Source organism: Pseudolabrys sp., from assembly GCF_035943735.1.
Classification (GTDB): Bacteria; Pseudomonadota; Alphaproteobacteria; order Rhizobiales; family Xanthobacteraceae; genus Pseudolabrys.
Map to the genome: position 1 here is coordinate 1 of NZ_DASZBV010000019.1, position 55,177 is coordinate 55,177.

At 65.9% G+C, this 55,177-nt stretch carries 60 protein-coding genes and 1 pseudogene (1 of these 61 cut by a window edge); 34 read left to right on the forward strand and 27 right to left on the reverse strand.

All coding sequences use genetic code 11. From position 1 onward, the window contains the following. The first annotated feature begins 357 nt into the window (after nt 1-357). The 5 genes from VGV41_RS12875 (at nt 358) to VGV41_RS12895 (ending at nt 3,075) form a co-directional block, all read left to right on the forward strand. Nucleotides 358-648 carry a type II toxin-antitoxin system RelE/ParE family toxin gene (locus tag VGV41_RS12875; RefSeq protein WP_326864236.1) on the forward strand — a complete coding sequence of 97 codons (291 nt, stop codon included), beginning with the start codon at nt 358-360 and terminating at the stop codon, nt 646-648. Between the two features lies 1 nt (nt 649). Then, entirely contained in the window at nt 650-934 is a 285-nt protein-coding gene (locus VGV41_RS12880; protein WP_326864237.1) for an addiction module antidote protein, read from the forward strand. Nucleotides 935-1,092: 158 nt separating this feature from the next. Further along, on the forward strand, nt 1,093-1,644 hold the full coding sequence (locus tag VGV41_RS12885) for a hypothetical protein (RefSeq protein ID WP_326864238.1): 552 nt from the start codon (nt 1,093-1,095) through the stop codon (nt 1,642-1,644). Between the two features lie 588 nt (nt 1,645-2,232). Then, nucleotides 2,233-2,583 (forward strand): DUF4258 domain-containing protein, encoded by a 351-nt coding sequence (locus VGV41_RS12890; RefSeq protein WP_326864239.1) that lies wholly within the window; start codon nt 2,233-2,235, stop codon nt 2,581-2,583. Nucleotides 2,584-2,619: 36 nt separating this feature from the next. Further along, on the forward strand, nt 2,620-3,075 hold the full coding sequence (locus VGV41_RS12895; RefSeq protein WP_326864240.1) for a helix-turn-helix transcriptional regulator: 456 nt from the start codon (nt 2,620-2,622) through the stop codon (nt 3,073-3,075). A 101-nt stretch (nt 3,076-3,176) separates the two neighbouring features. Here VGV41_RS12895 and VGV41_RS12900 read toward each other — a convergent pair whose 3' ends face one another. Beyond that, entirely contained in the window at nt 3,177-4,109 is a 933-nt protein-coding gene (locus VGV41_RS12900) for an IS1595 family transposase (RefSeq protein ID WP_326864241.1), read from the reverse strand. Between the two features lie 133 nt (nt 4,110-4,242). On the opposite strand from VGV41_RS12900, the gene VGV41_RS12905 reads away from it, so the two are divergent. The 12 genes from VGV41_RS12905 (at nt 4,243) to VGV41_RS12960 (ending at nt 15,350) form a co-directional block, all read left to right on the forward strand. Further along, entirely contained in the window at nt 4,243-5,034 is a 792-nt protein-coding gene (locus VGV41_RS12905) for a FadR/GntR family transcriptional regulator (protein WP_326864242.1), read from the forward strand. A 118-nt stretch (nt 5,035-5,152) separates the two neighbouring features. Further along, the gene (locus VGV41_RS12910) at nt 5,153-6,025 is read left to right on the forward strand and encodes a hypothetical protein (protein ID WP_326864243.1); all 873 of its coding nucleotides are present in this window, start codon (nt 5,153-5,155) and stop codon (nt 6,023-6,025) included. Between the two features lie 397 nt (nt 6,026-6,422). After that, nucleotides 6,423-7,592 carry an ABC transporter substrate-binding protein gene (locus VGV41_RS12915; protein WP_326864244.1) on the forward strand — a complete coding sequence of 390 codons (1,170 nt, stop codon included), beginning with the start codon at nt 6,423-6,425 and terminating at the stop codon, nt 7,590-7,592. Between the two features lie 201 nt (nt 7,593-7,793). Further along, on the forward strand, nt 7,794-8,657 hold the full coding sequence (locus tag VGV41_RS12920) for a branched-chain amino acid ABC transporter permease (RefSeq protein ID WP_326864245.1): 864 nt from the start codon (nt 7,794-7,796) through the stop codon (nt 8,655-8,657). Nucleotides 8,658-8,662: 5 nt separating this feature from the next. Then, nucleotides 8,663-9,649, forward strand: a complete 987-nt coding sequence (locus tag VGV41_RS12925; protein ID WP_326864246.1) for a branched-chain amino acid ABC transporter permease — start codon at nt 8,663-8,665, stop codon at nt 9,647-9,649. Beyond that, the gene (locus tag VGV41_RS12930; RefSeq protein ID WP_326864247.1) at nt 9,646-10,401 is read left to right on the forward strand and encodes an ABC transporter ATP-binding protein; all 756 of its coding nucleotides are present in this window, start codon (nt 9,646-9,648) and stop codon (nt 10,399-10,401) included. Before VGV41_RS12925 ends, VGV41_RS12930 begins: the two co-directional genes overlap by 4 nt. After that, the gene (locus VGV41_RS12935) at nt 10,394-11,113 is read left to right on the forward strand and encodes an ABC transporter ATP-binding protein (protein ID WP_326864248.1); all 720 of its coding nucleotides are present in this window, start codon (nt 10,394-10,396) and stop codon (nt 11,111-11,113) included. The genes VGV41_RS12930 and VGV41_RS12935 overlap by 8 nt, the downstream gene beginning before the upstream one ends. A 211-nt stretch (nt 11,114-11,324) precedes the next feature. Beyond that, the gene (locus VGV41_RS12940; protein ID WP_326864249.1) at nt 11,325-12,209 is read left to right on the forward strand and encodes a polysaccharide deacetylase family protein; all 885 of its coding nucleotides are present in this window, start codon (nt 11,325-11,327) and stop codon (nt 12,207-12,209) included. Nucleotides 12,210-12,276: 67 nt separating this feature from the next. Further along, nucleotides 12,277-13,290 (forward strand): ABC transporter substrate-binding protein, encoded by a 1,014-nt coding sequence (locus VGV41_RS12945; protein WP_326864250.1) that lies wholly within the window; start codon nt 12,277-12,279, stop codon nt 13,288-13,290. Nucleotides 13,291-13,521: 231 nt separating this feature from the next. Further along, nucleotides 13,522-13,926, forward strand: a complete 405-nt coding sequence (locus VGV41_RS12950) for a BA14K family protein (RefSeq protein ID WP_326864251.1) — start codon at nt 13,522-13,524, stop codon at nt 13,924-13,926. A gap of 55 nt (nt 13,927-13,981) precedes the next feature. Then, the gene (locus VGV41_RS12955) at nt 13,982-14,593 is read left to right on the forward strand and encodes an HdeD family acid-resistance protein (RefSeq protein WP_326864252.1); all 612 of its coding nucleotides are present in this window, start codon (nt 13,982-13,984) and stop codon (nt 14,591-14,593) included. Nucleotides 14,594-14,858: 265 nt separating this feature from the next. Then, nucleotides 14,859-15,350, forward strand: coding sequence for a heme-binding protein (locus VGV41_RS12960; protein WP_326864253.1), 492 nt, complete (start codon nt 14,859-14,861; stop codon nt 15,348-15,350). 46 nt (nt 15,351-15,396) lie between these two features. On the opposite strand, the pseudogene VGV41_RS12965 reads toward VGV41_RS12960, so the two are convergent. Further along, nucleotides 15,397-16,032, reverse strand: a pseudogene (locus VGV41_RS12965) (fumarylacetoacetate hydrolase family protein); the annotation flags it as partial. A gap of 158 nt (nt 16,033-16,190) precedes the next feature. On the opposite strand from VGV41_RS12965, the gene VGV41_RS12970 reads away from it, so the two are divergent. Continuing rightward, the gene (locus VGV41_RS12970) at nt 16,191-17,102 is read left to right on the forward strand and encodes a polysaccharide deacetylase family protein (RefSeq protein WP_326864254.1); all 912 of its coding nucleotides are present in this window, start codon (nt 16,191-16,193) and stop codon (nt 17,100-17,102) included. Nucleotides 17,103-17,260: 158 nt separating this feature from the next. Here the strand turns inward: VGV41_RS12970 and VGV41_RS12975 are convergent, their stop codons facing one another. Next, complete coding sequence (locus VGV41_RS12975) at nt 17,261-17,749, reverse strand: YaiI/YqxD family protein (protein WP_326864255.1); 489 nt, start codon at nt 17,747-17,749, stop codon at nt 17,261-17,263. Between the two features lie 49 nt (nt 17,750-17,798). Between VGV41_RS12975 and VGV41_RS12980 the strand changes: the two genes are divergently transcribed. Continuing rightward, the gene (locus VGV41_RS12980) at nt 17,799-18,305 is read left to right on the forward strand and encodes a cupin domain-containing protein (RefSeq protein WP_326864256.1); all 507 of its coding nucleotides are present in this window, start codon (nt 17,799-17,801) and stop codon (nt 18,303-18,305) included. Between the two features lie 183 nt (nt 18,306-18,488). Here the strand turns inward: VGV41_RS12980 and ccoS are convergent, their stop codons facing one another. The 15 genes from ccoS to VGV41_RS13055 form a co-directional block, all read right to left on the reverse strand. Then, on the reverse strand, nt 18,489-18,641 hold the full coding sequence (gene ccoS / locus VGV41_RS12985; RefSeq protein ID WP_326864257.1) for a cbb3-type cytochrome oxidase assembly protein CcoS: 153 nt from the start codon (nt 18,639-18,641) through the stop codon (nt 18,489-18,491). Next, nucleotides 18,638-20,806: a heavy metal translocating P-type ATPase gene (locus VGV41_RS12990; protein WP_326864258.1), complete on the reverse strand. Its 2,169-nt coding sequence runs from the start codon at nt 20,804-20,806 to the stop codon at nt 18,638-18,640. Before VGV41_RS12990 ends, ccoS begins: the two co-directional genes overlap by 4 nt. Then, nucleotides 20,806-21,297, reverse strand: coding sequence for a FixH family protein (locus VGV41_RS12995; RefSeq protein ID WP_326864259.1), 492 nt, complete (start codon nt 21,295-21,297; stop codon nt 20,806-20,808). The genes VGV41_RS12990 and VGV41_RS12995 overlap by 1 nt, the downstream gene beginning before the upstream one ends. 12 nt (nt 21,298-21,309) lie before the next feature. Further along, nucleotides 21,310-22,812 carry a cytochrome c oxidase accessory protein CcoG gene (gene ccoG / locus VGV41_RS13000; RefSeq protein WP_326864260.1) on the reverse strand — a complete coding sequence of 501 codons (1,503 nt, stop codon included), beginning with the start codon at nt 22,810-22,812 and terminating at the stop codon, nt 21,310-21,312. 142 nt (nt 22,813-22,954) lie between these two features. After that, nucleotides 22,955-23,836, reverse strand: a complete 882-nt coding sequence (ccoP, locus tag VGV41_RS13005; protein ID WP_326864261.1) for a cytochrome-c oxidase, cbb3-type subunit III — start codon at nt 23,834-23,836, stop codon at nt 22,955-22,957. A 4-nt stretch (nt 23,837-23,840) separates the two neighbouring features. After that, nucleotides 23,841-23,996: a cbb3-type cytochrome c oxidase subunit 3 gene (locus VGV41_RS13010; RefSeq protein ID WP_326864262.1), complete on the reverse strand. Its 156-nt coding sequence runs from the start codon at nt 23,994-23,996 to the stop codon at nt 23,841-23,843. Between the two features lie 5 nt (nt 23,997-24,001). Then, nucleotides 24,002-24,736: a cytochrome-c oxidase, cbb3-type subunit II gene (gene ccoO / locus VGV41_RS13015; RefSeq protein WP_326864263.1), complete on the reverse strand. Its 735-nt coding sequence runs from the start codon at nt 24,734-24,736 to the stop codon at nt 24,002-24,004. 13 nt (nt 24,737-24,749) lie between these two features. Then, nucleotides 24,750-26,399: a cytochrome-c oxidase, cbb3-type subunit I gene (gene ccoN / locus VGV41_RS13020; protein WP_326864264.1), complete on the reverse strand. Its 1,650-nt coding sequence runs from the start codon at nt 26,397-26,399 to the stop codon at nt 24,750-24,752. 112 nt (nt 26,400-26,511) lie between these two features. Then, nucleotides 26,512-27,087, reverse strand: coding sequence for a Spy/CpxP family protein refolding chaperone (locus tag VGV41_RS13025; protein WP_326864265.1), 576 nt, complete (start codon nt 27,085-27,087; stop codon nt 26,512-26,514). A 67-nt stretch (nt 27,088-27,154) separates the two neighbouring features. Continuing rightward, a complete protein-coding gene (locus VGV41_RS13030; RefSeq protein WP_326864266.1) occupies nt 27,155-28,021 on the reverse strand; it encodes a 2-oxoacid:ferredoxin oxidoreductase subunit beta in 867 nt (288 codons plus the stop codon). Nucleotides 28,022-28,045: 24 nt separating this feature from the next. Further along, nucleotides 28,046-29,752, reverse strand: coding sequence for a 2-oxoacid:acceptor oxidoreductase subunit alpha (locus tag VGV41_RS13035; protein WP_326864267.1), 1,707 nt, complete (start codon nt 29,750-29,752; stop codon nt 28,046-28,048). 13 nt (nt 29,753-29,765) lie between these two features. Beyond that, the gene (locus tag VGV41_RS13040; RefSeq protein WP_326864268.1) at nt 29,766-31,283 is read right to left on the reverse strand and encodes a DASS family sodium-coupled anion symporter; all 1,518 of its coding nucleotides are present in this window, start codon (nt 31,281-31,283) and stop codon (nt 29,766-29,768) included. Nucleotides 31,284-31,504: 221 nt separating this feature from the next. After that, entirely contained in the window at nt 31,505-31,987 is a 483-nt protein-coding gene (locus VGV41_RS13045; RefSeq protein WP_326864269.1) for an Hsp20/alpha crystallin family protein, read from the reverse strand. A 94-nt stretch (nt 31,988-32,081) separates the two neighbouring features. Beyond that, a complete protein-coding gene (locus tag VGV41_RS13050; RefSeq protein WP_326864270.1) occupies nt 32,082-32,804 on the reverse strand; it encodes a CBS domain-containing protein in 723 nt (240 codons plus the stop codon). Between the two features lie 202 nt (nt 32,805-33,006). Beyond that, on the reverse strand, nt 33,007-33,642 hold the full coding sequence (locus VGV41_RS13055) for a helix-turn-helix domain-containing protein (protein WP_326864271.1): 636 nt from the start codon (nt 33,640-33,642) through the stop codon (nt 33,007-33,009). Between the two features lie 181 nt (nt 33,643-33,823). Here VGV41_RS13055 and VGV41_RS13060 point away from each other — a divergent pair, with 181 nt between their 5' ends. Then, a complete protein-coding gene (locus VGV41_RS13060; protein ID WP_414705104.1) occupies nt 33,824-35,329 on the forward strand; it encodes a sensor histidine kinase in 1,506 nt (501 codons plus the stop codon). Next, nucleotides 35,319-35,945 carry a response regulator FixJ gene (gene fixJ, locus VGV41_RS13065; protein WP_326864273.1) on the forward strand — a complete coding sequence of 209 codons (627 nt, stop codon included), beginning with the start codon at nt 35,319-35,321 and terminating at the stop codon, nt 35,943-35,945. The genes VGV41_RS13060 and fixJ overlap by 11 nt, the downstream gene beginning before the upstream one ends. A gap of 100 nt (nt 35,946-36,045) precedes the next feature. Here fixJ and VGV41_RS13070 read toward each other — a convergent pair whose 3' ends face one another. Further along, nucleotides 36,046-36,654, reverse strand: coding sequence for a thiamine pyrophosphate-dependent enzyme (locus VGV41_RS13070; protein ID WP_326864274.1), 609 nt, complete (start codon nt 36,652-36,654; stop codon nt 36,046-36,048). Nucleotides 36,655-36,662: 8 nt separating this feature from the next. Then, the gene (locus tag VGV41_RS13075; RefSeq protein ID WP_326864275.1) at nt 36,663-37,190 is read right to left on the reverse strand and encodes a decarboxylase; all 528 of its coding nucleotides are present in this window, start codon (nt 37,188-37,190) and stop codon (nt 36,663-36,665) included. A gap of 261 nt (nt 37,191-37,451) precedes the next feature. Between VGV41_RS13075 and VGV41_RS13080 the strand changes: the two genes are divergently transcribed. From VGV41_RS13080 to VGV41_RS13120, 9 genes are all read left to right on the forward strand, one after another. Next, the gene (locus VGV41_RS13080) at nt 37,452-38,465 is read left to right on the forward strand and encodes a tripartite tricarboxylate transporter substrate binding protein (RefSeq protein ID WP_326864276.1); all 1,014 of its coding nucleotides are present in this window, start codon (nt 37,452-37,454) and stop codon (nt 38,463-38,465) included. Nucleotides 38,466-38,499: 34 nt separating this feature from the next. Beyond that, entirely contained in the window at nt 38,500-39,621 is a 1,122-nt protein-coding gene (locus VGV41_RS13085; protein ID WP_326864277.1) for a mandelate racemase/muconate lactonizing enzyme family protein, read from the forward strand. Between the two features lie 100 nt (nt 39,622-39,721). After that, entirely contained in the window at nt 39,722-40,741 is a 1,020-nt protein-coding gene (locus VGV41_RS13090) for a YihY/virulence factor BrkB family protein (RefSeq protein WP_326864278.1), read from the forward strand. A gap of 130 nt (nt 40,742-40,871) precedes the next feature. Continuing rightward, nucleotides 40,872-41,753, forward strand: coding sequence for an NAD(P)-dependent oxidoreductase (locus VGV41_RS13095; RefSeq protein WP_326864279.1), 882 nt, complete (start codon nt 40,872-40,874; stop codon nt 41,751-41,753). Beyond that, complete coding sequence (locus VGV41_RS13100) at nt 41,750-42,232, forward strand: cupin domain-containing protein (RefSeq protein WP_326864280.1); 483 nt, start codon at nt 41,750-41,752, stop codon at nt 42,230-42,232. Before VGV41_RS13095 ends, VGV41_RS13100 begins: the two co-directional genes overlap by 4 nt. After that, nucleotides 42,229-42,513: a DUF1330 domain-containing protein gene (locus VGV41_RS13105; RefSeq protein WP_326864281.1), complete on the forward strand. Its 285-nt coding sequence runs from the start codon at nt 42,229-42,231 to the stop codon at nt 42,511-42,513. Before VGV41_RS13100 ends, VGV41_RS13105 begins: the two co-directional genes overlap by 4 nt. Next, nucleotides 42,510-43,217, forward strand: coding sequence for a fumarylacetoacetate hydrolase family protein (locus VGV41_RS13110; protein ID WP_326864282.1), 708 nt, complete (start codon nt 42,510-42,512; stop codon nt 43,215-43,217). Before VGV41_RS13105 ends, VGV41_RS13110 begins: the two co-directional genes overlap by 4 nt. 76 nt (nt 43,218-43,293) lie before the next feature. Then, nucleotides 43,294-43,659, forward strand: a complete 366-nt coding sequence (locus VGV41_RS13115; protein WP_326864283.1) for a carboxymuconolactone decarboxylase family protein — start codon at nt 43,294-43,296, stop codon at nt 43,657-43,659. Nucleotides 43,660-43,810: 151 nt separating this feature from the next. Next, entirely contained in the window at nt 43,811-44,890 is a 1,080-nt protein-coding gene (locus VGV41_RS13120; protein WP_326864284.1) for an alkene reductase, read from the forward strand. 16 nt (nt 44,891-44,906) lie between these two features. Here VGV41_RS13120 and VGV41_RS13125 read toward each other — a convergent pair whose 3' ends face one another. After that, nucleotides 44,907-46,412: a glucan biosynthesis protein gene (locus tag VGV41_RS13125; RefSeq protein ID WP_326864285.1), complete on the reverse strand. Its 1,506-nt coding sequence runs from the start codon at nt 46,410-46,412 to the stop codon at nt 44,907-44,909. Between the two features lie 204 nt (nt 46,413-46,616). Between VGV41_RS13125 and tldD the strand changes: the two genes are divergently transcribed. Together tldD and lepB are read left to right on the forward strand one after the other, a co-directional pair. Then, on the forward strand, nt 46,617-48,038 hold the full coding sequence (gene tldD / locus VGV41_RS13130; protein ID WP_326864286.1) for a metalloprotease TldD: 1,422 nt from the start codon (nt 46,617-46,619) through the stop codon (nt 48,036-48,038). Then, nucleotides 48,038-48,826, forward strand: a complete 789-nt coding sequence (gene lepB, locus VGV41_RS13135; protein ID WP_326864287.1) for a signal peptidase I — start codon at nt 48,038-48,040, stop codon at nt 48,824-48,826. Before tldD ends, lepB begins: the two co-directional genes overlap by 1 nt. Nucleotides 48,827-49,040: 214 nt before the next feature. Here the strand turns inward: lepB and VGV41_RS13140 are convergent, their stop codons facing one another. Beyond that, nucleotides 49,041-49,625, reverse strand: coding sequence for a PAN domain-containing protein (locus VGV41_RS13140; protein WP_326864288.1), 585 nt, complete (start codon nt 49,623-49,625; stop codon nt 49,041-49,043). 163 nt (nt 49,626-49,788) lie between these two features. Here VGV41_RS13140 and VGV41_RS13145 point away from each other — a divergent pair, with 163 nt between their 5' ends. Next, nucleotides 49,789-51,444 (forward strand): glycosyltransferase family 39 protein, encoded by a 1,656-nt coding sequence (locus VGV41_RS13145; protein WP_326864289.1) that lies wholly within the window; start codon nt 49,789-49,791, stop codon nt 51,442-51,444. 109 nt (nt 51,445-51,553) lie between these two features. Here VGV41_RS13145 and VGV41_RS13150 read toward each other — a convergent pair whose 3' ends face one another. After that, a complete protein-coding gene (locus VGV41_RS13150; protein WP_326864290.1) occupies nt 51,554-51,901 on the reverse strand; it encodes a DUF1127 domain-containing protein in 348 nt (115 codons plus the stop codon). 213 nt (nt 51,902-52,114) lie between these two features. Here VGV41_RS13150 and VGV41_RS13155 point away from each other — a divergent pair, with 213 nt between their 5' ends. Then, nucleotides 52,115-52,993 carry a LysR substrate-binding domain-containing protein gene (locus VGV41_RS13155; RefSeq protein WP_326864291.1) on the forward strand — a complete coding sequence of 293 codons (879 nt, stop codon included), beginning with the start codon at nt 52,115-52,117 and terminating at the stop codon, nt 52,991-52,993. Here VGV41_RS13155 and VGV41_RS13160 read toward each other — a convergent pair whose 3' ends face one another. From VGV41_RS13160 to VGV41_RS13175, 4 genes are all read right to left on the reverse strand, one after another. Further along, the gene (locus VGV41_RS13160) at nt 52,994-53,635 is read right to left on the reverse strand and encodes a DMT family transporter (protein ID WP_326864292.1); all 642 of its coding nucleotides are present in this window, start codon (nt 53,633-53,635) and stop codon (nt 52,994-52,996) included. A gap of 126 nt (nt 53,636-53,761) precedes the next feature. Continuing rightward, nucleotides 53,762-53,914, reverse strand: a complete 153-nt coding sequence (locus tag VGV41_RS13165; RefSeq protein WP_326864293.1) for a hypothetical protein — start codon at nt 53,912-53,914, stop codon at nt 53,762-53,764. 9 nt (nt 53,915-53,923) lie between these two features. Beyond that, the gene (ybaK, locus tag VGV41_RS13170) at nt 53,924-54,394 is read right to left on the reverse strand and encodes a Cys-tRNA(Pro) deacylase (protein WP_326864294.1); all 471 of its coding nucleotides are present in this window, start codon (nt 54,392-54,394) and stop codon (nt 53,924-53,926) included. 171 nt (nt 54,395-54,565) lie between these two features. Further along, nucleotides 54,566-55,177 carry the end of a glutamate--cysteine ligase gene (locus tag VGV41_RS13175; RefSeq protein ID WP_326864295.1) on the reverse strand. It continues 759 nt past the right edge of the window, so only the last 612 of its 1,371 coding nucleotides appear in the window; its start codon lies off the right edge, out of view; it ends in the stop codon at nt 54,566-54,568.

Sequence of the window (55,177 nt, forward strand, 5' to 3'; positions counted from 1 at the left end):
CGCCGCTCCTTCGTCGCCGCCGCGTACAGCCCTTGCTCCGTAGAGCGGCGGGCAGCCGGTCGTAATGCCGGCGGACGGCTGGCCAGGGCCTCCCGAGCGCAGGCTGTGCGTCAGCCTGCCCGCGGGCGCCGCATCGACCGATGCGGGTTTCCCCGCCTCGACCCGATGAGCGCGAAAGGCCGCATCTCCGGCCTCCCGTCCCACCGCTGCTCCACCCTCACAGCGCCCCATGACGGTGCCCCTGGCGAGCAGGACGACGCACGATAGACATATAGTCCGCAGCGAGTCAATAGTCCTACACGCAAGAATTTTTGCTGGCTTGCGAAACTGTAGCGTATACGCTACGTTGTTGCTGACATGCTGGAGGTTCGTCAGACCGACGAGTTTGCGGCGTGGCTTCGCTCCCTCGTCGATGCGCGGGCACGAGGCCGGATCGCCGCCCGCATCGACCGCATGGCGCTCGGCAATCCGGGCGATGTGGCGCCGGTTGGCGAAGGCGTGAGTGAAATGCGGATCCACTATGGCCCAGGCTACCGCGTGTACTTCATCGAGCGCGGCGCGGTATGCACGCTGTTGATCGGCGGCGACAAGTCCACGCAGGACGCCGACATCCGCACGGCCAAACAACTTGCGACAAGGGAGCGCTGACATGGCGCGTGAATTCGATTCTGCCAAATATCTCGACTCGCCCGAGGCGCTCGCTGCCTATCTCAGCGAGGCTTTCGAAAGCGGCGACAGCGCCTTCATCGCCCATGCCATCGGCAATGCGGCGCGGGCGCGCGGAATGACCGAGATCGCCAAGGAGGCCGGCGTCTCGCGCGAGAATTTGTATCGATCGCTGAACGGCGAAACCAAGCCCGAATTCGACACCATCATGCGCGTGCTGACGGCGCTCGGCGTGCAGCTCGAGGCGAAGCCGAAAGCGGCGGCGTGAGGGGCGCTGCGCTAATCCGCCCTCCGGGCTACGAAAAACAGTTGACCGGTACGGATGCGCTTTAAAGATACGAGATTATCCCTTTCGCATAGGCAACCCCTTCCCCTAGGCTTCACCATCTCCCTGTCTTGCATCTACCATCATGGGTGTATGGGTTAATGCATCATGCATCGACCCATTTTTCACTTGCCATGCAAGCTGGAATCCAGTACCTCCGGATGGTAACCCAAGGCCCGATTCCCATGGTCACCATTACGCACAATGACGACGACGACCTGCTGGCCATCCATGATGAGATGGCGAGCATGCTCGATCATAAACTCTCAGCAATGCCTGAATGGCGCACCTTCCGCCGCGTCGACCGCATGCTCTTGCGGCGGATCGGCACTGCGCCGGTAGCGGCGCCGGTTCAAGTCGCGCCGAAGATAGAGCGGAAGCGCATCCAGCCTGAACTGTTCGGCGATGCGCCTATCCCGTACATGACGCTGGCGGCTAACGCCCTGACTGAGACGGGCCAGCCAATAACCACCGTTGACCTTATGGACTACATCGGCAAGCGGCGGACAATTACCGGCGACCCGAAGAAAGCACGGATCGTAGTGCAGTCCTCGCTCAGCAAGGACGAACGCTTTCGGAGTATTCCTTGGAATGGCGGTAGAGCGTGGTGGTGGAAAAACCAGCCGCCACCGCAAAAGAAAACGGCGGCCTGACGGGGCCGCCGCTATCCCGTCTGCATCGGACCGTGTCCACCGTTGCAGAGGGCAGCCGGAGAGTCCGGCACGCTGGGATTATCCCAGCAACTCTCTCACCCGAGGGAGCAACTACCCGGCGGCAGGCACGGAAGGCCGCTGGGACTGGAGGTGAACCATGCAACCACCACCATGATTGCATGACCGTGGTGCGTCGTCGGGAAACCGGCGGCGCACTACACCTCACTACATACTAAGCCTTTGAAAAGATTGCAATAGTCGAGATTTCTAGAGTCGTTTTCGTCGCAAATTCAATGGCTTAGGAATCACCCGTGCCGCGCAAAAAGCAGAATGTCGAGCTGAGCGACGAGGAAGCCGAGCGGCGCGCCACGGAGGCGCTGCGGCGGGCGCTGACGACGCCATATAAGGCGCAAAGGGAAATGGTCGGCAAATCAGGTGCCCGCCAAAAGACCCCAGCAAAGGGGCCGATAAGGCCCCGGCGACCGTAGTCACGAAAGTGTGACATAAAAAACACGTTTTTTTCGGACCTTTACCCTGAACCCTTCATTGATTTGACATGACCTATCACCATGATAGGTCATGAGGGCAATGCTCGCCCTCCCGGAAATCTTGGAACCATGGACGCCCGCTCAGGCGACCGAGCGGATTCGGAGCATCGCAGCTGGTGAGTTCTACTTTTCGTACAAAAAGCATGCGCTCGATCAAATCGCTGAGCGCGGCCTCATCATAGGTGATGTGACGTATTTGCTTCGCAATGGGTTTGTGTACGAGCAGCCTGAAGAATCGACCCGGAAGCCGTACTGGAAATATCAGATGCAGTGTCGCACCCCGAACTCAAAAAACAGAGAAGTGCGGGTGGTAGTGATCCCGGATTGGAAAAAGAAGGGAGTCAAACTGGTGACAGTCATGTGGGCCGATGAGCCTCTTCACGGCGGATAGTTGCGTACAGAGTTTAAAGTAAGAAGGAAACCCACCATGCCCGCCTATCACTACAAGGAATGCGGCCTCGACAACGTGATGGTCGAAGGCATTCCGTGTCAGGATGATGATGGAGATGAAGTGGTCACGATTCACAATATCGCTGGCCTGCACCACACAATTGCTGAGGCGATTGTGGCGCATAAGGCCGGCATCAGCGGCAAGGAACTACGCTTCTTGCGGACCGAGATGGGCATGACCCAGGCCGAACTGGCGAAGGTTGTGCATCACGATACGCAGAGTATCGGTCGATGGGAGCGTGGCGAGATCCCAATTGAACCGAACGCCGACGCAATCATACGATTGTTGGCGGTGGAACGGCTCAACCTGAGCAACGGTACCGATAGTGTTGAAGGATTGAGTGGCCGTTGTGTGCCCACTGCCGCACCTCAGCAAATCCTTATCGACGGCCACGACCCCACGCATTACCGCGCGCTTGAATTGGCCGCGTAATCGATCCCCCTTGCTCGGAAGCAAGGGGGATCACCTCAATTCAAAACATTGAATCAAGTATGCTAATCAGCCTCCGCAGGTTGCGGATGGCTCTGGCGTGCCTATTCCGCTGAACGAGGTTGGCGGTACGTGAGACGCTTGCCGGCTGCACCCTTGATCGCAAGCGCCGCACGCTCCGTATCGTTCACGCCAAGCTTGGCGCGGTTGGAGTAGCGGAAATCGAACTCGTCCAAATAACGCTGTAGATGCTGCTCGCCGCAGTGCTGGTACGTTCCGCGCATGCCCCTCTTAAAGACCCCAAAGAAGCCTTCAACCGTATTGGTCGTCACGTCGCCGCGCGCATACTCACCTGAGCCGTGATGCACCTTTTCGTGGCTGACGAACGCGAAATTGTGCGCCATGCCTTCGTCGGTCATCAGGCGGCTTTTCGTTGAAACGTTGTCTCGCAGGATGCCGTGCAGGGTGGCGGTCTTGATGTCGTCCACCTTGAACGAGCGGGAGCGGCCATCGCGCTCGACAAGGCTGACAATTTTGCTTTTGCCGCCGTGGCCCGGCTTGCCCTTGCGACGGCCCTTCATCGGTCCGGTGTCTTTGTCCTTCGGACCCCAATAAGTCTCATCGCTTTCGATGATGCGGCCTTCACCGCCCATGGTGGTCGGGGCCGCGTCCCGCATAGCCTCACGGATGCGATGGGCCATGAACCAAGCCGTCTTGTAAGTCACGACGATGGTCCGATGCAGCTGGTGCGCCGACATGCCCTTTTTGCTCGACGCCATCAGCCGGAAGGCCAGCACCCACTTGTTCAGCGGGACGTGGCTGCTTTCCATGACTGAGCCGGTCGTGACCGTGAAAGAGCCGTCGCAGTTGTTGCAGTGAATCAGGCCGGGTCGGTGCTTGGTGCCATTGAGGCGATAGACCTTATCGACCGAGCCGCAGTGCGGGCACACCGGCCCATCCGGCCAGCGGATTTCCTCAAGGTGCTCGCGGGCCTTGGCTTCATCGGTGAAAACGGGATCGGTTAGGTTGATAGTCATGGCCTTGGCCCTTTCGATGGCCAAAACCTAGCACTAGCGGCTACCTATGTCAAAGGGATAATTCCGTTAAAGATAGTATCTTTACTATCGATAGAGTCCGGCTCATACTTTGGGCCTCACGAGGACCACGGCCATGCCGCGCGCGATCTCGAGGCCCCCGGTGACGATGAGCGGCGCGTTGACCGCGCGCATCATGTTTGCCGGCCGCTCGTCCTCGCTGTCGGTGCAGATCGTCAACCACGTCCGCGACGCGCTGTTCGGAAAGCAGCTCAAACCCGGCGATTTCCTCGGCACCGAGAAAGACCTCGCCGCGCAGTTCGGCACCAGCCGCATCGTCGCGCGCGACGCACTGCGCACTTTGGAAGCGCTCGGCATCGTCGAGATCCGCATGGGCAAGGGCGGCGGCGCGCGCATCGCCCACGGCAATCCGCGCCTGTTCGCCGAGGCGCTCGCGGTGCAGCTCGACCTCACCGGCGTCGGCGTCGCCGAGATCATGGACGCGCAGCGCGCGATCGAGACGCTCGCCGCCGAACTCGCCGCCGAGAACGCCACGGCGGAGGACGTCGCCCGGCTGCGGCTGCTGCTGAAGCATGCGGAGAACGTCATCGACGACCTCGACGCCTTCACGCGGCTGTCGCGCGATTTCCATCTCGCCGTCGCCGAGGCCTCGCACAACCGCGTCCTCGTCGTGCAGCTCATCTCGCTCGAACACGTGTCGTGGCCACGCCGCAACGTCACCGCCACGCCGCGCCTGGCGCGGCACATCCTCGAGATTCACACCAGGCTCGCCGACCTCATCGAGCTGCGCGACGCCGCCGCGGCGCGCACTTTGATGGACGAGCACGTCAAGATGATCCGCGCCCGGCGCGTCGCCGAGGGCGGGCATTCGCATGAAGCCCCCGAAGAGGGAGGTTCATGCTGTTGAAGTGCCGCAAACTCGGCGCGCCGACCTCTCCCTATGGGAGAGGTGAAGCGAGATCGCGGCAGAGCTCGAGACTCAAATCGCAACAACAAGCACGCTGAAACGAAAGGGAGAAAACACCATGGCCAAATTTCTGATCGAACCGCACTTCCGCCTGCAGGAATGGATCGCCGAGGAAAAGGACTACTTCCGCCAGGAAGGCCTGGAGTACGAATTCCGCGAGCTGATGCGCTCGACCGGCGGCAAGATCCACGACAAGGGCGACAAGGTCGGCGCCTATCAGTCGTTCGAGGAAGGCCGCAAGTCGAACGTCTCCTGCGCCTGCCACTGGACGGTCAACGTCGCCGCCTCGAACGGCCACGGCAAGATGATGACCGACGTCTATTCGGTGGCGCCGGCCGGCGTCTTCGTCGCGCCCGACTCGCCCATCAAGGAGCCGTCGCAACTGGCCGGCGTGCCGGTGTCGGTCGGCTACCAGTCGGGCAGCCACTATTCGACGGTGCAGGCGCTGGAGCAGTACCTCAAGCCGGAGGAGATCAACCTCGTCTATGCCGACGGCATGCTGTTCGCGCGCATGGAGAAGCTGTTCGAGGGCAGCGCGCCGGCGGTGCACCTGTTCGGCGGGCCGTATTACTTCGCCGAGCAGCTCGGCTACCGCAAGGTGATCGACTGCACCTTCATGATCGGCACCATGATCCACGGCGATCCCGATCCGGAAGACCTGCGCAAGTTCTTCCGCGCGCTGCGGCGGGCCCAGCGCGACCTCGACCTGCGCCCCGAACTCTATACGCACTACTACAAGAACGAATTCCCCGACCGCTTCCACGCCAGGATGGATACCCGCCGCTGGGGTCCCGGCGAGCGGCTGGTGTTCGAGCCCTACACCAAGGACGTCTACGAGGAGTCCTTCGAGTGGATCGCCTCCCGCGGCATCTTCCCGCAGGGCACGATGGGCGCCGGCCAGTACGAGAAGGCGACCTTGTCGCTGGCGTGAGCGCAAGGCGCCGCCGCCAGCGTGCGCGCCCCCTCTCCCCGCCCGAACTCGGGTTTGCCCGAGTTCGGCACTATCAAGCGGTCGAAGTCGGAAACATCCGACTTCGACCGGGGAGAGGGCTGGGGTGAGGGGGTTCAGGACTCAATGAGTTTGTAACCCCTCACCCGCCCGCGGCCATAGCGCGTCGAAGACGCGCCTAAACGCGCTTATGGCGCGGTCGACCTCTCCCTATGGGAGAGGTGAGGAAGGTGGGCCTCCCAACCATTCTCTGCCCACCCGGCAACCATACCGGTCTTGCCGCACTGCGGAATGACGCCGCGGCGCTTTTCTTTGCGCCTGCCATCATGCATTCTGTCCCCAACTTTGAAGAAACTGCATTTTACCGGGAGGGACAATCATGAAGCGCATTCTGTTGGGCGGCCTCGCCATGCTGGCGGCCGCCGGGCTTTCCACTGCGGCCAGCGCGCAGGGCACGATCAAGATCGGCGTCATCGCCGCCTATTCGGGCCAGTTCGCCGACACCGCGGCACAGATCGACAACGGCATCAAGCTGTACATGAAGCAGCACGGCGACACCGTCGCCGGCAAGAAGATCGAGATCATCCGCAAGGACACCGGCGGCCCGAACCCGGACGTCGCCAAGCGGCTCGCGCAGGAACTGGTGGTGCGCGACAAGGTCGACATCCTGGCCGGCTTCACGCTGACGCCCGAGGCGCTCGGTGCGGCCGGCATCGCCACCGAGGCGAAGAAGCTGCTGGTCGACATGAACGCCGCGACCTCGATCGTCACCGAGAAGTCGCCCTACATCGTGCGCACGTCGGTGACGCTGGCGCAGATCTCCGAGACCGCCGGCACCTGGGCCGCCACCAAGGGCGGCGTCAAAAAGGTCTACACCATGGTCTCCGACTATGGTCCCGGCCTCGACGCCGAAGCCGGCTTCCAGAAAGCGTTCAAGGCTGCCGGCGGCCAAGTCGTCGGCTCGGTGCGCATGCCGGTCGCCAATCCCGACTTCTCGGCCTTCGTGCAGCGCGCCAAGGACCTGAACCCGGAAGCGATCTTCATCTTCATCCCGGGCGGCGCGCAGCCGGCGGCACTCGGCAAGGCGTTCGCCGAACGCGGCATCGATCCGAAGAAGATCAAGATCATTTCGACCGGCGAGGCGGTGGACGAGACCGCGCTCAAGGCGCTCGGCGATCTCGGGCTCGGCCGCATCTCCGTCTGGCACTACGACTACAACCTGCCGTCGAAGACCAACCAGGCCTTCGTCAAGGCGTTCAATGCCGACTTCAAGCGCAACCCGGACTTCTTCGCGGTCGGCGCCTATGACGGCATGCACCTCATCTACGAGGCGCTGAAAAAGACCAAGGGCAAGACCGACGGCGACTCGCTGCTGGCCGCCGCCAAGGGCATGAAGTGGGAAAGCCCGCGCGGCCCGATCTCGATCGACCCGAAGACGCGCGACATCGTGCAGAACGTCTACATCCGCAGGGTCGAGAAGGTGAACGGCAAGCTGGTCAACGTCGTGTTCGACACCGTCAAGGACGTCAAGGACCCGACGCATAAGTAGGCGCAGGCGCGGCGCGAGCCGCGCCTCACCTCTCCCATTGGGAGAGGTCGGCCGCGCGAAGCGCGGACGTGTGAGGGGTTATGGCGACTGAGATTCAGTAGCCCCCTCACCCCAGCCCTCTCCCCAACGGGGAGAGGGAGCCTGCCCTGCACGTGGCAATCGCAGAACTTCAGCAACGATCAAGGCGACTTCGACCGCATCATGCTGCCTCCCGTCTTCGGAGTCCTGTTCGACGGCCTGGCCTACGGGATGCTGCTGTTCGTTTTGTCGGTCGGCCTGTCGGTGACGCTCGGGCTGATGAACTTCGTCAACCTCGCGCACTGCGCCTTCGCCATGCTCGGCGGCTACGTCACCGTCACCTTGGTCAACGACTATCACTGGCCGTTTCTGGCGACGCTGCCGGCGGCCTTCCTCGCCGCCGCAGCGGCGAGCGTGGTGTTCGAGCGGCTGCTCTATCGCCGGCTTTACCGCGCGACCGACCTCGACCAGGTGCTGCTGACCATCGGCATCGCCTTCATCTCGGTGGCGGTCGCCGCCTACATCTACGGCACGCTGCAGCAGCCGATCGAGACGCCGCATTTCCTGCAGGGCGCCGAGCACGTGCTCGGTCTCGACCTCGGCAAATACCGGCTGTTCCTCATCGCCATCGCGCTCATCGTGACGATGCTGCTCATCGCCGGGCTCGAATACACGCGCTTCGGCGCGCAGGTGCGCGCGGCGGTCGACAACCAGCGCATGGCGCGCGGGCTGGGCATCGACGTCGATCGCACCTTCGCCATGACCTTCGCGCTCGGCTCGGGACTCGCCGGCCTCGGCGGCGCGCTGGCCATCAACATCGTCGGCCTCGATCCGAATTTCTCGTTCACCTATCTCGTCTACGTGCTGATCATCGTCTCGGTCGGCGGGCTGGGCTCCATCGCCGGCTCGTTCGCCGCCGCCTGTCTCATCGGCGTGTCCGATATCGCCGGCAAGTATTACGCGCCCGAGCTCGGCGCCTTTATGATCTACCTGGTCATGGTGCTGGTGTTGATGTGGCGCCCCGCCGGCCTGTTCGGGAAGCGGTGAGCGCGATGAGCTCCACCGCGTCCGTGACCCCGCAGCAATATCTCGAGCGCCAGGGCCGCTGGCATCCGCTGGAGATCGCGTTCTGGCTGGCGACTTTGCTGCCTTACGTTCTCTTCCCCGACTACCTGTCGCTGGCGAGCCAGATCGCCGCCGCCGCGCTGTTCGCGTTGTCGCTCGACCTGATCCTCGGCTATGCCGGCGTCGTCTCGCTTGGCCACGCCGCCTTCTTCGGCGTCGGCGCCTACACCGCCGGCATCTTCTCGAAATACGTCTGGGGCGACGTGTTCTCCGGCCTGGTCGTCGCCGCGGCGCTCGCCGCGCTCACCGGCTGGGCCTCCAGTTTCATCGTCGCGCGCTTCCGCCATCTGACGCTGATCATGATCACCCTCGGCCTCGGCCTGCTGCTCGCCGAGGCGGCGAACCGCGCGCACTGGCTGACCGGCGGCTCCGACGGGCTGCAGGGCATGGCGATTGCGCCGATCTTCGGCGTGTTCAATTTCGATCTCTACGGCAAGACCGCCTACGCCTATTCGCTGGCGGTGCTGTTCGTGATGTTCCTCGCGGCGCGGCGGCTGGTGCATTCGCCGTTCGGGCTGGCGCTGCGCGGCATCCGCGAGAATTTCGTGCGCATGCCGGCGATCGGCGCGGAGAGCCGCGCTCACATCCGCACCGTCTACACGATCGCCGCCGGCATGGCCGGCATCGCCGGCGCGCTGATCGCGCAGACGACGCAGACGGTGGCGCTCGAGTCGATCGGCTTCCAGCGTTCCGCCGACGTGCTGGTGATGCTGGTGCTCGGCGGCGCCGGGCGGCTCTACGGCGGGCTAATCGGCTCGATCATCTTCATGATCGCGCGCGACCAGCTTTCCGGCATGGCGCCGCAGTACTGGTATTTCTGGATCGGCGTGTTGCTGATCACGGTGGTGATGGTCCTGCCCAACGGCATCCTCGGCGGCCTGTCGGTGTTGTGGTCGCGCTGGAGGAAGCGATGAGCGCGGCTGCGTTGGCGATGCGCGCGCTGTCGAAGAGCTTCGGCTCGCTGGCGGTATCGCGCGACATCACGCTCGATCTCCCGGCCGGCGCGCGCTACGCGCTGATCGGCCCGAACGGCGCCGGCAAGACGACGCTCATCAATCTCGTCACCGGCATGCTGGCGCCGGACTCCGGGCAGATCTTTCTCGGCGGCGAGGACGTCACCGATCTCGAGCCGCAGGCGCGCGTGAAGCGCGGCCTGGCGCGCACCTTCCAGATCAACACCTTGTTCGCCGGATTGAACCCGCTCGAGGCGGTGACTTTGGCCGTCTGCGAGCGCGAAGGCATCGCCCGCCGCTTCTGGCAGCCGCTCGCCGCGAACGGCGCGGCGATCGACGAGGCCTACGAGATCCTGCGCAAGCTCAAGCTCGCCGACGTCTGCTACCAGATCACGCGCGAACTGCCCTACGGCCGCCAGCGGCTTTTGGAGATCGCGCTGGCGCTGGCGACCAGGCCGCGCGTGCTGCTGCTCGACGAGCCGGCCGCCGGCGTGCCGCCGGAGGAATCGGGCGACATCTTCGAGGTGGTCGCCGGCCTGTCCGACGAGCTCAGCGTGCTGTTCATCGAGCACGACATGCACATCGTCTTCCGCTTCGCCACGCATATCATCGTGCTGGTCGCCGGCGCGGTGTTCACGCAAGGGTCGCCGAAGGAGATCGCCGCCGACCCAGCCGTGCGCGAAGTCTATCTCGGGACGCGCAAGCATGGCTGAGCCGCTGCTCAGATTGGAGGGGGTGACCGCGGGCTACGGCAGCGCCACAGTGCTGCACGGCGTGTCGCTGGAGATCCCCGAGCATGGCAGCGTCGCCGTGCTCGGCCGCAACGGCGTCGGCAAATCGACGCTGCTGCTGACCATCATGGGCTACACGCAGATGCGTGCCGGCCGCATCGTCTGGCGCGGCCAGGACGTGTCGCGGCTGGCGCCGAACAAGCGCGCGCTCGCCGGCATCGGCTGGGTGGCGCAGGAGCGCGAGATCTTCCCTTCGCTCTCGGTCGAGGAGAACCTGACGGTCGCGGCGCGGTCCGGCGCCTGGACGCTTGCGGGCATCTACACGATGTTCCCGCGCCTGTCCGAGCGCCGCCGCAACATGGGCAACCAGCTCTCGGGGGGCGAGCAGCAGATGCTGGCAATCGCCCGCGCGCTGATGACCAATCCGTCACTCCTCCTGCTGGACGAGCCGTTCGAGGGGCTGGCGCCGGTGATCGTCGAGGAGCTGATCAAGGCGATGACGTTGCTGCTGTCCGACCGCAAGATCGCCATCGTGCTGGTCGAGCAGCAGACCGACGTGGCGCTGGAACTGACGCGCGACGCCGTCGTGCTCGAGCGCGGCGCGGTGGCGCACCGCGCACCGTCGACGGAGCTCGCGCGCGACACGGCGACGCTGGAGCGGCTGGTCGGCTTGCGCGTGGCGGCGAGCGCGTGACAAAATTTCCTTTCTGACGCCGGCCTCTCACTTCCCCCTCCCCCCACGAGCTGTTGCGAGTTGTGGGGAGGGGTCAGGGGTGGGGGGGGCGAACTTGCTCCGCGCTTTTGAGTATCCCCCCACCCCGGTTTGCAATCGCAAGCGATTGCAAACCGACCCTCCCCACCGCTTCGCGGGGGGAGGGAAAGAAGACAGTGCAAGGACTCTTGCGATGCCCAATCCCATGATCCCGCGCGAACGCGCCGACTACTCCGCCATCGTCGACCGCCCGCCGCTGAAGCTGCCGGGCAAGGCACGCATCGTGTTCTGGACCATCGTCAATTACGAGGTGTGGGACATCCATAAGCCGATGGCGCGGCAGGTGCTGCCGGCGCCGACCGGCATGGCCACCACACCGGACGTGGTGCATTGGGGCTTCCACGAATACGGCATGCGCGTCGGCTGCTGGCGCTTCTTCGAATTGTTCAAGCGGCTCGGCATCCGCCCGACGCTCGCCGCCAATGCGCGCATCTGCGAGGACTATCCGCGCGTCGCCGAGGAAGCCCGCACAAACGGCTGGGAGTTCATGGGCCACGCCTACGAGCAGGGGCCGATCCACAAAGAAGAAGACCAGGCCGGCATGATCGCCCGCACCATGGGCATCATCACCAAGTTCGCCGGCAAGAAGCCGGTCGGCTGGCTCGGACCGGGCCTGACGCAGACGATGGAGACGCCGGACCTGCTCGCCGCCGCCGGCATCAAATACATCGGCGACTGGGTCTACGACGACGAGCCGACCACGATCCGCACCGCCAACGGGCCGCTGGTCACCCTGCCCTACACGATGGAGCTCAACGACATTCCGATGATGCTGGTCCAGCATCACCAGAGCGATTACCTGTTGAAGCGCACCATCGACCAGTTCGACCGGCTCTACGCCGAGAGCGAGACGCGCGCCAAGTTCTGCGCGCTGGCGATCCATCCGTACATCAGCGGCCAGCCGCACCGGATCAAGTATCTGGAGCAGATCTACGACTACGTGAACCGCCATGCCGGCGTGCTGCACTGGAACGGCGAGGAAATGCTCGACTGGTACGGCGGAGTTGCCAAGGGATAGAGCGGGCGATAGCGTTGGGCCGCGTCCCAAAAGCATAAAAAGCGCGATTTTCCCGGGAGGAAAACACATGCGTAGCAAGACGATTTTGCGCGCCGTGCTCGGCGCGGCGCTGGCTGCCGCCCTGCTCACGCCGGCGCTGGCCGCCGACAACGAGATCCGCCTCGCGCAGCAGTTCTCGATGGGCTACCTGCAGCTCAACGTGATGCAGCACGAGAAGCTGATCGAGAAGCACGCCAAGGCGCTCGGAATTCCCGACGCCAAAGTGTCGTGGTTCAAATTCAACGGCCCGACCGCGGTCAACGAGGCGCTGATCTCCGGCAATGTCGACATCGGCTCCGGCGGCGTGCCTGGGCTTTTGACGCTGTGGGCACGCACCAAGGGCACGCCGCAGGAGGTGCGCGGCATCTCGGCGCTGTCGTCGCAGCCGTTCCTGCTCAACGCGAAGAACCCGGCGATCAAGACCATCGCCGACTTCAAGGACTCGGACCGCATCGCCGTTCCCGCCGTGCGCACCTCGGTGCAGGCGATGACGCTGGAGATGGCGGCGGCGAAGCAGTGGGGCGACAAGAACTTCGAGAAGCTCGACCCGCTCACCGTGTCGATGACGCCGCCGGACGCCACCGTGGCGCTCCTGAAGGGCGGCGCGCAGATCACCGCGGCGTTCAGCGTGCCGCCGTTCCAGTTCATGCAGCTCGAAGACAAGGACGTGCACACCGTCCTCAACTCGTACGACGCGATGGGCGGGCCGCACACCTTCACCGCCATCTGGACGTCGAAGAAATTCCGCGACGGCAATCCGAAGATGTATCGGGCCTTCGTCGCGGCGCTGAAGGAGGCGACCGACATCGTCAACAAGGACAAGCGCAAGGCGGCCGGATACTGGATCGAGGACTCGAAATCGAAGCTGCCGCTCGACAAGGCGACGGCGATCGTCTCCGGCGCGCAGGTGCACTGGACCATGGTGCCGGAGAACACGATGAAGTACGCCGACTTCATGGCGAGCGTCGGCCGCATCAAGGTGAAGGCTACGTCGTGGAAGGATTACTTCTTCCCCGAAGCGGACGGGATGAAGGGGAGCTGAGGGCGTTTCTTCCCTCTCCCCGCATTGCGGGGAGAGGGTGGCGAACGCCGGCGTCAGCGCGTTTGCGCGCGGCTTCGACGCGCTCCGCTTGCCGCGGTCAGCATAAAGACCTCACACCGCTTGATCTGCATCAACATCGCTCGATTGGTCGCATGGCATAGCTCATCGATCCAACCCATTGCGCCAAATGCCCGCTGAAGACAGCGGACCGCATGGGACAGGAGAAATGCCATGACAATTCGGTCTTTTACTATCGCCACGGCGTTGCTCGCAATGAGCATTGCGCCGGTCGCGAACGTCGCATCGGCGATGCCGATCAGCAAATCCGTCGCCGCTGATCGTTCTGCCGCGGCCAATATCCAGACTGTGCAATATCGCCATAGAGGCGGCCACGGACATTACCGCGGTGGCGGAGGTGGCGGCGCCGGTGTGGCGGCAGGGCTCATCGGCGGCATGATCCTGGGCGGCATGCTCGCAGGCCCCCGCTATTACGATTACGCCCCTGGCCCGTACTATGGCCCGGGTTACTACGGCGGCGGTGACGCGGTGGGCTACTGCATGCGGCGGTTCAGGTCCTATGACCCGGGCAGCGGCACCTATGTTGGTTATGACGGCTACCGCCATCCGTGTCCGTGAGCGGACAGCGACGTCGAACCAGGCAAAGCGCGGTCGGCCGGAGAGCTGAGCTCACATGACGACGAACAGCTCTTCGGCAAGCGATCGGATTTCCGCGTCCGCCGCAAAGTCGATCGGTGACCACTGGGTCGTCTTCGTGGTCGAGGGCGTGGCTCTTGTCGCGCTGGGGCTCGTGGCGATTATCGTTCCCTCGATCGCCCCCTCATACCTGACCGTTGCCCTCGGGTGGATCTTTCTCGGCAGCGGAGCCATAGGGTTGGCGACGACCTTCTGGGCGCGGCAGGCACCGGGATTCTGGTGGTCTCTGGCGTCGGCGTTACTTGCAATTCTCGTCGGCGTTATCCTGATCGTAAACGAGGCGCACGAATTGTACGGCGGGCTGCTCGGATGGCCATTCGAGGCAGCCGGCCCGTTGCGGCCGATATTGGTCCTGTTTTTCCTGGTCGAAGGCGGAGCGTCCATCATGTTCGCGATGGAGCACCGGCGCGAGTTTTCCGGACGCTGGGCCTGGATGGTTGCGAGCGGCGCTGTCGATATCGTCCTGGCGAGCATCATTATTTTCAATCTTCCGGGCACGTCCGCCTGGACCATGGGGCTGCTTGTGGGGATCAACATGATTCTCGGAGGCGTCGTACTGCTCGCGATGGGACTTCACGCGCGCCTTTGAAGAAAGATCGTGAGCCAGTGCGCCTTGGTAAAGTCGAGGAACATGGGCGTGTCGCAACAGCGAGCGGCCATGCGCCGTGTCGGCGACTCCGGTTTCAGCCGCCGCGCCTCGATGCGGTGCGCGACAATCCTGTGGCACCGCTTTTTTTGCATGGTCGGCTGCCGCGCCGCGCAGACATTCTCGGTCGGCTCGAAGTTCGCTATTCTTTGCCTCCAATTCAGAACTCCGGGAGAACCGGAGCCAACCATCGTCAGGGAGAACGCTCATGTCGCCGACCGTCAAAATTGCCGCCGGGCTTGCTGCCGCTTTCGCGCTCTCGCTGCCCGCTCATGGGCAAGGGCTCGTGACCGAAAAGAACATTTCTCTCGCGATGGCGCAGTCCATCGCCAATGGCGCGCTCGAGAAATGTCAGAGTATGAGCTACAAGGTATCGGTGGTGGTCCTCGACCGCGCCGGGGTGCAGATCGTGATGTTGCGCGGCGACGGCGCCGGCTTGCACACGGTCGAGGGCGCCGACCGCAAGGCCTACACCGCGCGTACATACAGAGCGCCTTCGGCCGATTTCGCAAAGCGGGTGGGGAGCGACCCCGGCTACGCGCAGGCGGTGCATTACAGCCGCGTGCTGGCGCTCGGCGGCGGCCTGCCGATCAAGGCCGGCAACGAGGTGGTCGGCGCCGTCGGCGTGTCGGGATCGCCGGGCAAGGACGATGTCTGCTCGCAAGCCGGCATCGACAAGGTGGCCGACCAGCTCAAGTGATCGCAGCGCAAACTGGCACGCGGGACGAAGTGAAGTCCGCCGGTGGTTAGCGCGCCGCCACCACCTTATGCGTCTGCTCGCCCAGCCCGTCGATTGACGCGGTGACGACGTCGCCGGGCTGCAAATACGCCGGCGGCTTCTGCCCGAGGCCGACGCCGGCGGGCGTGCCGGTCAGGATGACGTCGCCGGGCTGCAGGCTCATGAAGCGGCTGATGTAGGCGACGAGCGCGGCCACCGAGAAGATCATGTCGCGTGTCGAGCCGTTCTGCTTGACGACGCCGTTGACGGCGAGGCGCAGGCCGAGCGCCTGCGGGTCGGGGATCTCATCGCGCGTGGCGAGCCACGGCCCGAGCGGGCCGAAGGTGTCGCAGCTCTTGCCCTTGAAGCCCTGGCCGGCGCGGTTGAACTGGAAGTCGCGCTCGGAGAAATCGATGCCGAGGACGTAGCCGGCGACGTGGTCGAGCGCGCGCGCTTCCGCGATGTAGACGCCGGGCGTGCCGATGACGACGCCGAGCTCGACCTCCCAGTCGATGCCTTTGGAGTCGCGCGGGATGACGACATCGTCGTTCGGGCCGCACAGCGCGCTGGTCGCCTTGAGGAACAGCGTCGGCTCCTTCGGCAGCGGCAGGCCGGTTTCCTCGGCGTGGTCGCGGTAATTCAGCCCGACGCCGACGATCTTGCCCACTTGTCGCAAGTCGAACACGTCGCCGTCGAGCGAGGCGCGCGCATCGCCGGTATACCGTACCATTTTCATCGCTTCGAACTCCCGGCTTTCACGCCCTGTACAAAAGCGCCTCTGCCTGCAAACATTGCCGCAACGAAACGCGCAAGGAAACGCCCGTGCACTACGCCAAGCCGCCCGTCGGCATGCTGCCGAACGACCGCATCGCCTACTCGCCGATCGTCAACCGCAAGCCGCTGAAGCTGCCGAACAAGGCGCGCATGGTGGTGTGGACCGTCACCAATGTCGAGGACTGGGACCCGACCCAGACCATGCCGCGCACGGTGCTGACGCCGCCGGCCGGCGGCTCGCCGATGCCGGACATCCCGAACTGGTGCTGGCACGAATACGGCAACCGCGTCGGCTTCTGGCGGCTGCTGCAGGTCTACGACGAGTTCAAGATTCCCGGCGTGATGAACGTCAACGGCGTCGCCGTCGAGGCCTTCCCGGAGATGATGAAGGCCTGCGTCGACCGCAAATGGGAGTTCGTCGGCCACGGCTACACCCAGCGCAACATGCAGAAGGTGGAGAACGAACGCGCCGATATCCGCAAGAGCGCCGAGGTGCTTGAGCGCGTCACCGGCAAGCGGCCGCGCGGCTGGCTCGGGCCGGGCCTCACCGAGACATGGGAAACAGCGGATATCCTCGCGGAAGAGGGCTACGACTACGTCGCCGACTGGGTGCTCGACGACCAGCCGGTGTGGCTGAAGACGCGCGGCAAGCCGATCCTCAACGTGCCCTACACGCAGGAATGCAACGACGTCGCCATGATGCTGATCCAGCATCATAAGGCGAACGAGTTCTACGAGCGGGCGATGGACCAGTTCGAGCAGATCTACAAGGACGCCAAGGCGCTCGACTCGGCGCGCGTCATGGCGATCTCGGTGCACCCCTACATCATGGGCGCGCCGCACCGGGCCAAATACTTTCGCATGATCTTCGAGAAGATCCGCAAGAAGAAGGACGTGCTGTTCTGGACCGGATCGCAGATCGCCGACTGGTACATGAAGACCGGTCCGAAGGCGCCGTAAGGACCCGCCCCCCGCGAAGCGGTGGGGAGGGTCGGATCGCAATCGCTGCGCGATAGCGATCCGGGGTGGGGGGACTTCACGACGGCGGGGCAAGTTCGCCCCCCACCCCCGACCCCTCCCCGCCACGCGCCAGCGCGTGTGGGGAGGGGAGAAGCAAGTTAGCCCTGCCCCGCCAGCTTCCGCTGCAACCGCACCACCGCGAGATCGAGCGCGGAGAGGAAACGCGACAGGTCCTGCCGCGACAGCGGCTTGGGGCCGCGCGTCTCCGCGCCGGCCGAGCGCAGGTCGGTCAGGAGATTGCGCGTCGCCAGCGCCATGTGAATGGAATCGTCGTCGAACGCCTTGCCGGTCGGACTGATGACGCTCGCACCGTTGCGAAAGACGCGCGCGGCGAGCGGCACGTCGGCGGTGACGACGATGTCGGTTGCGCCTGCGCGCTCGACGATCCAGTCGTCGGCGACGTCGGGACCTTCGGAGACGATGATCCGCTCAATCAGCTCGCTGCGCGGCACGTTCATGAAGGCGTTGGCGACGACATAGACCTTCAGCGCGTAGCGCTCGGCCACGCGATAGACCTCCGGCTTCACCGGGCAGGCATCGGCGTCGACGAAAATGCGGATCGCGGGCGGCTGATTTGGCGCTTCCATGGCTTGCGTCCGCGTGGTCCAATCGTTCCCGTCGTCAAGGGAGGCATCCATGGCCAAGGCCCGCAGGAAAGTCCAGACGCGACGCGCGAACAAGGCGAAGGCTCCGGCGAAGAAGACGAAGAAGGCCGCCACCAAACCGGCGCGTAGAAAAGTGGCGAAAGCGAAAACGCGCAAGCCGCAGCGCTTTACCGTCAGCCATCACCGCGAGGAGGATTTCGACCCCGGCCTGCGCGCCTATTCCGCCTACCGCGATCTCGGCCTTGCGGCCGCGACCGACGGAATGGTGCAGGCGCACGTCATCCGCATGACCCAGCCCTTCGAAGAGGGCGAAGTGTCGACGCCGCACTATCACGACGTCGATTTCCAGATGGTCTACGTGCTCAAGGGCTGGTTCATGAGCGAATTCGAGGGCGAAGGCGTGCACACCTTCACCGCCGGCTCGTGCTGGATTCAGCCGCCGAAAATCAAGCACACCGTGCGCGGCTATTCCGACGACTGCGAGCTCCTGGAGATCGTGCTGCCGGCGGATTTCGAGACGGTGACGCTGGAAGGGTGACGCGCGGCGGCGCGTAACCCTCTCCCCCTTGTGGGAGAGGGTGGCGAGCGAAGCGAGCCGGGTGAGGGGGCCCTTCTTACGAAATCACACCCCCTCACCCGCCCTCGCTCGGCTTCGCCCCCGCTCGGGCACCCTCTCCCACGAGGGGAGAGGGGAAGAGAGATCGCGGCGCAACCGCGCTCGCTACTTCGTCTCCACGTCGTCATCCTGCAATATCCGCAGCGCGGCGCCGTCGACGTCGCCGTACTGACCCGAGCGCAGCGCCCACAGGAAGCCGAACAAGCCGATGAGGCCGAGGCCGAGCGCCAGCGGCACCAGATAAATGAGCACGTTCATGTCCGCCCTCCCCGCGCACGCAGCGCGTTCAGCGTCACCATGAGCGACGAGCCGGACATCGCCAGCGCTGCGATGAGCGGCGTCACGAAGCCGGCAATCGCAAACGGCACGGCGATGGCGTTGTAGACGACCGCGAGCGCAAGGTTCTCGCTCATCAACCGGCGGGCGCGGCGCGCGGTGAGCACCGCGTCGGCGACCGGCCCGAGGCGTTCGCCGAGGAAGACGGCATCGGCCTGTGCCTGCGTCAGATCGGCGGCGGAGATCGGCGACAAGGACACATGCGCCGCGGCGAGAGACGGCGCGTCGTTGAGGCCGTCGCCAACCATGAGCACACGGCGGCCGACGTGCGTGAGGCTGTCGATCATGGCAATCTTGTCGGCCGGTTTCATCTCCGCAGCCCATTCGCCGATGCCGAGCGTCTTGGCGATTGGCGCCACCGCCTCGGCGCGGTCGCCCGAGAGGATGCGCAGGTCGAGGCCGAGCGCGCGCAGGCGCGCGACCGTCTCGACCGCATCGGGGCGCAAGCTCTGCGCCACGGCAATGGCGAGCGAGCGGCTGCCATAGGCGAAATAGATATGCGACAGGCCGGGCAGCGAGGCCGGCTCGTCGAGGCCGCAAAAGGTCGCGCTGCCGAGCCGCACCTCGATGCCGTCGATTAGCGCGCGCACGCCGCGGCCCGTCTCCTCCACCGCGCCGTCGAGCGGCACGCGCGCGGCCGCCTCGCGCGCCACCGCCACGGCGAGCGGATGACGGCTCGACAGCGCCAGCCGCGCCGCGATCTGCATCAGTTCGGGATCGAGGCTTGCCGGCGCGACGACGCGCGGCTCCGGCAGCGTCAGCGTGCCGGTCTTGTCGAAGATGACGGTGTCGGCTTCCGCCAGGCGTTCGATGGTGTCGCCGGCATTGACGATGACATTGGCGCGGAACAGCGCGCCGGAGGCGACCACCTGCACGGCGGGAATCGCGAGCGCCAGCGCGCAGGGGCAGGTGATGATCAGCACGGCGATGGCGGTGACCAGCGCGTCGTGCAGCGAGGCGCCGGCGATGAGCCAGCCGATGCAGGTGAGCGCGGCGGTCACGTGCACCACCGGCGCGTAGATGCGCGAGGCGCGGTCGGCGAGCCGCATGGCGCGCGACTTGGCGCTCGCCGCCTTCTCGAGCAGCGTCTCGATCTCGTCGATGAGCGTGGCGCCGCCGGCGGCGGTAACCGCGAGCGTCAATGCGCCGGCGTAATTGAGGCTTCCGGCATAGACGATATCGCCGGGCGCGAGCGCGCGGCGCGCGGTCTCGCCGGTGATCAGGCTCTCGTCGATCTCGGAGCGGCCGCTCTCGATGCGGCCGTCGGCCGGCACGCGTTCGCCGGGCTTGACCAGCAGGCGGTCGCCCGGCCGCACGGCTGCGACCGGCACGGTGACGAGTTCGTCGCCCCTAAGGCGATGTGCGATCTCGGCCTTCAGCGCCGCGAGATTGCCGGCGACCGCGCGGGTCCGGCGCCGCATGGCGTGCTCGAGCGCGCGGCCGATGAGCAGGAAGAACAACAGCATGATCGCCGAATCGAAATACGTCTCGCGCGCGTGGTGCGCGGTCTCGACCACCGACATGCCGAGCGCGAGGATGACGCCGATCGAGATCGGCACATCCATGTTCGTCGAGCGCGCCTTGAGCGCGCGCCAGGCGCTCGCAAAGAACGGCCGTCCGGCATAGGCCGCGGCCGGCAGCGCGATCAGCGCCGAGGCCCAGTGGAAGAAGTCGCGCGTCTCGGGCGTCATGTCGCTGGCGTTGCCGGACCACACCGACACCGACAGCAGCATGATGTTCATCGCCGCGAACCCGGCCACGGCAAGGCAGCGCGTCAGCCGGCGCGCTTCCGCCGCCTCTTCCTGCTCGGCGCGCAGCGGCACGAAAGGATGGCCGTGATAGCCGTTCGCTTCCAGCGTCTCGATGACGCGCGAAGGCTCGAGCGGCGCGCCTTGCGTCCAGGCGACGTGCAGGCGGCGGTTGGTGTAGTTGAGCCGCACCTCGGCGATGCCAGGCAACTGCTTCACCGCGCCCTCGATGCGGCCGATGCAGGCGCCGCATGTCACGCCGTCGACCGCGAGGTCGAGGCTCAGCCGGCCGTCCGGGTCCGGCCTGGCGTAGAGCGAGAGGTCGAGGGCGGCGGACATTATTTCAGGATGACTTTGCTGCGCGAACGGAAGACGCGATCGTCGCCGCGATAGAGGTCGACGATCAGCTCCCACTGGCCGGCTTGCGCATCGGCCGCGCCCTTGAACTCGCCGGCACCGATGCGCGCGAGATCGACGATGTGATCGAGCCGCTCGTCGGCCGGATGCGCCAGCCGCGCCTTGGCCAGAAGGCCGGTGAGCGGCGTGCCGTGCTCGTCGCGCGCGGTGATATCGAGCACGGCCTCGCCGGCCTTGTCGCGCGCGAGTTGGCCGGAGACCTGCCAGTGCCGCGCGTCCTGCCGCTCCGCCTTGGCGACCTCCTGCTCGAACAACTGCCCGGCCTGGTACGAGCTCGACGTCTCGACGCCGCCGAAGGTCGAGGTCGCGGCGCGCACCATGATGCCGTTGACCACGAACACGACGCCGAAGAAGACGACCAACCAGGCGAGCACGGCGCGGCCGGTCAGTTCACGCGGCTTTTTCTGCGACATGACGATTTCTCTCTACGGCCCGAAGAAGTGATCGCGCATCTGCGCCACCTCGCCGGTATCGACGTCGATCAGCGAAAACTGGATCGTGGTCGAGGGCGGCGGCGGCGTGCGCGAATAATCGGTGACCGTGACGCGCACCTCGCGCGTCGTGTCGGGGCCGACGTCGACCAGCAGGCGACCGTCGGCGCGCGGCGGCATGCCGACGAAATCGACGAGCGAGGCCGGCACGCCTTCGACGGCGACGATGAAATTGCGGTTCTTGAGCTGCTTGTTGACGATGCGAATGGTGTAGGCATTGCCCAGCGCGCCGTCGGACAGCCGCACATACATCGGATTGCGGTCGTGGATGACACTGATGCCTTCGCTGTCGCGGGTGGCGAGCTGGAACACCATGAGGCCGCCGACCACGACGATGATCGCCGCGTAGAGCACGGTGCGCATGCGGATCAGCTTGTAGAACGGCTGCTTGCCTTCGAGCCGCGCCTTGATGTTGAGGTCGGTGTCGAAGGCGATGAGCCGCGTCGGGCGGCCGAGCCGGGCCATCACATTGTCGCAGGCGTCGATGCACAGGCCGCACTGGATGCAGCCGAGATTGGCACCGTCGCGGATGTCGATGCCGGTCGGGCAGACATGCACGCATTGCAGGCAGTCGACGCAGTCGCCGGCGGGCGCGCCGGCGCTGCGCAGTTGCTCGGCCTTCTTCACCGAGCAACGCGGCTCGCCGCGGTCGTAGCGATAGGTGACGTTGAGCGCGTATTCGTCGGTGAGCGCCGCCTGGATGCGCGGCCACGGGCACATATACAGGCAGACCTGCTCACGCATATGGCCGGCCAGCGCATAGGTGGTGAAGGTAAGAATACCGATCCAGGCATAGGCGATGAACGGCGCCTGGCCGGTGGCGAGATCCTTCACCAGAGTCGGCGCGTCGGCGAAATAGAGCACCCAGGCGCCGCCGGTCCACCACGCCACCATCAGCCAGAGGACATGCTTGACGCCCTTGCGCGCCCAGGTCGCCGCGGTCCACTTGCGGGCGTCGCGCTGCATGTGCTCGCGGCGATCGCCTTCCACCCAGCGCTCGATGGCGAAGAACAAATCGGTCCACACCGTCTGCGGGCAGAGATAGCCGCACCAGAGGCGGCCGGCGACGGCGTTCATCAGGAACAGCGTCAGCGCGGCGAGGATGAGAAGACCGGTGAGGTAGTAGACTTCCTGCGGCCAGATCTCGATCGGAAAGAAATAGAAGCGGCGATTGGGGAAGTCGATCAGCACGGCCTGGTGCGGCGCGTTCGGGCCGCGGTCCCAGCGCACGAAGGGCAGCAAATAGTAGACGCCGAGCGTGGCGATCAGCACAGCCCATTTGATGCGACGGAAGAAGCCATTGACGCTCTGCGGATAAATCTTGCGGCGCGGCGCGTAGAGCGGGATGTCCTCGATGACGTCATCGGCCACTGTCGGCGCGGCGGACGCCCTCGCCGGCACTCCCGCATCCTTCACCAGTTCTTCCAGGGCCGTCATGACGATCGTCGCATTGTTGTTGTTGCGGAAAATCTAGGTGAGGCGGGCCGCGCCTCCATTGATCTTCATCAAGCCTGCGGCTCAAAGCGGAGCGGGGCCGACTACGACGAGTCTGCCCCTGCCCCTCGCCGGCCGGGCGCGGCTATTTTTCGCCGCCGCCCAGCGACCAGACGTAAACGACGAGCGACTTCAGCGTCGGCTGATCGAGGCGCTGGCCCCAGGCCGGCATGACGCCGCCGCGGCCAATGGTGATGCCCTGCATGATCGTCTGCTTGTCGGAACCGTAGAGCCAGATCTTGTCGGTCAGATTGGCCGAGCCGACCTCGCGATTGCCCTTGCCCTCCGGCCCGTGGCAGGCGACGCAATTGTCGGCGAAGATCTTCTTGCCGGCTTCGAGATTGGCGCCCTGCTCCACCGGCAGGCCGGACAGGGACCGCACATAGTCGGCGACGGTCGAGATCTGGTCCGGCTTGAGGATGCCGTCGCGGCCGAACGCCGGCATGTTGCCCTGATGGCCGGCATCGTCGCCGGAGCGGGCGCCGTGCGTCACCGTGTTGAGGATGTCGGCGAGCTTGCCGCCCCACAGCCAGTCGTCGTCGTTAAGGTTGGGATAGCCCTTGCCGCCGCCACCGCCGGCGCCGTGGCACGGCGCGCAGTTGTCGGCGAAGGCGACGCGGCCGACCGCGCGCGCGAAGTCGGAGAGCTGCGGATCGGCGGCGATGTCGGCGACCGAGGCCGCCGACAGCTTTTCCATCATCGCGCCGCGCTTGGCCTTGAGCTCGGCGAGGTCGGTGATGATGGCGGTGCGCGTGTGCCAGCCGAACACGCCCTGCGTCGAGTTCGTGATCAGCGGCCAGGCCGGATAGACCACCCAGTAGCCGACCGCCCAGACGATGGTGATATAGAACAGCCACAGCCACCAGCGCGGCAGCGGCGTGTTGAGTTCGTGGATGCCGTCCCACTCGTGACCGGTGGTGGCGGTGCCAGTCAGGGCATCGACGTCTTTTTTGAGTTCGTCGGCCACGGCTTCAGTCCTCCTGCAGCGGGATGCGCGCCGCCTCGTCGAATTGCTTCTTGCGCGACGGCCACAGCGCGTAGGCGAGCACCAGCGCGAAGATCACCGTGAAATAAATCAGGCCCCACTTCTGGGCGAATTCGGCAACGGCTTGATAGGTCGGGTCCATGGGAATTACCGAATGTTTGCTTTGTCGTCGTAGAGCTTGAAATCGACCAAGGTGCCGAGCGTCTGCAGGTAGGCGATCAGCGCGTCGGCCTCGGTGACCCGCTTTGGATTGCCGTCGAAATCACGCACGTTGACCTTCGGGTAGCGCTTGGCGAGATCGCCGGCGTCCGGGCTGTCGGCTGTCGCCTGGGTGACGACGTCCTTCTGCGCGTTCTCGATGTCGGCCTTGGTGTAGGGCGTGCCGATCTCCGCCTGCACCTTCAGGTTCTGGTCGATGTGCGCGTAATCGAGGTCGGTCTGTTCGAGGAAGCCGTAGGTCGGCATCACCGAGCCGGGCACCACCGAACGCGGATCGCGCAGGTGATCGCGGTGCCAGTCGTCGGAATACTTGGCGCCGACGCGGGCGAGATCGGGACCGGTGCGCTTCGAGCCCCACTGGAACGGGTGGTCGTACATACTCTCGGCGGCGAGCGAGTAGTGACCGTAGCGCTCGACCTCATCGCGCAGCGGGCGGATCATCTGCGAGTGGCAGAGATAGCAGCCCTCGCGCACGTAGATGTCGCGGCCGGCGAGCTCGAGCGGCGTGTAGGGCCGCATGCCGTCGACCTTCTCGATGGTGTTCTTGAGGTAGAACAGCGGCGCGACCTCGACGAGGCCGCCGATAGCGATGACGATCAGAATGCCGATCACGAGAATGATCGAGTTCTTCTCGATGATGGCGTGTTTCTGCCAGAGCGACATGGACGTGCCTGCCTTATTCCGCCGGGACGAGGACCGCGCGTTCGGGCGCCGCCTCTTCCGCGGAGGTCACGGTTTTCCAGATGTTGAAGGCCATCAGCAGCGCGCCGGTGAGGAACAGCAGGCCGCCGAGCGCGCGGATGACGTAGAAGGGATGCATCGCCTCGACCGTCTCGACGAAGGAATATTCGAGGAAGCCGAGGTTGGTGTAGGCGCGCCACATCAGGCCCTGCAGGATGCCCGACACCCACATCGAGGTGATGTAGAGGACGATGCCGATGGTCGAGATCCAGAAATGCCAGTTGACGAGCTTGAGCGAGTACAGCTTGCGGTTCCACAGCCACGGGATCAGGCAGTAGAGCGCGCCGAAGGAGATGTAGGCGACCCAGCCGAGCGCGCCGGAGTGGACGTGGCCGATGGTCCAGTCGGTGTAGTGCGACAGCGAGTTGACGATCTTCACCGACATCATCGGACCTTCGAAGGTCGACATGCCGTAGAAGGCGACCGACACCACCATCATGCGCAGCACGGGATCGGTGCGCAGTTTGTCCCACGCGCCGGACAAGGTCATGATGCCGTTGATCATGCCGCCCCAAGAGGGCATCCACAGCATGATCGAGAAGGTCATGCCGAGCGTCTGCGCCCAGTCCGGCAGCGCCGTGTAGTGCAGGTGATGCGGGCCAGCCCAGATATAAAGGAAGATCAGCGCCCAGAAGTGGATGATGGAGAGGCGATAGGAATAGACCGGCCGCTCCGCCCGCTTCGGGATGAAATAATACATGATGGCGAGGAAGCCGGCGGTGAGGAAGAAGCCGACGGCGTTGTGGCCGTACCACCACTGCACCATCGCGTCCTGCACGCCGGACCAGACGATGTAGGACTTCGGCGAGAAGATGGAGACGGGGATCGCCGGGTTATTGCCGAGGTGCAGCACGGCGATCGTGATGATGAAAGCGAGGTAGAACCAGTTGGCCACGTAGATGTGCGGCTCGGTGCGCCGCATGATGGTGCCGAGAAAGACGAGGAAGTAGGTGATCCAGACGACGGTCAGCCACAGGTCGGCGTACCACTCCGGCTCGGCGTATTCCTTCGACTGCGTGATGCCGAGCAGATAGCCGGTGCCGGCGATGACGATGAAGAAATTGTAGCCGAGCACGACGAACCACGGCGACAGATCGCCGACGAGGCGCGCGCGGCAGGTGCGCTGCACGACGTAGAATGAAGTGGCGATGAGCACGTTGCCGCCGAAGGCGAAGATCACCGCCGAGGTGTGCAAGGGGCGCAGGCGGCCGAACTCGATCCACTGCAGTCCGAGATTGAGCGCCGGGAATGCGAGCTCGAGCGCGATATAGAGACCGACCGAGAAGCCGGCGATGCCCCAGACCATCGCGGCCAGGCTGGCGAACTTGATCGGGCCCATATTGTAGTTGGGCTTGCCGTCGATCGTCAGCGGCGGCGGCGCGGCAGCACGGTCGAAATAGCGATTGAGGATCGCGAACACCGCTGCGACGCTCGCCGCGCTGAACAAATAGGCGTGGAAGGCGTAGCCCGGCGTGTAGGCCCTGGCGGCGACGACGAGGGTGAAGAATGCGAGGGCGACGAAGGCGAGCGCGGCGCCGCCCTCCCCGATGGTCATGCGTTTGCCCGGAGCGAGCGCGTTCGCCATGGTTCAATCCGTGATTTGGCTTCTTCTGGAGGGATCGAGGTGAGCCGGTGCGGCCGTTATCGTGTGGGCCGCACCGTCGCTCTTTGACCTAAGTCAATCGGACCGCGCGCAACTAATTGTTGCGCCAGTTCCAGCGGTGCCATCCCCAGCCGCGCGGGCCGCCGGTGTTGATCCGCGCCTTCTGCTCGTCGGTGAGCGTGGCGTAGAAGGCATCGAAGGCGGGCCGCACCGTTTTCATCGCGGCGAGCATGACCTCCAGCCGCTTCTCCATGAGCTCCATGCGCGCCGTCGGACTGGCCGGCAGGTCGCGCGGACAGGCGGCGGCGATCTGCTCTGCGGCTTTGGTCGACGCGGTCCGCAGGTCATTGAGCGCGGTCTTCTGCGCCTCGGTCGGCTGCACCAGGCGGTCGATGCGCTCCATGCGCCACTCGGCGAGACCGGCGGCGCGCGGATCGCACAGCATGCCCATGCCGCCGCGTCCGCCCCAGCCCATCATGCCGGGACCCATCATCATGCCGGGACCCCAGCCGCGGCCGGGACCGCCGCCTGGACCGCCAGGACCGGGACCTGCGGCGGGCGGCGGACCGCCGGCGCCGGGGCCGGGGGCGGCCGGCTGCGCGAGAACGGGCGATGCGGTGAGCGTCGCGGCGCAAGCGAGCGCAGCGATGGTGAGAGCCAATTTTTTCATCGGAACCTCCGGCGTGAATTTTCGCCGGCGAGCATGCGCGCGGGCGGCGCGCATGCATTGACTCACGTCAAGCTCGCTCGTTGAGCGCGAACTCGTGTTCGATGTCGGTGACGGCGATCGAGGGCGTCAGCGGCGGCGCGACGGCGGCGCGATCGCCGCGATAGAGGACGCCGAGGCTGAAGCCGTCGTCTTCGAGCACGAGCCTGGTCGCGGCGGCGCGATCCTGTTCGATGGAGATAGTCGAGGACCGCACCATCTTCTTCCAGCCGGTCTGTTCGGGGCGGAAAGTGACGCACGGGCTCAGGACTTCGATGAAGGCAAAGCCCGGCCAGCGGATACCATCGACGATCAGATCGGCGAGCGCGTTCGGATCGCCGGAGAAGCCGCGCGCGACGTAATTGGCGCCGGCGGCGATGGCGATCGCCAGCGGATTGAACGGACGCAACCCAATGCCGCCGGGCGCGATATCGGAGTCCCAATCCGGCTCGGTGGTCGGCGACGGCTGCCCCTTGGTCATGCCGTAGACGCGGTTGTCCATGACCACGTAGAGCATGTCGACGTTGCGCCGGCAGGCATGGATGAAATGGTTGCCGCCGATGGAATAGCCGTCGCCATCGCCGCCTACGACAATCACTTCAAGATCGGGCCGCGTCAGCTTGAGGCCCGTCGCGGCGGCAAGCGCGCGGCCGTGCACGCCGTGGAAGCCGTAAGTGCTCATGTAGCCGGGCAGCCGCGACGAGCAGCCGATGCCGGAGACGAGCACGACCTCGTGCGGCGGGCGGCCGTGCTTGGCGAGCGCGCGCTCGAGCCCGGCGAGCACGCCGAAATCGCCGCAGCCGGGACACCAGACCGGGTGCGCGCCGGAGGCAAAGTCTTTCGATTCGAAGACGCAGTGCGGGGCTTCGGCGGTGCGTTCGGTGATGGTGTCGGTCATGATTCGCCTCCCCTTCATGCATTCTCAAGCCACATAGCTGGCGATCTCCGACGGCCGGTACGGCAGCGGGCCGGGCCGCGCGACGCTTTCCGCGGCCGGCGGGATCGCCTTGCGGCCGAGAAGATAATGGTAGAGCTGCGCGCCGTGGTTCTGCTCGACGACGATGATGCGTCGCACGCCGTTGAGCGCGCGCGCGAGTTGCTCCGCCGGCAGCGGCGCCAGCACACGCAGACCGACGACGCGCACCGGACGCCCGGCAGCGGCAAGCCGCCGCGCGGCTTCGCGCGCCGGGCCGATGGTCGAGCCGAAGGCGACGATCGCGGTTGCGCTGTCGCCCCAGCATTGCCCCCACCAGTCGCCGGCGTCGAAGCGCGCGATCTTCTTCGCCCGTTTGTTGATCTGCGCCACGTGCGGCCCGGCGCCGCTCGCCGGCAGACCGGCTTCGTTGTGCGTGAGACCTTCCGCCACCCATTCGTGACCGGGCGTGCCGGGGATCGGCATCGGCGTCAGCGGATCGCCGTCGAGCGCGTAGCGCTTGAACGGCTTGTCGGGCACGACGCCGTCGACGCGGCGCGTCAGCGGCTTCGGCCGCGGATGATCGGGATCGATGACGGCGGTCGATTGGCCGATTTGCTGATCGGAGAGCACGATTACCGGCGTCTGCAACGCTTCGGCGACGTAGGCTGCGTATTCGCCGGTGCCGGCGCAATCGGCGACCGACATCGGCGCCATGACGATGCGCGGGGCGTCGCCGTGCGCCCCATAGATGGCGAGGTTGACGTCGCTCTGCTCGGTCTTCGAGGCGATGCCGGTCGAGGGACCGGCGCGCATGACGTCGATGAGAACCAGCGGGATTTCGGCGGCGGTGGCAAGGCCGAGCGCCTCGATCATCAGCGAGAAGCCGGGACCCGACGTCACCGTCATCGATGGCGTGCCGCCGTAGGAGGCGCCGATCGCCATGTTGACGGAGGCGAGTTCGTCCTCGCCAAGCACAAGGCGGCCACCGAGCTTGATCAGATGCGGCGCCAGCCATTCGACGAGATCGGTCGCCGGCGTGATCGGATAGCAGCCGACGAAGCGCACGCCACCGCGCAACGCGCCCAAGGCGATCGCCTGGTTGCCGCTGATCAGCCAGTGCCCGTTCCGCCGCGGCGGCCCCATGCGCAGGTTGAGCGGAAGCCCGGACGATGCGGCGAAGCCGGCGACGGCGCCGACGCGGTTGGCGTGCACCATGTCCTCGTCACGACCGGCAAAGACCTTGGCGACCGCGACCTCGAGATCGCCGGTCGACAGGCCGACGAGGCCGCAGATGGCGCCGACGGCGAACATGTTCACCCGCTTTGCGCCGCGCCCATGCTTGACGCCCTCGCTCATGGCGAGCGCGACCGTGCGCGCCTTCGATCTGGCGATATTCGGCGACGCGACGCCCGCCTGCGGATCGGCAACGATGACGCTCGCCTCGTCGAGCGGAATCTCGGAGGCAAACTGATCGAGCTTCTCCCAGTCGAGCGCGACGAACACGTCGTAGCGGTCGGGCGGCGTCTCCACCGGCTCGGTCGCAATCTGCACCAGAGCCGCCGACTCGCCGCCTCGCACCTGCGCGCCGAACAGTTGCGTCATCAGGCCGTAGTAGCCGGCGTGCGCGCCGGCGCGCAGGAAGACGGCCCCTGCAGTCATTGCGCCGGAGCCGCCCGATCCCGCGAACACCACGGCAAGGGATTGACGTGTCACTTCACTCGCTCCGTCAGACATAGCCGAGCCAGCGCCAGTAGGTGGCGCCGAGCACCATGACCAGCACCATCGCGATCACGGTGAGCACGAGACCGGTGCGTACGAAGTCGCGCGCCTGAAAGGTCTCGGTGCCGTAGGCGACCATGTTCTGCGGCGCGTTCACCACCAGGATGAAGCCGAAGGAAACGACGAACTGCAGCAGCATCGTCATGCCGATGATGTTGATGCCCGGCGTCGCCACACCCTTGAGCACGGCGATGACGATCGGAATCATGGCCGAGGCAAGCGCGGTGGCGCTGGCGAAGCCGAGGTGGATGACAATGAGGAACAGACTCATCACGCCAAGAATGAACAGTGCGGTGGCGTTCTTCAGGCCGAACTCGGCGACGACGATGTTTGCGAGCCACGTAGCGGCGTTGGTCTGCAACAGCGCGGTGCCGAGCGAGATGCCGACGCCGAACAGGATCACCGTGCCCCACGGAATTCTGGCCTGCGCGTCTTTCCAATTCAGGATGCCGAAGCCGGGCATGAACATCAGCGCGACAGCGGTGATCGTCGTGGTCGAGGTATCGAATTTGTGCAGGATGCCTTCCGTCGCCCAAAAGGCGATCAAGGTCAGCGACAGCAACAAGAGCTTGGTCTCGGAGGCCTTCATCGGACCCAGCGCGGCGAGCGATTTACGGATGCCTTCGCGTCCACCCGGCACTTCGGCGACCTCCGGAGGCATCATGCGCGTCATCACGAAATAGAGCGCGATGCACATCAGAATGCCGAATGGTCCGGCGGCGATCAGCCAGTCCAGCCAGGTGATGGTCTTGCCGAAGGCCTTTTCGATGAAACCGATCGCGACCATATTTTGCGCCGCGGCCGTCTTGATGCCGACGTTCCAGATGCTCGCGGTCTGCACCGTAACGATCATCAACATGCTGGCAAAGGCGCCGCGCTTGTTGACACCATAGGCCGCGATGATGCCAAGCGTGATCGGCACCAGGCAGGCGACGCGCGCCGTGGTCGACGGCACCATGAAGGCGATGACGAAGCCGACCAGGATGGTGCCAATGACGACGTGATTTGTCTTGGTGCCGACACGGGCGAGGATGCTGAGCGCGATGCGCTTGTCGAGCCCGGTCACGGTCATGGCGGCGGCGAGGAACAGGGCGGCGGCGACCAGCACCAGCGCCGTATTGGCGAAACCGGAGAAGGCGAGCGTGAGCGCGCCGGAGGTGCCGAGCAGCACTTTGGGGTTGGCGACGTTGGGCGCGAGCCCGAGCATGAACGCCATCAGCGCTGCGATAAGGATGGCGGACACCGCGTAGTCGACCGCCTCGGTCATCCACAGGATGACGGCGAAGGCGAGGATCGCCAGCATCCGGTGCCCGGCGACAGGAAGGCCGGCCGGCGTCGGCAAGAGCGCGATCACGGTGAGCGCGACGATGGCCGCGAGAAGCCCCCAGTTCGACCCAATCCAGCTCCGCTCCTTGGGCGCGACAGGGGTGACCGGGCGTACGGACGGCTGTGCGGCAATGGACATGAGAATCCTCCCGAAGCGAACAGGTTCGCAGGCGGATCATCTGCCGCGGCGGCAACGCCACGTTGAGCAAGGTCAAATCTCAGGTTTCGGCAAGATCAGGAGAAATGCGTAGTGCAATGCAAAACCAATTTTCTCCGCTACCATAATTGTAAAATGACGAAGGCGCGCCCCGCGCCCGTCAAGGGCCGCGATCGCGCGCCTCCTCTGACGCCCCTGCGGAATCAGGCAGCGGATTTCACTTCGATCTTCTTGGCCTGGGCGGGCGCTGGCTTCGGCACCTTCACCGTCAGCACGCCCTTGGCGATCGTCGCCTTGACGTCCTCAGGCTTGACGCCTTCGGGCAGCGCGATCGAACGCTCGAACGAGCCGTAGCTGCGCTCGACCAGACGGTAGTTCTTGTCCTTCTCTTCCTTCTCGGCCTTCTTCTCGCCGCGGATCGTCAGCACGCCGTCGGCGAAATTGACCTGCACGTCCTTCTCCTCGAGGCCCGGCAGCTCGGCGGTGATCTCGATCTCCTTGTCGGTCTCGGTGACGTCGGTGGACGGCATCAGCGAGCCGCCGTTGCCGGACGCGAAGCTCGGCATGGTCGGGAAGCCGCTGGTGAAGTCCTCGAACAGGCGATCGATCTCGCGCTGCAGCGAGAGAAACGGCTGGGTGACGGCGCCGCGATCGCGGCCGACCGGAATGAGCGATGGAAATTTCATGATAAGCCTCCTTGGCTCGCGTGGCCGAACTTAAATTCGGCTTGAGCCCACGCTAGTGCGGGCGCAGCGCGCGGCCTTGAGGCAGGTCAAGCCGTCAATGTTTCGTCGCCTCTTCCGGCGGCTCGATCACCATGCCCGAGGTCGGCTCGATCCAGACCAGGTGATCCTTCACCGCCTTGACGCCGGGGATGTTCTCGGCCGCGACCTTCAGCGCCTCGCGCTGCCTGTCGTCGATGACGGCACCCCAGAGTTCCACGACGCCGTCGCGCACGACGACGTTGACCATCGCGGCGGGCGCCCATTCCCGCGCCTTGATCTCGCCGAGCAGCCGCTCGCGGATCTCGGCATCGCCCTTCGGCGCCGCCGGCTCGCCGCGCGCCATCGAGACCATCGCGTGCATGAGGTTCGAGCGCGTCACGATGCCGGTCATCTTGCCGCCGCCCGTCACCGGCACGCGCTTGATGCGGTGGCGCTCCATCAATTCGACCACCGCTTCGAGATCGGCGTCCTCGTCGACGGTCTGTACCTGGTCGGTCATGACCTCGGAGACCTTCTGGCCGTGCGAATGCGTGTATTCGGAGGCGATCTTGCCGGGGCCCATAAGGAACTCGAGCCAGCGCGAGCGGCGGCGCTCCGTGGCGGTTTCGCGCCGGCGCAGGAAGTCGCCTTCGGAGAGGATGCCGACCAGTGCGCCGTTCGGGTCGACGACCGGAAGGCCGCTGATGTGGTGCTGCAGCATCAGCCGCGCCGCCTGCAGCACGGTCGCGTTGGGACCGATGGAAACGACGGTGCGCGTCATCACGTCTCTGGCTTTCATGGCGATGTTCCTCGTGTTTGCACAAAGAGATCACGCGGCGCGCCCGATTGTCTTGACGCAGGTCAAGCTTTATCGCCGTTTGCACGAGTTCATCCGGCGCGAACGCAGCGCAAAAAAATGCCCCGGCTTTGACACCGGGGCAGTTTGGCCGAACTTCAAATCGGGGAGAAACGACGTTCGGCTTAGTTACGGGGAGAAACTCTCAGGCGTTCAGGCGAGTCAACGCCGCGCGATTGCGCAGCACGATGCGGCGCGAGGTCGGCACGGCGATGGCGGCGCCCTTTTCGAGCTGCGTCAGGGTGCGCGACACCGTCTCGATCGTCAGGCCGAGATAATCGGCAATGTCCTGGCGCGACATCGGCAGCTCGACCTCGGCGACCGTGGCGGAGCGCTTGGCCATCTCGAGCAAGAAGCCGGCGACGCGCTCCTGCGCGGTCTTGATCAGCAGCATGATGTGGTCCTGCGCGCGCTGCAGCTCGCCGGCGGTCATCGCCCAGAGCTGGCGCGCCACCTCGTTGTCGCGCGCGGCGAGCGCGACGAGCGACGAGCGCTTGACCACGAGAACCTTGGAATCGGCGATCGCCTCGGCGGAGAAGCTGTGCGCTTCACCAATCTCGAGACCGAAGACGTCGCCGGGGAGATAGAAGGCGCCGATCTGGCGGCGGCCGTCGTTGAGCACCTTGTAGGTGCGCACGGTGCCGGTGATAACCTTGTAGACGTATTCGGCGGGCTCGTTCTCGCCATAGATCTCGGCGTTGCGGCCAAAGGGCATCGGCGCGCCCATCAGCTCGATCGACGACTGGAAGCTCTTGGCAGCGACGGCAGGAGCCGGACGCATCGGTTGCGGTCGGGCGTTGGCGGTAGACTGGAGCGTCCTCTGAGCGAGCATGGCGGCAAGTCCCCGTTGCATCTGCGTTCGATGCTGTGGAGATACCGCTGGCATTGCGCGCTCGAAATTCAGATAATGAACATAAGGGATTATCCGGAGGGGCGCGGCGCCCGCCGCGGCGCCCGAGGTCATGCCGGAAACTACTGATAAACAAGGACTATTTTTGCGCTGGCAAAACAGCTGGTGGGTCGTCTACGCGCTCACGCCAGCCGCCGTGGCCCTGGCGTTCGTGGTGCGAGTGTCGCTGCTGCCGGTTCTGCACAGCCAGACGGTTTTTCTCTACTTCGTACCGGCCGTGCTTGTTGCCGCCGCTGTCGGCGGCGTCGGCCCGGGTCTCCTAGCGACGGCGCTCAGTCTGCTCTGTACCTTCACCGTCTTCATCGATCCGCTCGATCTCACCACCATCTGGCTGACCAACAGCACGGCATTCACGCTGATCTGCGTCGGCATCTCGTGGGGCGGCGAGCTCCTGCGGCGCGGACGCACGCGCACACTGGCGATGACGGACGAAGCGCTGGCGCGCGAAGCGCATGTGCAGTCGATCCTCGATACCGTGCCGGAGGCGATGATCGTCATCAACGATCACGGCATCATACAATCGTTCAGCGTCGCGGCGGAGCGGCTCTTTGGCTACAACGCGGCGCAGGCGATCGGCCAGAACGTCAAGGTGCTCATGCCGGCGCCCTATCGCGAAGCGCACGACGGCTATCTCTTGCGCTATATGCGCACCGGCGAGCGGCGCATCATCGGCATCGGCCGCGTCGTCGTCGGCCTGCGCAAGGACGGCTCGACGTTTCCGATGGAGCTCGCGGTCGGCGAGATGCATTCGGGCCGCCAGCGCTTCTTCACCGGCTTCATCCGCGACCTGACCGAACGGCAGAAGACCGAAGCGCGTCTGCAGGAGCTGCAGTCCGAGCTCGTCCACATCTCGCGCCTGACCGCGATGGGCGAGATGGCCTCGACGCTCGCACACGAGCTCAACCAGCCGCTGTCGGCGATCTCCAATTATCTGAAGGGCTCGCGCCGCCTGCTGGCGGAGGGCGACGACGAACGCTCGGCCATGCTGCGCGACGCGCTCGACAAGGCCGGCGATCAGGCGATGCGCGCCGGGCAGATCATCCGGCGGCTGCGCGATTTCGTCTCGCGCGGCGAGAGCGAGCGCCGCGTCGAGAACATCACCAAGCTGGTCGAGGAGGCGAGCGCGCTGGCGCTGGTGGGCGTCAAGGACCGCGGCATCAAGGTGCGCTTCCAGTTCGACCCGACCGTCGGCCTCGTGCTCGCCGACCGCGTGCAGATCCAGCAGGTACTACTCAATCTCATCCGCAACGCCATGGATGCGATGGAAGAAACGGTCAATCGCGACCTGATGATCGCGATCGTGCCGGAAAACGGCACCCATGTGCGCATCAGCGTGGCCGATACCGGCTCGGGGATTTCGCCCGACATCGCTGAGCAGCTGTTCCAGCCGTTCATCACCACCAAGCGTACCGGCATGGGCGTGGGCCTGTCGATCTCGCGCACCATCGTGGAAGCACATGGGGGGCGCATCTGGGTGGTGCCCAATCCGGCCGGCGGCACGATTTTCAACTTCACGCTGGCCGCCGTGACTGAGGAGGATGTCAACGATGCAGGGTGACGCCATCATTTATGTGATCGACGACGACGAGGCGGTGCGGCAGTCGCTCGAATTCCTGCTGAGAACCGCCGGCATCAAAGTGCGCGGCTTCGAATCGGGCAAGGCGTTTCTCGACGTGCTGGCGCAGATCGACTCCGGCTGCGTCATCACCGACGTACGCATGCCGGAGATCACCGGTATCGACCTGCTCAAGAAGGTGAAGGAGATCAAGCCCGACCTGCCGGTCATCGTCATCACCGGCCACGGGGATATCGCGCTTGCCGTCGAAGCGATGAAGATCGGCGCGGTCGACTTCCTGGAGAAGCCGTTCGACGACGATCATCTGCTGGCCGCGGTCAAGAGCGCGCTCGATCGCGAGGCCGACCTCGCCCAGCGCAACGCCGAGGTGAATGGCATCCATGACAAGCTCGCGGCTTTGTCGAACCGCGAGCGGCAGGTGCTGGAAGGGCTGGTGGCCGGCAATGCCAACAAGAACATCGCCTTCGATCTCGGCATCAGCCCGCGTACGGTCGAGATCTATCGCGCCAACCTGATGACCAAGATGGCCGCCAACAGCCTTTCGGACCTGGTGCGGATGGCGATGATGGCGGGGATTCTGGACGGCGGGAAGAAGTGATGCGTGTCCCGTAGCAAGCGCCGTCCTTCGTGGCGGCCCCGGATCAGCAGCGCAGCATTCCGCTTCGCTGCATGCTGCGCAGCGTCCGGGGCAAGATTCCCTACTTCCTCACCCCCAGCCCCATCATGAAGCGCTGACGGATCTGCACCGGATCGCGGTCGGTGGTGCCGGTGCCGGGCTTGTCGTCGATGCGCGCGGCGATCAAGGTCGGGCCGCCGTCTTTGAGCGCCGCGGCGAACAGGCGGTCGAAGTCGTCCTCGTCGGCGGCCCAGGCGCTATTCGAAAGACCGCATCCGCGCGCCACCGCGACGATGTCGGCGACCGCCGCGCTCGCCGTCGGCTGGCCGCCGGTGATCTGGTACATGCCGTTGTCCCACACCACCATGGTCAGGTTCTTCGGCTTGCGCATCGCCACGGTGGCGAGGCAACCGAGCTGCATCAAGAGCGAGCCGTCGCCCTCGAGCGCGACGACGTGCCGTTTCGGCTGCGCGATGGCAACGCCGAACGCGATCGGGATGGCGAGCCCCATGCTGCCGAGCATGTAGAAATTCTGCGGTCGCTGCCCACTCATCCAGAGATCGAAATTGGTGTTGCCGATGCCGCCGATGACGGCTTCGTCGTGCTTCAGCTGCGCCACGGCGCGCCTGGTCAGCTCGAAGCGGTTCATCACCTTGGCGTTGTGCGCGCTCAGCGCGGAATTCTGCGTCATGGCGGGCCTCACGCGACGAAGACTTTGCCGCCGGTCAACAGCGGCGACAGGATGAAGGTGACCGGTGCCTGCGTGGCGAGGGCCTGCTTGATCGCGCGGTCGACGATGAAGGCGAGCTCGTCGTGCCGCGTGACGGTGTGCGTCTCGATGCCGAGCGAATCGAGCACCGGCCGCATGGTGCGGCAGACCAGCGCCTGGCCGAGATTGAACTCGCCGAGCGTGCCGCGCTCGGACACGAACATGATCGCCGGAATCTGCGACGGGCAGACCAGCGAGGCGATGGCGTTCGGGATGGTGCCGAAGCCGGAGGTCTGCATCAGCACCGCCGCGCGCAGGCCGCCCATCCAGGCGCCGGTGACGATGCCGATCGCCTCCTCCTCGCGCGTGCAGGGGAAGGTCGTGAAGAAGTCATCGGCGTGCAGCGCCTTGATCAGCGGCGTGAACACCCGGTCGGGCACATAAGGCACCAGCCTGACATCGTTCTTCTTGAGCGTCTCCAGCACCACCTGGTGCCAAGGCTTTTCCGTGTCTGTCATCACCACCAGAGCCAGTCTTGTTGCGCCGCTATGGGTGTCAGGGCGTCGTCGGGTAGCGCGACTGTAGGGGCCCGCTTTCCATTCGTGAAATTCATTGTCCCTATTTCTAGCATTCATCGCGCCAATGCCGAAAGGCGGGCCCCGTGCGCTCCGCGCGGTAAGTCAATGCGAAGTCCATTGATCCGCCGCGGCGCCCCGCCTACCCTGCCGCCGCGGCGACGACCACACAACAAGCCGATCATTCGGGGGAGAAACACCACAATGACTGAACGCAAGACATTCGCGCCGTCGCGCCGGCGCGTCATCAAGAGCATCGGCGTCCTTGCCGCCGGGGTCACCGCACCGGCGGTATTGATGGGCCGCTCGGCGCTGGCCGCCTATCCGGACCGGCCGGTGAAGATCGTCGTCGCCAACACGCCCGGCGGCCCGTCCGACCTCGTCGGCCGCGTCGTCGCCGCGGCGCTGCAGGAATCCACCGGCAAGACCTTCATCATCGAGAACCGCGGCGGCGCCGGCGGCAACATCGGCATGGGCTACGTCGCGCATTCCGAGCCGGACGGCTACACCTACCTGCTCGCGACCAGCGCCTTCTCGGTCAACGTCGGTCTTTACAATCACCTGCCCTTCGATCCGATGAAGGACTTCGTCGCCGTCAGCGAGCTTGCCGGCGTGCCGAACATCTTCGTCGTGCGCAAGGAATCGCCGGCGAAATCGATGAAGCAGTTCGTCGACATCGCGGGCAAGAGCCCCGACAAATACAACGTCTCGGTGCCGCCGATCGGCACGACGCCGCAACTGCAAGCGACGCTGCTGAAGGTGCGCGCCAACCTGCCGAAGCTGGAAGAGGTCGTGTTCAAGGGCGGCGGCGACGCGCTGCAGGCGCTGCTGACCAGCACGGTGCAGATCGCCTCGAACTCGCTCGGCCCGGCCTCGCCGCATATCCGCGCCGGCACGATCCGCGGTCTCGCGCTGTGCGCCGATGAGCGCTGGCCGGACTTCCCCGACATGCCGACGATGGCAGAGGCGGGCTTCAAGGACTTCGTCTTCGCCACCGACATGGCGCTTCTGGCGCCGGCGAAGACACCGCCGGATCACGTGAAGTGGCTGGAGGCCGCGACGCTGAAGGTGCTGTCGTCGCCGCAGATGAAGGAGAAGCTTTTCAAGGCCGGCTTCCTGGTGCGGCCGAAAGGCGGCGCTGCGGCGTGGACGCGCATGACCAAGGAGATGACGACCTTCAAGACCATCATCGACACGGCGCACATCACGAAGCTCTGAGCCGGCTCGACGGCGAAGCGGTTCGAAAGCCCTCATGCAAATCAAGTCGATCGAACCCTTCGCCGTCAGCCTGCCGATGAAGAAGCCCGTCATCATGGCGGGCGAGGAAGTGCGCCGCGCCGACAACGTGCTGGTGCGCATCGTCGCCGCCGACGGCGCCGAGGGCTGGGGCGAGGCGGCGTCGGCGCCGGTAATGACCGGCGAGACGCTGGAGAGCATCGTCACCGCCGTGCACTATCTCACACCGGTGCTGCGCGGCCGCGATCCGCGCGACATCGACGGCGCGCTCGCCGCCATGGACGGGCGCATGTACGGCAATCACGGCGCCAAGGCCGCGATCGAGATCGCACTGCACGACCTCGCCGGCCACGCCGCCGCGACGCCGGTGCACGCGCTGCTCGGGCAGAAAGTGCGCCAGCGCATGCCGCTGCTCGGCGTCATCGGCGGCGGCGATCTCGGCGGCGATCTCGTCGACGCCGGCAAGAAGAAGACGGAGGGCTTCACCGCCTTCAAGATCAAGGTCGGCATCGATACGCCGGACAAGGACGCGGCGCGCACGCGCGCGATCTGCGACGTGCTCGGCCGCGACGCGCTGATCTCCGCCGACGCCAACCAGGGCTTCAGCCGCGCCGGCGCACTCGATTATGTACACGCGGTCGATGGCTCGGGCTTGGGCTTCTTCGAGCAGCCGGTGATGGCCGACGATCTCGATGCGATGGCGGAGATCGCGGCGGCGACGTCGATCGCCATCGGCGCCGACGAAGGGATCCATTCGCTCGCGGACATCCGCCGTCATCACGACCGCAAGGCGGCGCGCGGCGTCAGCCTCAAGGCGATCAAGCTCGGCGGCGTGCGCGCGCTGACCGAAGCGGGCCGGCTGTGCGGCGCGCTCGGCATGCACGTCAACATCTCCTGCAAGACCGGCGAATCGAGCGTCGCCTGCGCCGCCGCGCTGCATGCGGCGGCGGTGATCCCGAACCTCGACTGGGCGCTGACGCTGACGCATACGGCGCTCGGCGAGGACATCACCGCCGCGCCCATCGCCACCGCGCGCGGCCATGTCGAGGCGCTCGACGCGCCGGGGCTCGGCGTCAGCGTCGATCTCGACCGTGTGCAACGTCACCGCGTAGCGATCGCAGTGCGCGCGATCGCGTGACCGCGGCGCGACGGAACAGCCGACAGGCCATGACGTTGATCCGGCACAGCCGGAGCGGGATGCCGCCCGGCTTTAGCCGTCGCGTCATCAGGGAGCCTTCATGTCGAGCGCCGACCGCGCGATCCGCCAGCCGCACCGGCGGCCGTCGCTGTCGTCGCTCCTCCTGAGCGGCGCTCTGTACTGGGCTGGCTTCCGCCGCCGGCGAGGCGAGGCCGCGGTCTGCCCGCCGCGGCGCGACGGACCCGCGACGTCCCGCCCCGCGCCGTTTACCGCGGTGCGCGACCAGCCGCATTCGGCGCGCGACGTCGCCTCGCACATCTGGACCAATATCGGCTGCCACCGCGTGCTGGCGATCGCCGCCGGCGTGACCTTCTATGCGCTGCTGGCGATCTTCCCCGCCATCGCCGCCATCGTCGCCCTCTACGGCCTGTTCGCCGACACGCACACCATCGTCACGCAGGTGAACAGCATGGCCGGCGTGTTGCCCGGCGGCGCCATCGCCGTCATCGGCGACCAGGTCGGGCGCATCGTGTCGCGCCCCAGTTCCTCGCTCGGCTTCACGTTCATCGTCAGCCTGCTCATCTCGCTGTGGAGCGCCAACGCCGGCATGAAGGCGATGTTCGACGCCCTCAACGTCGTCTACAACGCCGAGGAGCGCCGCAGCTTCATCAAGCTCAACGCCGTCTCGGTGGCCTTTACGCTCGCGGCCATCGCGCTGCTGCTGGCGGCGATGGCCAGCGTCGTGGTCGTCCCGATCGTCCTCAACGCGCTGCCAATGGAGTCGCTGATCGCGCCGGCGCTCGGCTACACGCGCTGGCCGCTGCTCTTGATCCTGATCGGGCTGGGCCTGTCGGTGATCTACCGCTTTGGGCCCGACCGCGAGCATGCGCAATGGCGCTGGATCAGCTGGGGTAGCGCCCTCGCGGCGATCGCCTGGCTGGCGGCGTCGCTTTTGTTCTCCTGGTACGCAGCGAATTTCGGCAGCTACAACGAGACCTACGGCTCGCTCGGCGCGGTCATCGGCTTCATGACCTGGATGTGGCTGTCGAGCATCGTCGTCCTGCTCGGCGCCGAGATCGACGCGGTCATGGAGCGATGGGATCGCGGCAGCGCGCACTGAACGGGGACGCAGCCCACCTTGCGGGTCGTCGCGCCGCGCGCCTCGGGGAAATCGATTGCCGCACCTTGCCGCCGCTGCTTAGATGCGCCTCCCGGAGATCCGCCGCGGCGCGCTTTCGACAGGAATTGACATGGATTTGGGATTCATCGGCCTCGGGGCGATGGGACAACTCATCGTTCCGCGCCTGATGGCCGCGGGACACGCGGTGACCGGCTGGAACCGGTCGCGCGACAAGGCGGATGACTTGATCGCGCAGGGCATGCGCTGGGCCGATACGCCGCGCGCCGTCGCGGCCAAATCCGAGATCGTGTTCTCCATCGTCACCGACGCCAAGGCGGTGCGCGCCTGCGCGCTCGGGCCCGACGGCGTCGTCGCCGGCATCAAGCGCGGCGGCATCTACATCGACATGAGCACGATCGAGCCGGACGAGAGCCGCGCGATCGCCGCCGAGTTCGACAAGGCCGGCGCCGTCATGCTCGACGGCCCCCTCTCCGGCTCGCCGGTCACGGTGAAGGCGGGACAGGCCTCGGTCATGATCGGCGGCGACGAGGCGGCGTTCGAACGCGCCAGGCCGGTGCTGCTGGCGATCGGGCCGAAGGTGACGCGCATCGGTAGCAACGGCCTCGCCTGCCAGATGAAGATCGCGGTGAACCTGCTGCTGATGGTCGAGGTGATCGCCTTCGGCGAAGCGGTGGCGTTGGCCGAGAAGGGCGGCGTGAGCCGCGAGTCGGCGGTCGACGCCATCCTGAAGAGTGTCGCCGCCTCGCCCGTGCTCGGCTATCGCGGACCGTTCATCCTCGAGGGCAAGATGCCCGAGGTGCCGCTCGCCGACGTGACGCTGCAGCAGAAGGACATGATGCTGGCGCTCAATCTTGGCCGGCGGCTGGGGAGCCCGGTGCCGTTGGCAGCGGCAGCGAATGAAATGATGAATGCGTGCCGCGGCCTCGGCATCGACGGCAACGATTTCGTGGTCGCGCATCAAGTGTATCGCCGTCTGGGAGGACAAGAATGACATCGCAGGGAGAGAAGTTCGGCGCCGCTCTGGCGAAAGCGGTGAAGGGCACCGCCGCCGCCATGAAGGGCAAGGATCCGGTGATGTACATCACCAACCTCAACGACGTGCCGAAGGTCGAAGGCCTCAAGCGCGACGACGGCTGGGTCGATATGCAGGTCCAGTTCCTGATCGACAAGAAATCGGCCGGCGCCAACCACGTCGTCGGCTGGACCGTGCTCAAGCCCGGCGCGCGGCACGAGAATCATCGCCATCATAACTGCGACGAGTTCTTCGTCGTATTGAAGGGCCATGGCCACATCTATACCGACCACGGCGACACGCCATCGAAGGAAGGCGACGTCGTCTATTCGCCGCGCGGCTGCTGGCATGGCTTCAATAACACCTCGAACGAGGACGTCGTGCTGGTCTGGGGCTGGATGGGCGCCGGCTCGATCGAGGATTCCGGCTACGAGGTGCATCCGGAGAGTCATAAGTGACCGCCTATTACATCGGTCAACACGAGATCGACGACGAGTCAGCCTTTGCCGACTATCTCGAGCAGACGATACCGTTCATTGAAAAGCACGGCGGCCGCTATCTCACGCAAGGCGGCACGCACGAGATGCTCGAAGGCCGAAGACCGAGCCGCGTCGTGGTCGTCGAATTTCCCAGCAAGCAGGCGATCAAGGATTGGTACAACGACCCCGGCTACCGGCCGCTGATTCCGAAGCGGCATGCGGTGACGTGCAGCACGATGATCGCGATTGAGGGCAAATGAACCCCTGGGACCATCCGCTCATCACCAAGGGCATGACCACGCAGTTGGCGACGCGGCGGGCGCGCATCGCCGCCGGCGAGACGCCGCTCGGCTGGAAGGTCGGCCTCGGCTCGCCGACGAGCCTCGAGAAGCTCGGCATTGCCGCGCCGGCGATCGGCTATCTGATGCAGGGCGCGCAATTGCCATCCGGCGCGACGGTGTCGTTCAAGGGCTACGTCCGGCCGGTGGCGGAGATCGAGATCGCGGTGCGCATGGCGCGCGATCTCGAAGGCGACGCCACCGCCGCCGATGCGCTCGCGGCCATCGACAACATCCGGCCGGCGATCGAGATCGCCGATCTCGACCTTGTGCCGGCGCCGGACAATCTCGACGCCGTGCTGGCGCGCAACATCTTCCAGCGGCACGTGCTGCTCGGCGAGAACAGCCGCGCCGGCGGGGCGCTCGACGGCATCGTCTCGCGCCTCATCCGCCGCGGCGTCGAGGCGAACAACACGTCCGATCCGGAAGCGCTGACCGGCAAGCTCATGGAGACCGTCGCGCATGTCGCCAATACGCTCGCCGCCTTTGGCGAGACGCTGTCGGCCGGCGACATCATCATCACCGGCTCGATCACGCCGCCCTTGGTGATCGAGGGCGACGAGACCGCGCTCACGCACGCGCTCGATCCGATTGGCGAGGTGAGCGTCGGCTTCCGCCTCGACTAGTTCGGCCTTGATCGAGGTCAACGGACGTCTCCGGCGGCGCGGCTAGAGTGGCCATGTCGCGACGGAGGACCTTCCGATGATCAAGCAATGGCCAGAGACAACCGACGAGATCAAGGCGCTGATGCGTACGCTGCGCGGCGACACGCCCAACGTCATGAAGGCGTTCTCCGGACTGGCGCAGGCGGCTTTGGCGCCGCAAGCGCTCGACTGCAAGACGAAGGAGCTGATCGCGCTCGGTATCTCGGTGGCGATCCGCTGCGACGACTGCATCGGCTTCCACGTCAAGGCGGCGCTGGATCAAGGCGCCACGCGCGAGGAGATCGTCGAGGCGCTCGGTATGGCGGTGTACCTGGGCGCCGGCCCGGCGGTGATGTACGCGACGCACGCGCTCGACGCATTCGAGCAATTCCAGAATGCATCGCAGGCGAGCACCGCGGCCTGACCATACGCGCACACCGCAGAACAGTCGCTACTTGTTCCGCCCTGCTCCGTCTTTGGTCGGGCTCAAAAAGTATACCGCTTGCGCTGCCCCGTCGGTGCGCCCATGTCCGGCCCGACAGCGTCCTTTCGACGGCATCCTCGCGGAGACTTCCATGTCACTCCTGTTTTCCAAGGCCCAGCTCGGCCCGCTTACGCTGCAGAACCATCTCGTCATCGCGCCAATGACGCGCAGTCGCGCCACCAACAACGTCCCGAACGACCTGATGGTGGAGTACTACGTGCAGCGCGGCTCGGCCGGGCTGATCGTCACCGAGGGAACCTCGCCGTCGCCGAACGGGCTCGGCTATCCGCGCATTCCCGGCATTTTCTCCGAGGCGCAGGTCGCCGGCTGGAAGAAGATCACCGACGCAGTCCATGCGCGCGGCGCGAAGATCTTCGTGCAGCTGATGCACACCGGCCGCATCACGCATCCGCTCAACCTGCCGCAGGGCGGCGAGGTGGTGGCGCCGTCGGCGGTCAAGGCGGCGGGCCAGATGTATACCGATGCCGAGGGCATGAAGGACTTCGTCACGCCGCGCGCGATGAGCGAGGCCGACATCAAGCATGCCGTCGCCGAGTTTACGCAGGCCGCAAAGAACGCGGTCGCCGCCGGCTTCGACGGCATCGAACTGCATGGCGCCAACGGCTACCTGCTCGAGCAGTTCATCCGGCCGAACTCCAACAAGCGCACCGATAAATACGGCGGCTCCATCGAGAACCGTGCGCGCTTCGTGCTCGAAGTGGTCGCAGCCACCTGCGCCGCCATCGGCAAGGACAGGGTCGGCATCCGCTTGTCGCCGTTCGGCGTGTTCAACGACATGCCCGACTATCCGGAGATGCTCGCCGATTACAGCTATCTCGCGGAAGCGCTCGACAGGACCGGGCTGCTCTACGTGCATCTCGTCGACCACAGCGCAAGCGGCGCACCGCCGGTGCCGGACGACATCAAGGCGCTCTACCGCAAGACGTTCAAGCGCACCCTGATCCTGTCGGGCGGCTACGACGCCGCGCGCGCCGAAGCCGACCTCAAGGCCGGCAAAGCCGATCTGATCGCGGTCGGGCGGCCCTTTCTCGCCAACCCGGACCTGATCGAGCGCTGGAAGGAAGGCGCTGCCGAGAACGCGCCGGACATGGCGACGTTCTACACGCCGGGGCCGAAGGGCTACACCGACTATCCGGCGCTCAGCGGCTGAGCGCGGCGGCCGACGATCACGGATAGAACTGATAAAGCCACGTCTCGCTCAGCGTCTCGTCGCCGAGTTTGAGATAGCAGCGCATGTCGAGCGGCTCCTTGCCCTCGAGGACGATATCGAAGAAGCCACGCCAGCGGTTGGTATCGACGACCTTGATCGTGTACGGGTTGATGACCTTGCCGCGAGACAACGTCACCACCGGCTTGATGTCGTAGCGCGGTGCCATCTCCTCCATCGGCCCGCCTTCGAAGTCGATGACGAACTTCCACTCGTTCGGCGGCGGCGGCTGCCCCGGCACGCCGCCGCGGCCGATGCGCGTCGCCACCACGCGCGCCAGATTGGGCGGATGCGGCTCCGCGTCCTGCCAATAGAGGCGGTAGTCGAGCGAGAGACTATCGCCGGCTTTCACCGGCTTCTTCGGCGTCCAGTAGGCGACGACGTTGTCGTGGATCTCGTCGTCGGTCGGAATCTCGACGAGCTCCACGGCACCCTCGCCCCATTGTCCGACAGGCTCGACCCAGACGCTCGGCCGCCGGTTATAGAAGGCGCCGTCGTCCTGGTAGTCGTTAAAGTCATGGTCGCGCTGCAAGAGCCCGAAGCCCTTCGGATCGACGTCGATGAAGGAATTGGTCAGCACCGAGGGCGGATCGATCAGCGGCCGCCAGATGCGCTCGCCCTTGCCGGTCCACAGCGCGAGGCCGTCGCAGTCGTGCACCTCGGGACGCCAGTCGATGGCGCGGCGGCGGTCGTTCTCGCCGTACCAGTACATGCTGGTGAGCGGCGCAAAGCCAAGCCGCGGCACGTCGGTGCGCGCGAACAGATCGACATGCACGGTCATGACGACGGCGGCGTCGCCGCGCCGCGCGTCGAAGCGATAGGCGCCAGTGACGCTTGGTCCTTCGAGCAGGGCATAGATGGTGACGATGTCCGGAGCGCCGGTCTCCATCAGCCAGAATTGCGAGAAGCGCGGAAACTCCTCCGGCTGCGGCAGCGCCGTGTTCACGGCGATGCCGCGCGCCGAGGTGCCGTACTGCCCGCGCGGACCGGAACTGCGGAAATAGCTGGCGCCCTGGAAGGCCAGCCAGTCGGTTTCGCTCGCGCGCGAATTCATGACGCGGAAGCCGGAGAAGCCGAGATCGTTCGGCAGCCGCGCGGCGAACGCCGGATCGCCGTAGGCGAAGCAATCCTTGCTGAACAATACGCGCCGCGCTTTGCCCTTCTCGACCGCGTGCACGTCGACGGGAAGATAGTTGAATTTGTCGAGATGGAAGAAGCGCGCCGGCAGCGAGCCGGGCCCGTCCTTCCACAACGCACATTCGGCGCGAAATTTGATTTTCTGGATGGCGTCGAAGTCGATGCCCTGCACGAGGATCGGCACCGGCGCGCGCGGCGCGGCGTAGGGCTGGGCGGCCAGCGCCTGCGCCCGCTGGCGCAGCGCGTCGGGATCGAACGGCTGCGGCGGACCGAGCTGCAGGCCGTTGGCGGCGGCCGCCCCGCCATTGCTCGTCACGGCCGCGAGCACTGAGGTCAGGCCGAAGCCAAGAACATATCGGCGATTGATCGGAATGACGAGCTCCCCTGCCGCGCCCCCGGACGGGCGTTTAAGCGCGGGTGGGGACACTTGGTTCCGCGCGGCGCGGGCTCCCGGCCGCCTGCCCTCGCCAAAAGGCCACAGACGTCCTATCTGATGCAGCGAGGGCACATTCCCGCCGGGAGCAAAATACCAATGGATCCAGCGATCTCGTCCCTGATCGACAGGGCCGGTCTCGACCGCGGCAAAGTCCGTCAGTTGGTCGGCCACGGGCTGGAAGGGGCCGACGACGGCGAGTTCTTCCTCGAATACCGCCAGGCCGAGGTGCTGGTGTTCGACAACGGGCGCCTGAAGCAGGCGACCTACGACACGGCACAGGGCTTCGGCCTGCGCGCGGTCAAGGACGAAGCGGTCGGCTACGCTCACGCCTCCGACATGTCGGAAGCGGCACTGGCGCGCGCCGCCGAGGCTGTTCGCGCCGTCAAGGGCGGCTATTCCGGCAGCTATGCCGATGCGCCCGGCCGCACCAACCGCAAGCTCTACGGCGACGCAAACCCGCTCGCGCAGCCGGCGTTCGACGCCAAGGTGAAGCTGCTCGGCGAGATCGACGCTTATGCGCGCGCCAAGGACCCGCGCGTGCGGCAGGTGTCGGCGAGCATCGCCGCGACCTGGCAGGTCGTCGAAATCCTGCGCACCGACGGCGAGATCTATCGCGACATCCGGCCGCTGGTGCGGCTGAGCGTCTCCGTCGTCACCGGCGACGGCGACCGGCAGGAGACCGGCTCGTTCGGCTTCGGCGGCCGCGAGGGTTACGAACGTTTCATCACCACGCACTCCTGGCAGGGTGCGGTCGACGAGGCCGTGCGTCAGGCGCTGGTCAATCTCGAGGCGGTGCCGGCACCAGCCGGCGAGATGGACGTGGTGCTCGGCGCCGGCTGGCCCGGCGTCATGCTGCACGAGGCCGTCGGCCACGGACTCGAGGGCGACTTCAACCGCAAGAAGACGTCTGCTTTTGCCGGCCTGATGGGCAAGCAGGTGGCCGCCAAGGGCGTCACCGTCGTCGACGACGGCACGATGAATTCGCGCCGCGGTTCTCTGTCCATCGACGACGAAGGCACGCCGACCAATCGCACCGTGCTGATCGAGGACGGCATTCTCGTCGGTTACATGCAGGACCGGCAGAACGCGCGGCTGATGGGCATGAAGCCGACCGGCAACGGCCGGCGCGAAAGCCACGCGCATGTGCCGATGCCACGCATGACAAACACCTACATGCTCGCAGGCAACACGCCGCGCGAAGAGATCATCGCCTCGGTGAAGAACGGCCTCTATGCCGTGAACTTCGGCGGCGGCCAGGTCGACATCACCTCGGGCAAGTACGTGTTCCAGTGCACGGAGGCCTACAAGATCGAGAACGGCAAGGTGACGGCGCCGGTGAAGGGCGCCATGCTGATCGGCAATGGGCCGACCGATCTCAACCGGATCACGATGATCGGCAATGACTTCGCGCTCGATCCCGGCATCGGCACCTGCGGCAAGAACGGCCAGGGTGTGCCGGTCGGCGTCGGCCAGCCGAGCTTGCGCATGGACAAGATCACCGTCGGAGGCACGGCCTGATGGCGACGAGCGAAAATCGCGCCGACAAGAGCGCCAAGACAGACGGCTCCGCCCGCGGCTGGGGCAAGGCCATCCTCGACATCGTCGGCATCGTGCTGGTGGTGATGGTGGCGAAGACCGCCATCGCCGAACCGTTCTACGTGCCGTCCGGCTCCATGGAGCCAACGCTGCAGATCGGCGACGAGTTGCTCGCGACCAAATACCCTTACGGCTACAGCACCGCCTCCCTGCCCGGCTTCGTGACGCTGCCGAACAGCAACCGCATCTTCGGCGAACTGCCCAAGCACGGCGACGTCGTCGTCTTCCGCTGGCCGGGCGATCGCTCGCAGGTATGGGTGAAGCGTGTCATCGGTCTGCCCGGCGACAAGGTCGCGCTGCATGACGGCCGCGTCATCATCAACGGCGCGCCGGTCGGCATGACGCCGGACGGCACCGGCAAGGTCGAGAGCGAGGACGGCTCGCGCACCAGCGCGGCGCGCTACATCGAAACGCTGCCGGGCGGCCGCAAGCACGTGATCTTCAAGCTCACGCCGTTCGAGCCGCTCGACAACATGGCGGAGACGACGATCCCGCCCGGGCACCTGTTCGTCATGGGCGACAACCGCGACAACTCCGCCGACAGCCGCGTGCCCTTGCGCGACGGCGGCGTCGGCATGCTGCCGGTCGACGATCTCGTCGGCCGCGTCGACGCGGTGGTCGGTTCGTGGGATCTGGGCATGAAACACCAGCCGATCTGGACCTGGCCGCAGGGCTTGCGGCTGTCGCGATTCTTCACCGCGGTTCATTAGTTTTCAGGATGACTCGCAGCCGTCTGCGGATGCCGGCACTCCGGCATCCGCTTACTCATCGTCCGCCAGCGGCTCATTTGGCTACGGTCGCGACCTGGGCGGGCATACCCGGATCGACTACGACGTCGCCGGCGTTCGCTGCAGCATCACCGCGAGGCTTTGATTGGATTGCTGCGCGCGCGCCTGAGGGCGACGGTTTCAGCGCGACACGCGCCTAGCGCACCACGCCGGAGATGCAGCACGGTTTCTTGCGCGGGCGCGTGATCTTGTCCTTGAGGAAGCAGCGCGCGGCGGCGCTGCCGTAGCCGGGGCGCACATAGGTCCAGGCGCGGCACTTGGCGTCGCCGGTACAGGCGGCCCGGCACGGCTCGCCGGCGGGATCGGGCGCCGGCATGTCCACGCTGCGATAGTCGCCGCCGGTGCGGTCGATCGAATATTCGACGGCGCCGCGCGTCGGCTCGATCACCCCGGCGCCGCGTACGCCGGAGACGCAGCAGGCATCCTCCGTCCGCGGCACCACCTTGTTCTTGAGGCCGCAACTGGCCAGCGTGCTGCGGGTGCGCGGATAGGAAAAACTCCACGCGCGGCAGCGGGCGTCGCGCTCGCAGCGGGCCGCGCACACGGCGGGGTCGCCCGATTTGACGTCGAAGTGCAGGTAATCGCCGCCATGGCGGTCGTAGCCCAACTGCGCCTGGGCGGCACAGGAAAGCGCAAACAGCGCCAGCGCAGCCACTACCCCGAAACGTAAGCCCATTGCGCTGCCTGACGTTCGATGACCGAGCGCCGTCCCCGGCGGCATGATAGCGCACCCGACCCGTTTTTTGCAGATGCCGCATGACAGAAACGAGCCGGCGGGTCAAAATCCTGCGCCACTGATGGAGGATTGCCGGGGGGCGCCCGCTTCGATTGCCGCCGATGGCCGCTCGGCCAGCGCAGCCGGTGTACCGCCTTCATTTGTCGTGATGCTGCCGGGACAAACGACCCACCCACTTTCGGCGCGCCTGCGCGCCCGCCTTGGCGCGGTCTCCGCCTATGACGCGGCGACCGTCGTGCTGCTGCTTGCGCTCGTGGTCCTCGTCTTTGTCACCTATCAGTCCTATGCGGTGTCCAACGACGAGCCGGTGCAGCAGCACTACGGCACGCTGATCCTCGATTACTTCCGCAGCGGCTTCACCGACCGGTCGCTGTTTCACTACGTCAATCTCTATCTGTACGGCGGGCTCTTCGACATCTTCGCCAACCTGCTGGAAAAGCTATTCCCGTCCGCCGACCTCTACGATGTCCGCCATATCTTCTGCGCGCTGATCGGCATCGGCGGCATCGGCGGCGCCTGGGCCACCGCCCGCCTCGTCTCCGGTCCGCGCGCGGGCGCCATCGCGGCTTTCTCGCTGGCGACCTGCGGGCCGTGGTACGGCGCGATGTTCAACCACACCAAGGACATTCCCTTCGCCGCGGCGATGATCGGGGCTGCCTACTTCCTGCTGCGCGCGACGCGCGAACTGCCGCGGCCCGGCCGCACGGCAGTGTTCGGCTTCGGCCTCCTGCTCGGCGCCGCGCTCGGCATCCGCGTGCTCGGCCTGCTGCTCGTCGGCTATGCCGGTCTCGCCATCCTCAGTCACATGCCGGCGCGCAAGGCCGAGCCGATGCGCGATCAGCTCACCTTCTTCGCGCAATCGGTGATCGCTCTGACGCCCGCCTTCCTGATTGGCTATGTGCTGATGACCTTTGCCTGGCCATGGTCGGCGCTGGCGCCGCTCAATCCGGTGCGCGGGCTCGTCGATTTCGGCGAGTTCAACTATCACATCAGCACGCTGCTCGACGGCCACATCTACCAGATGGGCAACGTGCCGCGCTGGTACGTGCCGCTCTATCTGCTGATCAAGCTGCCGCTGCTCATTCTCGCCGGCACGCTCCTGGCGCTGCCGGTGCTGCGGAAGCCGGCGGCCGACGCGCCGCGCTCTTGGCGCCGCAGTGAGACGGGCCTGCTCATGTTCATGGCCGTGTTTCCCGTGCTGTGCGAGGTGGTCGACCGCGGCCCCGCCTTCACCGGCATACGGCATTTCCTCTTCGTCGTTCCGCTCTTCGCCGTGCTCGCCGGCATCGGCATCGACTGGCTGATCGGCAGACTCGCGCAGCGGCAAACCTTGATCGCCGCCGCCGCCGGCGCCGTCGTCGTCGCGCTCCTCATCTCCAACGCGGTGCTGCTCGTCGAGCTGCATCCGTACCAGTACCTCTACTACAATCCGCTGGTCGGCGGCCTCGAAGGCGCGTCGCGCCGCTTCGCCACCGATTACTGGGTCGACATCATGCCGGAGGCGGTCGACGATCTCGAAGCCTATGTCGCCGAGCTCGACGGTCCGCAGAAGGGCGAGCATCGCTACACGGTCGCGGTGTGCGGCCAGCGCGAATCGTTCGAGGACGAAGCGCACGGCGATCCCAGCCTGCAATGGGTCGACGACTGGAGCAAAGCCGACTTCTTCATCGCGCCGACGCACATGAATTGCGATCGCGCGCTCGACGGCCGTGTCGTCGCCAGCATCTCGCGCCTCGGCGTGCTGATCGGCGTGGTCAAGGACCGGCGCGCGCTCGTGCGGCACAGCGAGGTGCACACAAAATGAAGCGCCCGTCGGAGGGGCCGACGGGCGCTGGATCCGGCCGCGAGAGGGGATGTTCGCAGATCTCCCGGATCAGAACGGCCGATGAGAGGGGTCGGCCGTTTTCTTGAATTCAGATCGAATGCCGCGCCGACCGGTCCGTACGCGGACGCTGGAACGACTGCCCGACCTCGTCGCGCATCAGCGCGCTATTCCAGCGGCGTTCGATCGCGCGCTCGCGCAGCAGCGCGGTCGGATCCTCCCAGAACGGCTCGGAGAAGGCGTCGCGCAGGTCGGAGCGGCTGATGCCGATGTCGGCGAGCATGCGGCGATCGAGACGGGCGAGCGCGGCGGCATCGCGGCGATGGCGGCGCGCGCGGGCGAACCGTTTGGCGCCGGACGTCATCGTCGACAGGCCCCAGACGAAGGCGCGCAGCAGCGTGCCTCCGGCCACGGGGATGACGGGATATTGCGCGCTCATCTTCAGTCTCCTTGCGGTGTGCCGGGCGCCCTTGCCGATCTACGGCGCCAGGGATGCCGAACCCACCCGAAAGCCCCACCCGATTCCGGTGGGACAGCCACCATGCGGCCCCGGTATTGATTAGTGAAACGAATGTTTTTAATCTGATCGATAAAGCTTGCTGATAGACGATCCGCCCGGTTGAAAAACCTTAGCCAAATCAGGACGATGCTTATGACCGCGCTCCTCGACATCGACCAGTTGCGCACCTTTATTGCCATCGCCGAGACCGGCAGCTTCACCCGCGCCGCCGAGGTCGTGCACAAGACGCAGTCGGCCGTGTCGATGCAGATGAAGCGGCTGGAGGAGCGCATCGAGCGCCCGATCTTCGCCCGCGACGGCCGCGCCTCGAAGCTCACCGAGGACGGGCAGCGGCTGCTCGATTACGCCCGCCGCATCGTCAATCTCAACGTCGAGACGCTCGCCGCCTTTTCCGACGCGGCGCTGTCCGGCCGGGTACGGCTCGGCGTGCCGGACGACTATGCCGACCGCTATCTGCCGGAGATCATGGCGCGCTTCTCGCGCAGCTATCCGGCAGTAGAGCTCACCGTGATCTGCGAGCCGTCGATGGACCTGCTCGAGCGCATCGACGGCAACGAGATCGATCTCGCCATCGTCACCAATTGCGAGACCAAGCGGGCGGCCGAGACCTTCCGCCGCGAGCGGCTCTTGTGGGTGACGTCGAACCGGCATGCGGTCCATAGCGAGCCATGCGTCGCGCTCGCGCTCGGGCGGCCGTCCTGCTCCTGGCGGCGCAGCGCCATCGAGCGGCTGGAGTCGGTCGGCCGGCCCTATCGCGTCCTGTATTCGAGCTCGAACGCCGGCGCGGTGGCCGCCGCCGTACTGGCCGGACTCGCGGTGTCGGTGCTGCCGGAATCGGGATTGCGTCCCGGCATGCGCGTGCTCACCGCAGGCGACGGTTTTCCCGAGCTGCCGAGCTGCCGCATCGGCCTGGTGCGCAACGCGCACGAATCGTCCGCCCTGGCCGATGCGCTGGCCGAGCACATCGTCTCCTCGCTCGACAACCTGTCGGACGCGCAGGCAGCGGAATAGTCATTTGCGCGGTGCGCGCAGCACCAGCAGATTGCCGGCAAGCACCGCGGCGAGACCGAGCACCGCGAGCAGACTCCAGCGGTAGTTTTCGGCGAAGGTCGACACGATCAGCGCGATCACAGGATACATTACGGTGGTGTAGCCGGCGCGCGCCGCGCCGATGCGGCCGAGAAGCGTGAAATAGACGCTGAAGGCAATCACCGAGCCGATGACGGAGAGATAGAGCAGGCCGCCGAGATAGGTGGCGCTCCATTCGAGCGTGAAGCGGTCGCCGCGGGCGAGCGAGAACAGCACCATCAGCCCGGCGCCGTAGGCCATGCTCCAGCCGATGGTGGCGAAGATCGGCAGGCCTCTGCGCTGCGCCGCCAGCGACAGCATGTTGCCGATGCAGAAGCACACCGTGCCCGCGAGCGACAGCGCCAGCCCGATCAGCGCGGCGATGTCGAGCCGCATGCCGCCGAGCTCGGGATAGAACATCAGCGCGACGCCGACGACGCCGAAGACACCGCCGGCAAGCACGCGGCGTTCGACCCGCGTGCCGAAGATCAGGCTGCCGAGCGCGACATTGCCGATCGAGGCGAGCGAGAACACGATCGACAAGAGGCCGGAGGCGACGTGCGCGCCGGCGTAGTAGAACAGCACGAAATTGGTCGAGAAGATCGCGGCGCCGAGGCCGAGGAATTAGCGATGCTCGGCGAGGCGGAATCTGAGCCGCTCGCCACGCCAGGCGGCGAGCAGCAGCATCAGCGGCGAGGCCGTAGCGAAGCGCTAGATGACGGACACTTCCGGCGCCACCTGCCCGATCTGGTAATGCAGCGCGATCCAGGAGAAGCCCCAGACCAGCACGGAGACGGCGTAGAGCGCATAATCGAGCGGCGCGAAGCCGCGCGGCCGGCCGGAGGGCTTGTCAGAGATTGACATCGTTGGTGCCTAACACAATTCGGCGGCCGTCGCGTTCAGCACCAACACCAGATCCGCCGGCGCCAGCTCGGCCTGCAGGCCGCGGCGGCCACCATTGACGACAATGCGCGGATGAGCGAGTGCCGCCTGCTCGACGAAGACGCGCGCGCGTTTCTTCTGCCCGAACGGCGAGATGCCGCCGACGTGATAACCGGTGATACGCTCGGCCTCGGCAGCACCCAGCATCGCCGCGCTCTTGGCGCCGGCGGCGGCAGCGAGCCTCTTCAAATTTACTTCGCGGTCGGACGGCGCCAGCACGCACACAATCTCGTCGCCGGCTTTCGCCATCAGCGTCTTCAGGAGCCGCGCCGGCTCGATGCCGAGCGCTTCCGCCGCCTGCATGCCGATGCGCGCGGCGTTCGGGTCGTAGTCGTATTCGTGCAGTTGGAACGTGACGCCGGCGTTTTGCAGCGCCAGCGTCGCGGGTGTGGATTTGGCCATGGCTTCATCTTTCACCTCTCCCCGCAATGCGGGGAGAGGTCGACATGCCGAGCGGCAGCGAGGCGTGTCGGGTGAGGGGCGAGCCACAGCGTTGCAACAAACGCCCCCTCACCCGACTCGCACCTACGGTGCTCGCCACCCTCTCCCCGCAAGCGGGGAGAGGGAAGAAAACTAATACGCATACTCGCTGAAGATCGGATCGACCGAGCCGTTCCACTCGTTGAAATACTTCTCAAGCAGTTCCTCGGCCGGCGTGATGCCGCGGGCGATGCTCTCTTCCAGAGGCCGCAAATAGCGCGTTTCGTCGCGGCCGTTGCGGTCGAGGCGCTGACGCTTCTGCAGGCCGCGGCGGGCAAGCCGCATGGTCTCCTGCGCCAGTGTGAGCACGTTGGTCTTGCCGATCTCGGCACGGAAGCCGCGCTGCGGCACGTCGTTGCGCAACTTCTGGCGTTCCTCGGCGGTCCAGTCCTTGACGATGTCCCAGCAGGCATCGAGCGCCTCGTCGTCGTAGAGCAGCCCGACCCAGTAGGCCGACAGCGACGGGAGCCGCCGCCACGGGCCGGCGTCCTCGCCGCGCATTTCGAGATAGCGCTTGAGCCGCACCTCCGGGAAAATCGTCGACAGGTGGTTGGCCCAGTCGGAAATGGTCGGCCGCTCGCCCGGCATCGTGTCGAGTTTGCCGGCGAAGAAATCGCGGAACGACTTGCCGGAGACGTCGATGTACTCGTCGCCGCGCTTCACGAAATACATCGGCACGTCGAGCGCGTAATCGACGTAAGCCTC

Bases quoted from the DNA above. Each gene is read 5' to 3' on its own strand.
- VGV41_RS13025 (WP_326864265.1), bottom strand. From the start codon at position 27,087: ATGAAAAAATTGGCTCTCACCATCGCTGCGCTCGCTTGCGCCGCGACG.
- VGV41_RS13040 (WP_326864268.1), bottom strand. From the start codon at position 31,283: ATGTCCATTGCCGCACAGCCGTCCGTACGCCCGGTCACCCCTGTCGCG.
- VGV41_RS12900 (WP_326864241.1), bottom strand. From the start codon at position 4,109: ATGACTATCAACCTAACCGATCCCGTTTTCACCGATGAAGCCAAGGCC.
- VGV41_RS13120 (WP_326864284.1), top strand. From the start codon at position 43,811: ATGTCACTCCTGTTTTCCAAGGCCCAGCTCGGCCCGCTTACGCTGCAG.
- VGV41_RS12940 (WP_326864249.1), top strand. From the start codon at position 11,325: ATGCCCAATCCCATGATCCCGCGCGAACGCGCCGACTACTCCGCCATC.
- VGV41_RS13100 (WP_326864280.1), top strand. From the start codon at position 41,750: ATGACATCGCAGGGAGAGAAGTTCGGCGCCGCTCTGGCGAAAGCGGTG.
- VGV41_RS13075 (WP_326864275.1), bottom strand. From the start codon at position 37,190: ATGACAGACACGGAAAAGCCTTGGCACCAGGTGGTGCTGGAGACGCTC.
- lepB (WP_326864287.1), top strand. From the start codon at position 48,038: ATGGCGACGAGCGAAAATCGCGCCGACAAGAGCGCCAAGACAGACGGC.
- VGV41_RS13145 (WP_326864289.1), top strand. From the start codon at position 49,789: ATGCTGCCGGGACAAACGACCCACCCACTTTCGGCGCGCCTGCGCGCC.
- VGV41_RS12950 (WP_326864251.1), top strand. From the start codon at position 13,522: ATGACAATTCGGTCTTTTACTATCGCCACGGCGTTGCTCGCAATGAGC.
- VGV41_RS13030 (WP_326864266.1), bottom strand. From the start codon at position 28,021: ATGACCGACACCATCACCGAACGCACCGCCGAAGCCCCGCACTGCGTC.
- VGV41_RS12890 (WP_326864239.1), top strand. From the start codon at position 2,233: ATGCTCGCCCTCCCGGAAATCTTGGAACCATGGACGCCCGCTCAGGCG.
- VGV41_RS12925 (WP_326864246.1), top strand. From the start codon at position 8,663: ATGAGCTCCACCGCGTCCGTGACCCCGCAGCAATATCTCGAGCGCCAG.
- VGV41_RS13110 (WP_326864282.1), top strand. From the start codon at position 42,510: ATGAACCCCTGGGACCATCCGCTCATCACCAAGGGCATGACCACGCAG.
- VGV41_RS13080 (WP_326864276.1), top strand. From the start codon at position 37,452: ATGACTGAACGCAAGACATTCGCGCCGTCGCGCCGGCGCGTCATCAAG.
- VGV41_RS12920 (WP_326864245.1), top strand. From the start codon at position 7,794: ATGCTGCCTCCCGTCTTCGGAGTCCTGTTCGACGGCCTGGCCTACGGG.
- VGV41_RS13070 (WP_326864274.1), bottom strand. From the start codon at position 36,654: ATGACGCAGAATTCCGCGCTGAGCGCGCACAACGCCAAGGTGATGAAC.
- VGV41_RS13095 (WP_326864279.1), top strand. From the start codon at position 40,872: ATGGATTTGGGATTCATCGGCCTCGGGGCGATGGGACAACTCATCGTT.
- VGV41_RS12945 (WP_326864250.1), top strand. From the start codon at position 12,277: ATGCGTAGCAAGACGATTTTGCGCGCCGTGCTCGGCGCGGCGCTGGCT.
- VGV41_RS13060 (WP_414705104.1), top strand. From the start codon at position 33,824: ATGCCGGAAACTACTGATAAACAAGGACTATTTTTGCGCTGGCAAAAC.
- VGV41_RS12935 (WP_326864248.1), top strand. From the start codon at position 10,394: ATGGCTGAGCCGCTGCTCAGATTGGAGGGGGTGACCGCGGGCTACGGC.
- VGV41_RS12915 (WP_326864244.1), top strand. From the start codon at position 6,423: ATGAAGCGCATTCTGTTGGGCGGCCTCGCCATGCTGGCGGCCGCCGGG.
- VGV41_RS12930 (WP_326864247.1), top strand. From the start codon at position 9,646: ATGAGCGCGGCTGCGTTGGCGATGCGCGCGCTGTCGAAGAGCTTCGGC.
- VGV41_RS12875 (WP_326864236.1), top strand. From the start codon at position 358: ATGCTGGAGGTTCGTCAGACCGACGAGTTTGCGGCGTGGCTTCGCTCC.
- VGV41_RS13050 (WP_326864270.1), bottom strand. From the start codon at position 32,804: ATGAAAGCCAGAGACGTGATGACGCGCACCGTCGTTTCCATCGGTCCC.
- VGV41_RS13045 (WP_326864269.1), bottom strand. From the start codon at position 31,987: ATGAAATTTCCATCGCTCATTCCGGTCGGCCGCGATCGCGGCGCCGTC.
- VGV41_RS13090 (WP_326864278.1), top strand. From the start codon at position 39,722: ATGTCGAGCGCCGACCGCGCGATCCGCCAGCCGCACCGGCGGCCGTCG.
- VGV41_RS12885 (WP_326864238.1), top strand. From the start codon at position 1,093: ATGCATCATGCATCGACCCATTTTTCACTTGCCATGCAAGCTGGAATC.
- ccoO (WP_326864263.1), bottom strand. From the start codon at position 24,736: ATGTCGCTCTGGCAGAAACACGCCATCATCGAGAAGAACTCGATCATT.
- VGV41_RS12980 (WP_326864256.1), top strand. From the start codon at position 17,799: ATGGCCAAGGCCCGCAGGAAAGTCCAGACGCGACGCGCGAACAAGGCG.
- VGV41_RS12955 (WP_326864252.1), top strand. From the start codon at position 13,982: ATGACGACGAACAGCTCTTCGGCAAGCGATCGGATTTCCGCGTCCGCC.
- VGV41_RS13085 (WP_326864277.1), top strand. From the start codon at position 38,500: ATGCAAATCAAGTCGATCGAACCCTTCGCCGTCAGCCTGCCGATGAAG.
- ccoN (WP_326864264.1), bottom strand. From the start codon at position 26,399: ATGGCGAACGCGCTCGCTCCGGGCAAACGCATGACCATCGGGGAGGGC.
- VGV41_RS12905 (WP_326864242.1), top strand. From the start codon at position 4,243: ATGCCGCGCGCGATCTCGAGGCCCCCGGTGACGATGAGCGGCGCGTTG.
- VGV41_RS13140 (WP_326864288.1), bottom strand. From the start codon at position 49,625: ATGCCGCCGGGGACGGCGCTCGGTCATCGAACGTCAGGCAGCGCAATG.
- ybaK (WP_326864294.1), bottom strand. From the start codon at position 54,394: ATGGCCAAATCCACACCCGCGACGCTGGCGCTGCAAAACGCCGGCGTC.
- VGV41_RS12975 (WP_326864255.1), bottom strand. From the start codon at position 17,749: ATGGAAGCGCCAAATCAGCCGCCCGCGATCCGCATTTTCGTCGACGCC.
- VGV41_RS13010 (WP_326864262.1), bottom strand. From the start codon at position 23,996: ATGGACCCGACCTATCAAGCCGTTGCCGAATTCGCCCAGAAGTGGGGC.
- ccoS (WP_326864257.1), bottom strand. From the start codon at position 18,641: ATGAACGTGCTCATTTATCTGGTGCCGCTGGCGCTCGGCCTCGGCCTC.
- VGV41_RS12895 (WP_326864240.1), top strand. From the start codon at position 2,620: ATGCCCGCCTATCACTACAAGGAATGCGGCCTCGACAACGTGATGGTC.
- tldD (WP_326864286.1), top strand. From the start codon at position 46,617: ATGGATCCAGCGATCTCGTCCCTGATCGACAGGGCCGGTCTCGACCGC.
- VGV41_RS13055 (WP_326864271.1), bottom strand. From the start codon at position 33,642: ATGCGTCCGGCTCCTGCCGTCGCTGCCAAGAGCTTCCAGTCGTCGATC.
- VGV41_RS13115 (WP_326864283.1), top strand. From the start codon at position 43,294: ATGATCAAGCAATGGCCAGAGACAACCGACGAGATCAAGGCGCTGATG.
- VGV41_RS12960 (WP_326864253.1), top strand. From the start codon at position 14,859: ATGTCGCCGACCGTCAAAATTGCCGCCGGGCTTGCTGCCGCTTTCGCG.
- VGV41_RS13155 (WP_326864291.1), top strand. From the start codon at position 52,115: ATGACCGCGCTCCTCGACATCGACCAGTTGCGCACCTTTATTGCCATC.
- VGV41_RS12990 (WP_326864258.1), bottom strand. From the start codon at position 20,806: ATGTCCGCCGCCCTCGACCTCTCGCTCTACGCCAGGCCGGACCCGGAC.
- VGV41_RS12910 (WP_326864243.1), top strand. From the start codon at position 5,153: ATGGCCAAATTTCTGATCGAACCGCACTTCCGCCTGCAGGAATGGATC.
- VGV41_RS12995 (WP_326864259.1), bottom strand. From the start codon at position 21,297: ATGTCGCAGAAAAAGCCGCGTGAACTGACCGGCCGCGCCGTGCTCGCC.
- VGV41_RS12880 (WP_326864237.1), top strand. From the start codon at position 650: ATGGCGCGTGAATTCGATTCTGCCAAATATCTCGACTCGCCCGAGGCG.
- fixJ (WP_326864273.1), top strand. From the start codon at position 35,319: ATGCAGGGTGACGCCATCATTTATGTGATCGACGACGACGAGGCGGTG.
- VGV41_RS13165 (WP_326864293.1), bottom strand. From the start codon at position 53,914: ATGTCAATCTCTGACAAGCCCTCCGGCCGGCCGCGCGGCTTCGCGCCG.
- VGV41_RS13150 (WP_326864290.1), bottom strand. From the start codon at position 51,901: ATGAGCGCGCAATATCCCGTCATCCCCGTGGCCGGAGGCACGCTGCTG.
- ccoG (WP_326864260.1), bottom strand. From the start codon at position 22,812: ATGACGGCCCTGGAAGAACTGGTGAAGGATGCGGGAGTGCCGGCGAGG.